Genomic DNA, 56702 nt, shown 5'->3' with positions numbered 1-56702 from the left:
TCAGCAGGGGCGAGGTGAACAGGGCGTCGCTGAGCACGGTCAGGGCCAGCGCCGCGATGGCGGTGTTGACTGCGGACCGGTTGGTCTCGCTGCGCCGGAAGTGCAGGACCAGGACCATCGAGACGAGCGCGATGTCCAGGAGCGGGTAGGCGAGGGAGAGCGCGGCGCGCGGGACGCTGCCGGGGGCCCCCGACTGGGCGGTCCGTGCCGCGTGGGCCAGGGCCAGGCTCCAGGAGAGGGTGAGCAGGGAGCCGCCGATGAGCCAGGAGTCGAGTCCGAGGCACACCCAGCCGGCGCGGGTGACCGGGCGTTTGGCGAGGACGAGCAGGCCCACGATGGCGGGCGGGGCGAAGCAGAGGAAGGCGAAGTCGGCGAGCGAGGGTTTCGGCACTTCCTCCCCCAGGATCACCTCGTACCAGCCCCAGACCGCGTTCCCACCGGCGCCCATGAGGGAGGAGAAGGCGAAGAGCAGCCAGGCGGGGCGTTCGCGGCTGTCGATCGCCCTGGCGTAGGAGTAGCAGGAGACCGCGGCGAGTAAGCCGGCCGCGCTGAGTCCGAAGTCGCCCATGATCTCGGCGACTTCCTCCGAGCCCCAGTTGAGGGCGGCGCCGACGGCGTACCCGCCGCTGACCACCGCGAGGAGCAGCTGCATCGCCAGGCCCTTGCCTCCGCCCGAGACGGACGGCCGGTTCAGGAGCGCCGCCCCCGGGGTACTCACCGGTCCCCCTCGCTGCCTGGTTCCGGTGCAGCCCAGTTTCGGCCGCGTCGCCTCCGGCGGCTGTACCGCATCGGATCCTTCGTCCATTGGCCGTGCATCGCCCGTCGCCCCCCAAAGTGTCCGATCACTCCCCAGCGCCAGACGTTCGTGGCGCAGCCCCTTCTTCCGGACGATACACCACTTTCGTCACTCAGGGACATAGTCTCTCTACTCTCCGTTACTGATCGGGGAGTTGTGCCCACGCAGCGCATTCGAGTGACTGCGGAGCGTGCGCATCACGCGTCACTCGGTGACCAACACCGTGTGCTCCACCGGCTCTCCGGCGGCGAACCGGGTGAGCTGGCGGGCCAGCAGGCGCTTGGCCCTCGGCTCGAACGCCGAGCTGCTGCCGCCGACATGAGGTGTGATCAGGACATTCGGAGCATGCCAGAGCGGGTGACCCGCGGGCAGCGGTTCCGGGTCGGTGACGTCGAGTGCCGCGCGCAGCCGGCCCGACTCCACCTCCGCCAACAGGGACTTGGTGTCGACGACGGGGCCGCGCGCCACGTTCACCAACAGGGCGCCGTCCTTCATCCGTCCGAGGAAGTCGGCGCCGACCAGGCCCCGGGTCGCGTCGGTCAGCGGGGTCACGAGGATCACCACGTCGGCGCCGGGCAGGAGCGCGGGGAGGTCGGCGAGGGCGTGCACGGGCCCGCGTGCGCCGGCCCGTGCCGTACGCGCCACCCGTGCGACCGGGCCGCATTCGAAGGCCACGAGCCGGTCCTCGATGGCGGAGCCGATCGATCCGTAGCCGATGATCAGAACCGACTTGTCCGCGAGGGCGTCGTAGAAGCCGGAGCGCCATTCCTCGCGGTCCTGACCGCGGACCATGCCGGGGATGCCGCGCAGGGAGGCGAGGACCAACGCGAGGGCGAGTTCGGCGGTGCTGGCCGTGTGGACCCCGACCGCGTTGCACAGCCGCACGCCGGGACGCAGGTCTCCGAGGCCGCCCAGCACGTGGTCGATCCCGGCGGTCAGTGTCTGGACGACCTGGACCGCGGGCATCGCCGCCAGCGGGCGCACGGTGACCTCGGGGGACTTCATGTAGGGCGTCACGTAGAAGACGCAGTCGGCGGGATCGGCCGGGAAGGCGTCCTCGCCGTCCCAGAGGCGGTACCGGAAGGAGTCGGGGAGGCCCTCGATCTCCTCGGCGGGGAACGGGAGCCAGACATCCGGGGTCATTGCAGTCATGATCACGAGGCTATGCCAAGGCATCCGGATCAAGCCGTTAGTTTGATGGCCGGAACCGGAGGGGGACGCAGGGGTGGAGCGCAGGTCGATCGGGGCGGGGGCGCTGACGGTGGGCGCCATCGGCCTCGGCTGTATGCCGATGAGCTGGGCGTACGCGCCTTCGCGGCGGCGGGGGCAGGAATCGCTGGCCGCCGTGCACACGGCGCTGGACCTGGGGTCGAACCTGCTGGACACGGCCGACGTGTACGGGCCGTTCACCAATGAGCTGCTGCTCGGTCGGGTGTTGCGCGAGCGGCGGTCCGAGGCGTTCGTCTCGGCCAAGGTGGGACTGCGGGCGGGTGACCAGCACGTGGTCGCCGACGGGCGGCCCGGCTATCTGCGGCGGGCCTGCGATGCCTCCCTGCGGCGGCTGCGGACCGATGTCATAGACCTCTACCAGCTGCACCGGGTGGATCCGGACGTGCCCGTGGAGGAGACCTGGGGGGCCATGGCCGAGCTGGTGGGCGCGGGCAAGGTGCGGGCGCTCGGGTTCTGCGCGCTGGGCGCCGGGGCCGGGCCGGGAGCCGGGCGGAGCGGGGACCGGGGGTACCGGACGACCCTGCGGCACCTGGAGCGGCTGCAGCAGGTGTTCCCGGTGAGCGCGGTGCAGGCGGAGCTGTCGGTGTGGTCGCCGCAGGCGGCGTGGCAGCTGCTGCCGTGGTGCGCGGCCCGTGGGGTCGGGTTCCTGGCGGCGATGCCGCTGGGCAGCGGATTCCTCACGGGGACCCTCACGCCGGGTGAGGGGTTCGAGCCGCAGGACGTGCGGGCCCGGCATCCGCGGTTCACGGCCGAGGCGATGGCGTCGAACCAGGTGCTGCTGGCGGGGCTGCGGCAGGTGGCACGGCGGCACGGCCCGGAGGTCACGGTCGCGCAGGTGGCGCTGGCCTGGGTGCTGGCGCAGGGGCCGCAGGTGGTGCCGGTGCCGGGGGCCGACCGGGCGCCGTGGGCGGCGGAGAACGCGCGGGCGGCGGAGGTCCGGCTCTCGGCCGGTGACCTGACCGAGATCGCGTCCCTTCCGGTCGAGGTGGGAGCCTGGGACTGATCCGGGGTCGGCGCGGGGTCGGCGCGACAACCACTCGATCGAGTGTACGAGTGGTGGAACTTCGTGAACTGCCGGAGCTGTTGAGACGGATGAAGGGCACGATCGGAGGACCGGAAGGGAGCAGGGCGATGCGATACGGAAGTTCTCCCGGGCAGGCGGGATCCGAAGGCGTGGGCGGGCGGCGCCGGGGTGTGCTGGCGGCGCTCGCGTTGGCCGGCTGCGGCGCTCTGCTGGCGGTGGGGTGTTCGCCGGAGGGCGTACCGGACTCGGGGCCGGGCGGCTCCCCACCGGGCACGGCCTCGGCGGGCGCCGGGTCACCGGGGCCGTCGGGGAGACCGTCGGCGTCGCCGGAGGCCACCGGGCCGCCGGCGAAGGGGGCCGTGACGGTGACCGGCGAGGTGGCCAAGGGGCTGGAGTCGCCGTGGGGCGTGGCCCCGCTGCCGGGCGGGGACCTGCTGGTGGCCTCGCGGGACAAGGGGACGATCAGCAGGGTCGCGGCGGGCTCGGGGGCGGTGACCCGGATCGGCGAGGTGCCGGGGGTGGCTCCGGGCGGGGAGGGCGGGCTCCTGGGCCTCGCGCTGTCGCCCACCTTCGCGTCGGACCGTCTGGTGTACGTGTACTTCACGACCGAGTCCGACAACCGCATCGCCCGGCTGCGGTACGACGAGCAGAGACCTGCCGGGCAGCAACTGGGCGCTCCGGACACGGTGTTCCGGGGGATTCCCAAGGGCCTCATCCACAACGGCGGCCGGATCGCCTTCGGCCCGGACAAGATGCTCTACGCGGGGACGGGTGAGACCGGTGACACCGGGCTCGCGCAGGACAAGGCGTCGCTGGGCGGCAAGATCCTGCGGATGACCCCGGACGGGGATCCGGTGCACGGCAATCCGGAGGCGGATTCCGTCGTCTACTCCTACGGGCACCGCAATGTGCAGGGCCTCGCCTGGGACAAGGACAAACGGCTGTGGGCGGCCGAGTTCGGCCAGAACACCTGGGACGAGCTGAATCTGATCGAGCCCGGTGCCAACTACGGCTGGCCCGAGGCCGAGGGTAAGGCGGGAAAGCCCGGCTTCAAGGATCCGGTGGCCGTGTGGAAGACCGACGAGGCCTCGCCGAGCGGGATCGCGTGGGCGGAGGGTTCGATATGGATGGCCGGGCTGAAGGGCAAGCGGCTGTGGCGCATCCCGCTGGCCGGGACGGAGCCGGTGGCGGAGCCCGAGGCCTTCCTCGAGGGCGAGTACGGCCGGCTGCGGACGGTGGTGCCCCTGGGCGGGGACCGCATGCTGCTGGTCACGAGCGAGACGGATGGTCGCGGGTCACCGGAAGCGGGCGACGACAGGATCCTGACCCTGACCGTGCGGTGACCAACAGGTCCCCGGCGGGGGACGAAGGGTGCGGTGGGCACGGTGTTCAACATGATCGAGGAGCTGTTCAACCCCGGACGCAAGCACACGGACGAGGAGAAGAAGCGGCTGGAGCTGTCCCGGACCGACGTCAATGACAACGATCCGGGACGGGGTCCGATAGACCTCGACTCCGGCAAGGTGCTCATACGCCTGGACGAACAGCCTCCGGACGGGGACTGACCGGGGCGGGTGCGGCGAAGAGGCGCAGCCGGTGGGCGAGGGCGGCCGCCTCGCCGCGGCCGGCGACGCCGAGCTTCGCGAGGATGTTCGAGACGTGCACGCTCGCCGTCTTCGGGGAGATGAAGAGCTCCTCGGCGATCTTCCGGTTGGTGCTGCCGGCCGCCACCAGGCGCAGTACGTCCCGCTCGCGGCTGGTCAGCCCGAGCGCCTCGACCGGGTCGGTCTCGGGGGCCGGCGGGGCGACGGCGCTGTCGGCGTCGGTCAGCGGGAGGCGGGCGCGCTGGGCCAGCAGGGCCAGGTCCTCGCGCAGCGTGCGTGAGCCGATCCGCTCGGCGGTGGCGTAGGCCTCGCGGAGCAGGACGGCCGCGGGCTCCCGGTCACCGGCGGCCAGCAGGGCCTCGGCGAGCCGGTGGCAGGCCTTGGCCAGCAGGTACGGGCGTTCCAGCGGGCGGACGGCCGTCTCGACGGCGGTCCAGTCGGCGAGGGTGTCCCGGGCCTCGGCCCGGAGCAGCTCGGCCCGGACGTACTCGGCGTGGGCGGCCCACACCGGGACCGGGGTGGCGAGGGAGCGGGCGGCGGTGCGCACCACGGCCAGGGCCGCGTCCCGGCCGGCCTCGGCGGCCGGGAGCCCCCGGGCGTGCGCCTCCGCGGTGGCGGCGGCGAGCAGCAGCGGCCAGGCGTAGCGGTGCTGCCCGAGCGGGAATCCGTAGGCGGCGGCAGCGGAGGTCTCGGCGCGGACGTCGGCGATCCGGCCCTCCGCCGCGGCCACGCCGATCGCGAGGCGGCGGAGCGGGATCCGGTGCTGGGGCTGGGTCTCGTGGGTGCCGTAGTGGGTGTGGGCCGCGGCGAGCTGGTGGTTCGCCTCGGCCCACTCTCCTCGGGCCAGGGCCAGGTAGGCGAGGCGCGCCGAGGCGCAGCCGCGCGGGGCGGCGCTCTGACCCACCAGCAGGGTACGCCGGGCCGCCTCGGCGGCCTCGTCCCAGCGGCCGAGGCTGTAGAGGCTCTCGGCCATGTTCCCGCAGACCCAGGCCTCGCTGTCCAGGAGCCGGGATCTCCGGACCAGTTCGGCCCCTTGTTCGGCGAGTTCCACGGCTTCGTGGGACCGTCCCAGACTTTCCAGCTGAGAGGTGAGATTGATATGCGCACGCCCTGCCAGCATCGTGAGTCCGAGCTGCGTGGTCCGTTCCACGACCGCGTGCATCTCCGCGAGGCCGCCCTCTCCGTCGCCGGAGTCGGCGCGCAGAGCGCCGACCGTGATCCGGGCGTTGAGTTCGGTCTCCTCGGCGCCGACCATGCGCGCGTACTCGACCGCGCGTTCGGCGGCGGCAAGGTTGTCGGGGCCCGGATTGTGGAGCATGCCCCAGCTCGCGGCCCGGACCAGTACCTCGGCGTGCACCTGGGACGGGGGCAGCCCCCGGACGAGGTCCTGGGCCTTGGCTATCTCCTCCCAGCCGTCGCCGCGCCCGAGTCCGGCGATCAGTCGGGAGCGTTCGGTCCAGAACCAGGCGGCCCGCAGCGGGTCGTGGTCGTCCTCCAGCAGGCGCAGCGCCATCTTCGTGATCTTCAGGGCGCGGTCGCGTTCGCCGCCGTAGCGTGCCGCCACGGTGGCTTCGGCCAGCAGGTCGATCCGCCGGAGGGCGGTGGTGGCCGGGTCGCAGCCGCACGGAGGGTACACCTCGGTGTAGTCCGCCGGGCGGAGCGCCTCGCGGACGCTCTGCGGGGCGCTGTCCCACAGGTCCATGGCCCGCTCCAGCAGGCGCAGTTGCTCCGAGTAGGCGTGCCGGCGGCGGGCCGCCACGGAGGCGGCCAGTACGGCGGGCAGCGCTTTGGCGGGATCGTTCGCGTGGTACCAGAAGCTGGCCAGCCGGATGACCCGCTCCTCGGCCCGGACCAGCGACCCGTCGGCCTCCATGGCCTCGGCGTAGCGGCGGTTGACGCGGGCCCGCTCCCCGGGCAGCAGGTCGTCGCTGACGGCCTCGCGGACCAGGGAGTGCCGGAAGCGGTAGCCGTCTCCGTCGGCGGTGGCGAGCAGGATGTTGGCCCCGACGGCGGCCCGCAGTGCCTCGATCAGCTCGTCCTCGGTGAGCCCGGCGACGGCGCGCAGCAGCGGGTACTCCACGGTGGAGCCGCCCTCGGCGACGATGCGCACCAGCCGTTGGGTCTCGTCGGGGAGCACCTCGACGCGGACGAGGAGCAGGTCGCGCAGGGATTCGGTGAGTCCGGTGCGGCAGCCGCTCTCCTTGGAGGCGACGAGTTCCTCGACGAAGAAGGCGTTGCCGTCCGACCGGTCGAATACGGAGTCCACGAAGTCCTCGTCCGGCTGCGCGGCGAGGATCCCGGTGAGCTGGCGGCGTACCTCGGCCCGGTTGAATCGGGACAGTTCGATGCGCCGGACGGTGCGGAGCCGGTCGAGTTCGGCGAGGAGGGGGCGCAGCGGGTGACGCCGGTGCACGTCGTCCGCGCGGTAGGTGGCGACGACGACGAGCCGGCCGCTGCCAAGGGTGCGGAAGAGATAGGAGAGCAGGTGCCGGGTGGAGGTGTCCGCCCAGTGCAGGTCCTCCAGGACGAGGACGACGGTGCGGTCGGCGGCGAGGCGCTCCAGCATGCGGGCCGTCAGTTCGAAGAGCCGGGCGGTGCTCTCCTCGTCGTGGGGGCCGCGCGGGGTGTCGCCGAGTTCCGGGAGGATGCGTGCGAGTTCGTCCTCCTGGCCGGCTGCGGCGGCGGCCAACTCCTCGGGCAGCAGCCGGTGCAGGGTGCGCAGGGCCGTCGAGAACGGGGCGAAGGGAAGGCCCTCCGCCCCGATCTCCACACAGCCTCCGACGGCGACGACGGCGCCGCGGCGGTCCGCCTCGCAGAGGAACTCCTCGGTGAGGCGGGTCTTGCCGACTCCGGCCTCTCCCCCGATGAGCATCGCCTGCGGTTCCTGCCCGGCGGCCCGGGTCAGTGCGTCGGTGAGTACGGCCAGTTCATCGGCTCGGCCGACGAACACCGGGCTGACAGATCTGGTCTCCACGCCGCCGAGCATCGCACAGAGGCCCTGCCCGGCGGCACTCGCCGACGGTGCGCTTCTCATCACGTGTCAGTTCACGCGGTGCGCGGCGCGGAGCACGCCGAGCGGGCGGAGCGGGCGGAGCGGGTGAATCGGCTCCGGAACGTTCTCACCCGCCTCCCGTGTTCCTGGTCCGGCGAGGAGGCGCGGTGCGCCTTCCCCGCCGTCCGGGCCGCGCGGTACTCGGCCGCCTCACGCATGAGGTCGGCGTTGCGGACGGCGGTGGCGATCTCGTACTCGAACATCTCTGCTCCCTGGTCGCGTTGCTCGGGCACCTCGTTCGGTGTGATCCAAGATTCGCGTCCCAGGGGGTACCGGCACATCGGTCGCATGCCGCATCTGCCGGGGACAGGGGGCCTTAGTCCGGGGCCGGGGAGCTCCGGGTCGGTCCGTGCGGACCTAAGGCACCGCCCTAGGGGGGTGTCTAGGCGCCGGCCCCGGCGGCCTTGGGAATGGCCAGGAGGAGGTCGAAGTACATGAGGACGAAGAGCAGGACGCCGAGGGCGCCCAGTCCGATGCCCGCCCAGGAGACGGACCGCACCCAGGTGGGGAGGGTGCGCTCGGGGCTGCTGAAGGCCGGGAGGGCCAGCACGAAGGTGGCGACGATCAGGGCGAGGGCGGAGAAGATGCCGTTCACCATCGCGGTGGTGTGCCACGGGTCGACGAACTGGGCGGCGATCTGCGCGTTGGCGTCGGCGGCCTGGGTCAGCTCCAGCCGGGCGGCGATGCTCGCACGCTCGGACACGATGCCCGCGACCCAGCTGCCGCTGAGGGCGACGACACCGAGACCCGCGGAGACGATCGCGAAGGCCGCGGATCCAACGTGGCTCGGCTCCCGGTCCTCGGCCTCGTCCTCGGCGAGCGCCTCGTCGTCCAGGTCCGCGTCGGTGACCTCGTCGGTGACCGCAGAGTCGGCTGCGGCCTCGGCCGGCTGGGTGGTCTCGGCCTTGTCGAGGGCGACCGGGGTGGTGTCCGCCTCGGCGGCGTTCGGGGCGGGGGTCTTCGTGGTGTCCATGCGGGGCACCGTAGGCGCCCTGTCTGAGATTTTTCTGAGAATCCGCAGGTTCCGGCCGTGGTGGGCCCCGCGGTCGGCGGGGCCCGTGGCGGGGCGACCCGGGACAGGGCCCGGACCGGGCTCAGGCGGAGCGGTTCGCGGCCCACTCGTGGGAGAGGATCGACCAGATCTCGGTGTCCTGGCGGACTCCGCGGTGGAGGTTGTTCTCCCGCATGACGCCGTCGCGGGTCATACCGAGGCGCGCGGCCGCGGCGAGGCTCTTCGTGTTGCCGGCTGCGGCGTGCCACTCGACGCGGTGCATGCCGCGCTCACCGAAGGCGTAGTCGATCAGGACCCGGCAGGCCTTCGTGACCAGGCCTCTGCCGGCCGCGTCGGGCTCCAGCCAGCAGCCGATCTCGCAGTTCCCCCGGTCGGCCTCGAACACCCGGAAGAGGACCCCGCCCACCAGAGTGCCGTCGAGCCGGATGCCGAAGAACCGGGGGCCGTCCTGGCCCGCCTTCACCGCGTACTCGGCGAGCAGGGCCCGGGCGGAGTCGAGGTCGGCGGCCCGGTCCGGGAAGCGGATGTAGCGACCGATGAATGCGCGTCCGCGCTCCATGTGCGCGAAGAACTCCTCCGCGTGCCGGGCCTCCAGCGGGAACAGCTGGGCGTCTTCGGCAAGGGCTGTCGAGAACATGCTCCGTCTTCCTTGGGTCTCGGGCGGCGGGTGGCCGGATCACCGGGAACTGGTGGCGGGCTCGACGCTGTCCTGGCTCGTGGCAAGGTCCGCGGCGGGCCGCTGCTTCGGAAGTCTCGCATGCGGGTGGCGTTCGGGGGGCTCGATGCTGATCTTGGGCAGCCGTCGGTCGAGCCAGGCGGGCAGCCACCAGTTGGCCCCGCCGAGCATGTGCATCAGGGCCGGGACGAGGAGGGTGCGCAGCACGAAGGCGTCGAGGGCGACGGCAGCGGCGAGCGCGATGCCGAACATCGCGATGATCCGGTCGCCGCTGAGTACGAAGGCCAGGAAGACGGAGATCATGATGACGGCGGCCGAGTTGATGACCCGGCTGGTCTCGGCGAGGCCCACGCGCACGGCCCGCCGGTTGTCGCCGGTCTCCAGCCACTCCTCGTACATCCGGCTGACGAGGAAGACCTGGTAGTCCATCGACAGTCCGAAGAGGACGGACACCATGATCACGGGCAGGAAGGGTTCGATCGGGCCGGCGCTGCCCAGGCCCAGCGGCTCGCTGCCCCAGCCCCATTGGAAGACGGCGACCACGACGCCGAAGGAGGAGGCGACGGCGGCGACGTTCATGGCCGCCGCCTTGAGCGGGATGCCGATGGACCGGAAGGCCAGCAGCAGGAGCACGCAGCCGAGGGCGATGACCACGCCGACGAAGAGCGGCAGCTTCCCGATGATGACCTCGGCGAAGTCGTCGTAGGCGGCCGTCACACCGCCGACGTGCACCTGCATGGAGTTGCCGTGACCGGCGGCCGGTATGACGTCCTGGCGGAGTCTGTCGACGAGGTCGCTCGTGGCCCGGGACTGCGGGGCGAAGTCCGGCACGACCGTCAGGACGGCCGTGTCGCCGCTGCGGTTGAGGACGGCGGGGCCGGTGGCGGCGACGCCCTCGGTCGTGCGGAGCGCCTGCGCGAGCTGGTCCACGGCGAGCCGGTCGCCGGCGCCGTCCAGCCGGGCGACGACGGTGAGGGGGCCGTTGGTACCGGGGCCGAAGCCCTCCGCCAGCAGGTCGTAGGCCTGCCGGGTGGTGGAGGTGGCCGGGTTGTTGCCCTGGTCGGAGGTGCCCAGGTGGAGGGAGAGCGTGGGCAGGGCCAGCACCACCATGACCGCGGTGGCGACGACTCCCAGCAGCTTGGGGTGGCGTTCGACGAAGGCGGACCAGCGGGCGGCGAAGCCGGATGTCTGCTCGGGACGCGGGCCCTCGGCGGCGAGCCTGCGGCGCTCGCGGCGCGAGAGGGCCCGCATGCCTATGCACGAGAGGAGGGCGGGCAGCAGGGTGACCGAGGCGGCGACCGTCAGCACCACCGTGACGGAGGCCGCGATCGCGACGCCGTTCAGGAAGTTCAGCCGCAGCACCAGCATGCCGAGCAGGGCGATGCAGACGGTGGCACCGGCGAAGACGACGGCCCGGCCGGTGGTGGCGACGGCGTTCTCGGCCGCCTCCTGCACGGTGTTGCCCCGTGCCAGGCCCGTGCGGTGCCGGGTGACGATGAACAGCGCGTAGTCGATGCCCACGCCGAGGCCGATGAGGGTGCCGAGCATCGGGGCGAAGTCGGCGACCGGCATCGCGTGGCCGAGCAGGGTGATGCCGAAATAGGCGGTGCCCACGCTGACCAGGGCGGTCGCGATGGGCAGCAGGCTCGCGGCGAGCGAGCCGAAGGCGAGGAAGAGGACCAGGGCCGCGACGGCGACGCCGATGACCTCGGCGAGGTGCGCGGTGGGGGCCTCGGTGAGCTGGATGGCGCGGCCGCCCAGTTCGACCTGGAGACCGCCGGCCTCGGTGGTGGGGTTCTTCGCCGCGTCGACGACCGCTCCGGCCTGGCCCTTGGGTACGGAGTCGGCCTGCTGGTCGAAGGTCACCACCGCGTAGGCGGTGCGCCCGTCGGGGCTGATCCGCGCGGCGTTCTCGGGGGCGGGGCCGTAGGGTCCGGCGACCGATCCGACGCCGGGGAGCCCGGCGACGGTCTCCAGGGCCCGGGTCATGCGCTGCTCGATGTCCGGGGTGCGCACGCTCTGCCCGTTCGGGGCCCGCCACACAATGGTGTCGGTGTCGCCGCCCTGGCCGTGGAATCCCTCGCGCAGGAGGGCGTTCGCCTTGCCGGACTCGGTGCCGGGGACCTCGTAGTCGTTGGAGAACGCCGACCCGGCGGACACCGCGGCGGCCGCGGTTCCACCGAGTGCGAGCAGCCAGATGAGCACGGCGAAGAGGCGGTGGCGCATGCACCAGCGTGCGATTACAGCCAACGGACGTGCTCCCTGGTGGTTCGGATCTTCACCGGGAGTCAGCCCGCCGCAAAGACGCATGAACGCGTGAAGGCCAGGCCGAGGAACCCTGGGGATCACCCCGGGAAGGCTCGGCGCAGATGGTCTACATCGGCAACGTTCTCAGCGTTTCGTGATCGTTGGCCCGTTTCGTGTGCATCGTCACAGCGCGGGGCGGCCCGAGGACCCTGCCGCCAGCTGCGCTTCGGGTTCGTCCACCCGGTAGCCCGGGATCGAGGGCCACCGGACGGTGAGGACGACGGCGTCCTCCTCCGCGTACCAGGAGTGGTCGACTCCGCGTCCCCAGAGCACGTAGTCCCCCTGCTCGGCGAGGACGACGGTGCGCCCCGGGAACTCCAGCCGGAAGCGTCCGCTGATCAGCACCAGCAGCGCGGTGCGCTTCTCGGCGGTCGCCCACCGCTCCCGCTCGTCGCCCTTGGGGTGGACACCCCATTTGATCTCCACGTCCTCGCTGTGGCGGGGATCGGAGGGGTCCTTGAAGTGGCCGAGGAGCCAGCCGCGGTCGGCGGCCGCGTCGGGGGTGGCCTTACCGGTGTAGATGGTGGAGTCGTGGTTCACGGGGGTGAGGCTAATGCAGTTGTGGCACCCGCCCGACACTGGTGAGCTGGGGCTATGACGATCGATCTTGATGAACTGATGAAGGTACGCGCCCACTTCGACGCCGAGGTGCGCGAAGGCGCGCAGGCGGACGCCCCGCAGGGGCACGTGGAGCGGGCGGGCGGCGTCGTACGGCACGTCGCGCCCGCGCTCGGGTGGAACGGGGTGCTCTGGTCGGACCTCGACGAGGGGACGGCGGACGCGGAGATCGCGGCGCAGGTGGCGTTCTTCGCGGGACGCGGCTGTCCGGAGTTCGAGTGGAAGCTGTACGACTACGACCGGCCCGCGGACCTCGGGGACCGGCTGCGGGCGGCGGGCTTCGTGCCGGAGCCGCCCGAGACCTTGATGGTGGGTCTGGTGTCCGAGCTCGCGAAGCTGCCGGTGGAGCCGCCGGAGGGCATCACGCTGCGGGTGGTGACGGACGAGGCCGGCGTCGACCTGATGATGCGGGTCCACGCGGGCGCCTTCGGGAGGGAGCGGCCACGGCTCCGGGAGCAGCTGCTCGGCAAGCTGCGCGAGGAGCCGGACACGATCGCCGCGGTGCTCGCGATGGCGGGCGACACCCCGGTGAGCGCGGCCCGGATGGAGATGCGGCCGGGCCTGGCCTTCGCGGGCCTCTGGGGCGGCGGCACGATCCCCGAGTGGCGCGGCCGGGGCATCTACCGCCTGCTGGTGGCCCACCGTGCCCGCCTGGCGGCGGAGCTGGGTATCGCCTACCTGCAGGTGGACGCGTCGGACGACAGCCGCCCGATCCTGGAGCGGCTGGGCTTCGGGGTTCTGGGCGTGACGGTGCCGTACATGTGGACCGCCGCCGCCTCGTAGAGCGGGGCCGGTCCGGCTCTATGCCGGCCCGGCGGCAACCGGCAAGATCACTCCCATGGAACGCATCAGCCCGCCCCTGACCGGGGACGAACGCGAGACCCTCCGGACCTTCCTCGACTACCACCGGGCCACCCTCGCCTGGAAGTGCGAGGGCCTCACCGACGAGCAGCTGCGCCGCGCCTCGATGCCCCCGTCCACGCTGTCCCTGCTGGGGCTGGTCCGGCACATGGCCGAGGTCGAGCGGCACTGGTTCCGCCGGGTCCTCGACGGCCAGGACCTGCCGCACCGGTGGTCGGACACGCACGATTTCCAGGCCGCCTACGACGCCTGCGGCTCCAGCCGCGAGGAGGCGTTCACCGCCTGGGAGGACGAGGTCGCGCACGCCCGCCGGATCGAGGCCGCCGCCGAGTCCCTGGACGTGACGGCGTACGTGCCGAGCTGGGAGGAGGAGGCCTCGCTGCGTCTGGTGATGCTGCACCTCATCCACGAGTACGCCCGCCACAACGGCCACGCCGACTTCCTCCGTGAGGGGATCGACGGCACGACCGGCGCCTAGGGGGTGTCTTGTCGGTCAGGGCGGGCTCGCGGTGGCTCTCCGATCCGCCCTGACCGACAAGACACTCCCTGACAAGTCGCTGAACAGCGAGAACCATCCCAGCGGGTGCGTGCGGCAGGGGGCTGCTCTAGCGTCGGACGGAGGAGGGGAATCCCTGTCGAGCCGGTCCGGTCCGGGGACCCGGGCTCCGGTGGCCGGAACCCGGCCGCGTGCGCTCGGCGCTGTCCCAGGCGGATCCGGCACCTCCCCGTACCGGGCCGCGCGACGATCCCGGAGAGCAGGTGCGTCCCATGCGCACGTCGACCCGTATCGCAGGTGTCCTCAGCGGCCTGACCCTCGTACTCGGTGGCGCGGCCTTCGCGGCCCCCGCCGCCCACGCGGACGTCTCGGCCTGCATCAACCAGGTCGAGCGGGAACTGCAGGGCGGCGAGGCCCCGGAATCGGTCCGAGCGGCGTGTTCCGCCGGGTACTCCGGTGAGCACGAGCAGTGCGTGACCGGGCTGACCAAGGGCGGCGTGACCAACGGGACCGCGGTCAGCGCCTGCAAGGTGTCCGCCCAGTAGCCGGGCGCCGACCGCACCTGCGGCCCCCGCCCCGTCCGCACCTGCGGCCCCCGTCCCGTCCGCACCTGCGGGTGCCGGACGGGCCGGGCGGGCCTGAGGCGGCGTGCCGGCCGCGGGCCGCTCAGGCCTCCGGCCGCCAGTAGCCCAGCGCGTTCACCCGGTGCTTGGGCAGCGCGAGTTCCTTGCGCAGGAACGCTGTCAGGGCGCGCGTCGTCACCGTGTCGCACGCCAGCCAGACGTACGCCGCCTCCGGGTCCCCGGCCAGCGCGGGCAGTTCGGCGCGCACCCGGTCGGCCAGGGCCGTGCCGTCCCGCCGCACCCGGCGGATGTCGTGCCGGCCCTGCTCCACCCGCATCGGCAGCCGCTCGTCCGAGTCGTGCTGCGTCTCGAACCAGATCGTCGCCGGGGTCTGCGGGTACGTGTCCAGCAGCGAGTTGATCGCCGGCAGGGACGCCGGGTCGCCGATGACGAGCAGGCGCTCCGGGGCCGGCGTCGGGGCGGTGAATCCGGTGCCCTGGACGGTGGCCTCGACCGTGTCGCCCGGCTTGGCGTCGCGCGCCCAGGCGCTGGCGACCCCGTCGTGCAGGGCGAACTCGAAGCTGAAGGTGCCCGCTTGCGGATCGGGGTCCACGAGCGTGTAGGCCCGCTGGTGCGGCTTGCCCGCGCCCTGGAACCAGACGCGCACCCACATCGTCGGGTGCAGCGACGCACCGGCGGCCGCGAGCAGCCCGCCGTCCGTGAAGCTCACGCGGCGGTAGTTCTCCGTCAGGTCTTCCGCTCCCGTGACCGTGAACGTGAAGTCCTTGCCCCGCATGAGCTTGAGGACCACGCCCTCCCAGCCCTTGCCGACCGCCATGTCCGACCCCTCCCCTAGCGCCCCTATAGTTAGGTCAGCCTAACCTAAACGCACGTCGGGGAAGAGTGTGAGCAGCGTGAGCAGTGCCAGCAGCGAGAACGGCGACGCCCGGTCGCACGGAGCGAACCGGGGCGAGCCCTCTGCGGAGACCTCGGAATCCTACGGGGTGTATCGCGACCGGTGGGGCATCCCCCACCTCCGCGCATCCGACGAACTCCGGCTCGTCCACGCCCAGGGCCGCGTCACCGCCTTCGACCGCGCCTGGCAGTTGGAGGTCGAGCGGCACCGTTCCGAGGGCTCCAGCGCCTCCTTCCTCGGCGCGGACGCCGTCACCTGGGACCGCTTCGCCCGCCAGTCCCGGCTGGCCGACACGGCCCGCCGCTGCTACGCGGCCATGGAAGCCGACGACCCCGGCACCGCCGCCTGGGTGCGCGCGTACGTGGACGGCGTCAACGACGGGCTCGCCGCCGGCGCCGCCCGTGACGAACGCTTCGCGCGCACGGGTCTGACCCCCACCCCGTGGGAGCCGTGGGTACCGCTGGCCATCTGGATCGCCACGCACATCCTGTTCGCCGGCTTCGCCACCAAGCTGTGGCGCGAGCGCGTGGCCCGCGCCCTCGGCGACGAGGCGGTCACCCTCTTCGCCACCGACGGCCCCGGCACGGCCGGCAGCAACGGCTGGCTGGTGCCGGGCGACCGCACCACCACCGGCTCGGCGATCATCGCGGGCGACCCGCACCGCTTCATCGAGGACCCGGGCGTCTACCAGCAGATACGTCTCTCCTGCCCGGACTACGACGTCCTGGGCCTCGCCGTCCCCGGCGTCCCCGGCTTCGGCCACTTCGGGCACACCGGCACCGCCGCCTGGGCCATCACCAACGCGATGTCCGACTACCAGGACCTGTACGTCGAGCAGTTGCGCCGCGAGGACGACGGCACCGTACGGGCCCTCGGCGCGGACGGCGTCTGGGAGCCCGTCTCCCGCCACACCGAGACCATCACCGTGGCCGACGGCGACGACGTCGAGGTGGAGGTCCTGGAGACCCCGCGCGGCCCGGTGATCGTCCACGCGGACGGCGACCTCGGCGCCGACGCGCACGCCGACGCCGAGGGCCACGCCGACGGCAGCCCTCAGACCCTCTCCCTGCGCTACCCGCCGCGCGTCCGCCTGGACCTCGGTTTCGCCGCCCTCCCCGCCCTGCTGCGCGCCCGCACCGTCGCCGACATCGACCGGGCCTTCGACGGCTGGGCCGAGCCGGTCAACGTCGTCCACGCCGCCGACTCCGAGGGCGGCCTGCTGCACCGCGTCGCGGGCACCGTGCCGCTGCGCCACCGCACCAACCGGCTGCGGCCCGTTCCCGCCTGGGACCCGCAGCACGCCTGGCGAGGCTGGGCCCCGACCCCCGCCGAGCCGGTGCAGGGCTTCGCCGTGATGGCGAACGCGCGCGGTATCGCCTCCCCGCTCGGCGTGGAGTTCGCGCCCCCGCACCGCGCCAACCGCATCCGCGAGCTGCTCAGCGGCTCCGCGGACTGGTCCCCGAAGGCGATGGCCGACGTACACCGGGACACGCACCTGGCCTCGGCCGCTCCCCTGCTCGCGCTGCTGCCCGACTTCGAGGACCTGACCCCGGCGGCCGAGGCCCTGCGGACCCGACTGCTGGCCTGGGACCGGCACATGGCGGCCGACAGCACCGACGCCACCGTCTTCTCGGCCTTCCGCAGCGCGACCGTACGCCGCTTCGCCGCCGACCCCGTCTTCGAGGGCCTGTGGGGGGCTCCCCCCGGCCCGGCCGTCTTCCACCCCTGGCTGTACCTGCTGCCGAAGATCGGCTACGCCCTCGAAGGCCTGCTCACCACCGCCCTCGTCCCCGGCCTCGACCGGGCGGCGCACGTCCGAGCCGCCCTGGAGGAGACGGCCGCGGCCGACACCCCCGACACCCCCTGGTCGCACGTCCACCGCCTCACCCCCTGGCAGGCCGTGCCCGACCTGGAGGCGACCGAGTGGCCCGGCCTCGGCGGCGACCACGACTGCGTGAACGCCACCTCCACCGTCCCCGGTTTCACCGACCTCACCGCCCGTGCGTCGGCGGCCCGTTACGTCTGGGACCTCGCCCACCGCGAGGACAGCCTGTGGGCGGTCCCGATGGGCGCGGACGGCGTCACCGGCTCACCCCACCACCGCGACCAGCTGCCCCTGTGGGCACAGTGCGAACTCGTCCCCGTCGTCACCGACTGGACCCGGCTCAGCAAGGAATCGATATGACCTCCGCCCTCTCCGTGCGGCAGCCCGTACACACCCAGGTCGTCGAGGGCTTCGGCACCGTCACCATCACCCCCGTCGACCCGGCGGCCGATTCCGCGCTGATCCACAGCTGGGTCACGCAGGAGCGGGCCCGGTTCTGGGGCATGGGCGAGGCCAGCCGCGAACTGGTCCAGGAGATCTACGAGGACGTCGACCGCCGCACCACCCACCACGCCTTCATGGTGAGCCGCGACGGCGAGCAGGTCGCCCTGTTCCAGACGTACGACTGCGCCGAGGACCGGGTCAGTGAGTGCTACGAGGTCCGGCCCGGGGACGTCGGCGTGCACCTGCTGATCGGCCCGACCACGGGCCCGGCCGAGCACGGCTTCACCGGCTCCCTGATGACCGCCTTCATCGGGTTCGTGTTCTGCGACGAGGCCGCGCGGCGCGTGGTCGTCGAACCGGACGCCCGCAACACCAAGGCCATCTCCCTCATGGAGCGCACCGGCTTCGTACTCGGACCGGAGGTCGTGCTCCCGGAGATCGACCTGCCCGAGGTCTACCTCCCGGCCAAGCCGGCCCGGCTGGCCTTCTTCACCGCTTCGGGGGCCGCCCGGGCGACCGGCTGACCGCAGCCGCCCTTACCACCGGGCGCTCGGCGAACGGAAGCCGCCCATGCGGCGGTTCCGGGAGCCGGGCGCCCGGCGGCGGGTCCGGGCCCCCACGTCGGCCACGGTCGCCGCCGCTCGCCGCCGGTCCGCTGCGGGCCGTCGACGGCCCGCCGATGAAAAGGGTGAACCCCGACGGGGATTTCCGATTCCCGTTGACCGCGCGCCCCTCCCCACTGGAAGCTGATGGCCTCTCAAAGCACCTTGAGGTGGGGGACATTGACCAGTCAGAACCTGCACATCGGTCCGGACGCGGCGGCGGACCGGTACCGCCTGCTCCGCTCGATCGGACGCGGCGGAGAGGCCGTGCTCTATCTCGCCGAGATCGAACTCGCCGGCGGATCCGAACCCGTGGTCGTCAAAGTGCTCGACTCCAAGACGACCATCACGCCGGACATCTTCGACCGGATCAGCCAGAAGTGGAACGAGCAGGCCGAGCTGCTGCGGTTCGTCCACCGGCCCGGCGTCGTGGGCGTGCGCGAGCACTTCGAGGGGCCGCCGATCCACCGGCCCGGGGAGTCCTCGACCCTGACGGGGCGGGCGCTCGTCCTCGTCATGAACCACGTCGACGGGCTGGACCTGCGGGACTGGCGGGCCGAGCGGACGCTGGCCTCCGCCGCCGAGCGGCGCGAGGTGATGCGCACGCTGGAGCAGCTGGCCGACGTCCTGGACTGGCTGCACTCGGGGAAGGCCACCCCCTCCGGGCGCCAGGTCGTCCACGGTGACCTCTCCCCCGGCAACGTGATGGTCGACGCGCACGGGCAGGCCACCCTGGTGGACTTCGGCCTCAGCAAGCTGACCGCCGACCACCAGACCGCCGAGGTCTGGTTCACCCCGGGCTACGCGGCGCCCGAGGTCTTCGACGGCAAGCGGACCCCGGGTACGGACCGGTACGCCTTCGGGGCGATCGCGTACTTCCTGCTGAGCGGGGAGTCCCCGCCGGCCACGCCGGAGCAGCTGTCGCAGGCGCTGTCCGCGCTGCCGCAGATCGCCGTGCTGGACGCCGATCAGCGGGCGCGGATCGCCGCGATCTACTCGGCGGACCCGGGGAAGCGGCCGGTGAACCTGGCCGGCTGGATGAAGGACATCCGCCACGCGGTGGTGTCCACGACCACCGCCACCTCGCAGCGGGCCGTGGAGGAGACCCCGCCCAGGCCGAGCGCGCCGCCACCACCGGTGGTCCCGCCGCAGCCCGTCACCCCGCCGCCCACGGCACCGGCGGCGCCGCCCGCGTACGCCCCGGCGGCGCAGCCCGTACAGCAGCCCGTACCGCCCGTACAGCGGCCGGCGCAGCCCGCGCAGTCGGAACCGGCCACCGTCCCGGAGCCCGCCCCGGTCCCCACGCACACGCCCACCCCCGCCCCGCAGCCGCAGCCGGATCCGGGGTCGGTGCCCGCCGGGTACGGGCCGACGTACAACCTGAGTCCGGCCCCCGCCCCGGAGCCCGTGGTCCCGAAGAAGAAGCGGCGGACCGGGCTGATCCTCGGCTCGGTGGCCGCGGTGCTGGTGCTGGCCTCCCTCGCGGTGGTCGGCGTACAGCTCCTGGGCGACAAGGACAAGGAGAACGCCGCCGGGGGCGACAAGCCCGGCGGGACGAGCGCGCCGCAGGCGTCGGCCTCGGCGCGGGCGACCGAGTCCGCCGCACCCACGCCCTCCGAGGCCTCCCCCAAGGGATCCGCCTCCCCGGACTCCTCCTCGAGCCCGGGGGATCCGGGCTCGGTGAAGGACAGCAACGTGGCCGATCTGACCGTGCTGTCGTCGGTCGGAGAGGTCCAGCACTTCGAAGTGGGCTCCGCCAAGCTGAACACGAAGGAGTACGGAGCCGCCCTCCTCGGCAGTTGCTACTACGGTGCGACGGTCGAGTACGACGTGAACCGCGCCTGGTCCACGCTGGAGTTCACCGTGGGCGTCGACGACGGCTCGACCATGGAGCAGGCCCGGGTGACCATCTCCGTGGACGACAAGCCCGCGCTCTTCTCCGAGGCGGTCCACCTGGGCAAGCCGGTCACCAAGTCCCTGGACATCAAGGGGGCCCTGCGCCTGCGCCTGAAGGTGGAGGAGGGCTGCCGGGACACCGGCAACGCCGTCATCGCCGCCCCCGTCCTCAAGCGCTGACGGCGGCGGGCTCCGACAGGGCGCCCGGCGAACGGAACTTGCCCGTGGGGCAGTTCCGCGACCCGAGCGCCCGGCCGAACGGGCCGCGCCGGGAGGGCCCCGGCCACCCGCGTCAGCCCACGCCGAGGTCGGCGCGCATGGCCGCCCGCATCTCCCGGAGCGGTTCCCAGATCCCGTACTGCGCCTCCGCCGCCGACTCCATCGACTCCCCCGGGTCCGGCATGCCCCGCTCCAGGCGCTTCACCTGCCCGTAGACCGCGGTCAGGGCGTGGTGGACCGAGGTCGCGGGCGCCAGGACCTGATCGGGGGCCACCATCTGCGCCTCGGAGTAGCGGTCGCGGAAGGCGTCCTTCGCCGCGTCGAGCGCGGCCCGGTCGGCGTCCTCGACCGCGCGCTCCCGCAGGGTGTGCAGATGCCGGTTGAGCGCGGTGGTGAACTGGCGGGCGTCCCGGTTGAGATCCGCGTAACAGGTGCGCCGCAACGCCTGGTTCTCGCGCTTCTCGTCATGCGCGCGCACGAGCTCGATCTCACGGCGCTTCGCGCGCTCCGCACCCCGCTGGGTGAGCAGCGCGCCGCCCAACGTACCCGCGACGCCCGCCACCGCGATGACCATCGCACCGATCTCCACCGGCGCACCCCCCGAGTCCACCACCGACCGCGCGCCGGTCGCGCGATCACCCCGCGCCCAGTCTGAACGACGACGGCCCCGCACCGGGAAGTCCGGTGCGGGGCCGTCGTGCGGGGAGAGGACTACTCGGAGACGCCCAGGCGCTCCAGGATGAGCTCCTTCACGCGTGCCGCGTCGGCCTGGCCGCGGGTGGTCTTCATGACCGCTCCGACCAGGGCGCCGACGGCGGCGATCTTGCCGCCGCGGATCTTGTCCGCGATGGCCGCGTTGCCGGCGATGGCCTCGTCCACGGCCGCGCCGAGCGCGCCCTCGTCCGAGACGACCTTCAGGCCGCGCTTCTCGACGACCTCGTCCGGGGTGCCCTCGCCGGCGAGGACGCCTTCGAGGACCTTGCGGGCCAGCTTGTCGTTGAGCGAACCGTCGGCGACCAGGGCCGCGACCCGGGCCACCTGGACCGGGGTGATCGGCAGCTCGTCGACGACGACGCCCTGCTCGTTGGCGTTACGGGCCAGCTCGCCCATCCACCACTTGCGCGCGGCGGCCGAGTCGGCACCGGCCTCGATCGTGGCGACGATGGAGTCCACCGCGCCCGCGTTGAGGATCGACTGCATGTCGTGCTCGGTGACGTCCCACTCCTCGCGGAGCCGGTTGCGGCGCACGCGCGGCATCTCGGGCAGACCGGCGCGCAGCTCCTCGACCCAGTCGCGGGCCGGGGCGACGGGGACCAGGTCGGGCTCCGGGAAGTACCGGTAGTCCTCGGCGTTGTCCTTGATGCGGCCGGCCGTGGTGGAGCCGTCCTCCTCGTGGAAGTGCCGGGTCTCCTGCACGATCGAGCCGCCCGACGAGAGCACCGCCGCGTGGCGCTGGATCTCGAAGCGGGCCGCGCGCTCGACGGAACGCAGGGAGTTGACGTTCTTGGTCTCCGAGCGGGTACCGAACTCGGACTCGGAGGTCGGGCGCAGCGACAGGTTCACGTCGCAGCGCATCTGGCCCTTGTCCATGCGGGCCTCGGAGACGCCGAGCGCCTTGATGACCTCGCGCAGCTCGGCGACGTACGCCTTGGCGACCTCGGGGGCCCGCTCGCCCGCGCCCTCGATGGGCTTGGTGACGATCTCGATGAGCGGGATGCCGGCGCGGTTGTAGTCCAGCAGGGAGTGGGACGCGCCGTGGATACGGCCGGTGGCGCCGCCGACGTGCAGCGACTTACCGGTGTCCTCCTCCATGTGGGCGCGCTCGATCTCCACGCGGAAGATCTCGCCGTCCTCCAGCTGGACGTCCAGGAAGCCGTTGAAGGCGATGGGCTCGTCGTACTGGGAGGTCTGGAAGTTCTTCGGCATGTCCGGATAGAAGTAGTTCTTCCGGGCGAAGCGGCACCACTCGGCGATCTCGCAGTTCAGCGCGAGGCCGATCTTGATGGCCGACTCGATGCCGATCGCGTTGACGACCGGCAGGGAGCCGGGCAGACCGAGGCAGGTGGGGCAGGTCTGCGAGTTGGGCTCGGCGCCCAGCTCGGTGGAGCAGCCGCAGAACATCTTGGTCTTGGTGCCGAGCTCGACATGGACCTCGAGGCCCATGACGGGGTCGAACGAGGCGAGAGCGTCCTCGTACGAGAGCAGTTCGGTGAAGGTGGTCACGGTGAAACTTTCCCTCTCAGCCCAGCAGGACGTCGTCGTCGCCCAGGCGCTTCAGCTCGCGGTACAGGATCGCGAGGCCGGTGACGATGGCGGCGGCGGACACGGCGGCGTCGACCAGCTTCAGCACGTCGTGCTCGCTGCGGGCCTTCTTGACCTGCTTGATCACGCTGATCGCGCCGAAGGCGGTGGTGCCGATCGACAGGTAGGTGCCGGTCTTGGACTTCTTGAAGCCCTTGGCCTTGGTCAGTGCACTGGTGCTCACAGGGACGGTGCCTCCTCAAGCAGCGGGTGACCCCAGCGTGCGACGAAGGCCGCCTCCACGGCGGCACCGACCTTGTAGAGCCGGTCGTCCTTCATCGCCGGGGCGATGATCTGGAGCCCGACCGGGAGACCGTCCTCCGGTGCCAGGCCGCACGGCAGCGACATGGCGGAGTTGCCGGCCAGGTTGGTCGGGATGGTGCACAGGTCCGCGAGGTACATGGCCAGCGGGTCGTCGGTGCGCTCGCCGATGGGGAAGGCGGTGGTCGGGGTCGTCGGGGAGACGATCACGTCGACCTTCTCGAAGGACTTCTCGAAGTCCTGCGTGATGAGCGTGCGGACCTTCTGGGCGGAGCCGTAGTACGCGTCGTAGTAGCCGGAGCTGAGGGCGTACGTGCCGAGGATGATGCGGCGCTTGACCTCGTCGCCGAAGCCGGCTTCGCGGGTCAGGGCGGTGACGTCCTCGGCGGACTTCGTACCGTCGTCGCCGACGCGCAGGCCGTAGCGCATGGCGTCGAAGCGGGCCAGGTTCGAGGAGCACTCGGACGGCGCGATCAGGTAGTACGCGGCCATCGCGAGGTCGAAGGAGGGGCAGTCCAGCTCGACGATCTCGGCGCCGAGCTCCTTGAGGAGCTCCACCGACTCGTTGAAGCGCTGGACGACGCCGGCCTGGTAGCCCTCACCGGCGAACTGCTTGACCACACCGACGCGCATACCGGCGACGGAGCCGTTGCGGGCGGCCTCGACGACCGGCGGGACCGGGGCGTCGATGGAGGTGGAGTCGAGCGGGTCGTGCCCGGCGATCACCTCGTGCAGGAGGGCCGCGTCCAGGACCGTACGGGCGCAGGGCCCGCCCTGGTCGAGGGAGGAGGAGAAGGCCACCATGCCGTAGCGGGAGACACCGCCGTACGTGGGCTTCACGCCGACCGTGCCCGTGACGGCGGCGGGCTGGCGGATGGAACCGCCGGTGTCCGTGCCGATGGCGAGCGGGGCCTGGAAGGCGGCCAGGGCCGCCGCGGAGCCGCCGCCGGAGCCGCCGGGGATCCGGGTGAGGTCCCAGGGGTTGCCGGTGGGGCCGTAGGCGCTGTTCTCGGTGGAGGACCCCATGGCGAACTCGTCCATGTTGGTCTTGCCGAGGATGACGACGTCGGCTTCCTTCAGCTTGCGCGTCAGGGTGGCGTCGTAGGGCGGGATCCAGCCTTCGAGGATCTTCGAACCGACGGTCGTCGGGACCCCGACGGTGGTGAAGATGTCCTTGAGGGCGAGGGGGACGCCGGCCAGCGGGCCGAGCTTCTCGCCGGCCTCGCGCTTGGCGTCGACGGCGCGGGCCTGGGCGAGCGCGCCCTCGCGGTCCACGTGCAGGAAGGCGTTGACCTTCTCGTCGGTGGCGTCGATGCGCGCCAGGTGGGCTTCGGTCACCTCGACGGCCGTGAGCTCGCCGGAGGCGATCTTCTCGGCGGTCTGCGCGGCCGTGAGCTTGATGATGTCGACCATGATGGTTAGTCCTCCCCCAGGATCTGCGGCACCTTGAAACGCTGCTGCTCCTGGGCGGGAGCACCGGAGAGCGCCTGCTCGGGGGTGAGCGACGGACGGACCTCGTCCGCGCGCATGACGTTCGTCAGCGGCAGCGGGTGGGAGGTCGGCGGGACGTCTTGGTCGGCGACCTCGGAAACGCGGGCGACCGCGCCGATGATGTCGCCGAGCTGTCCGGCGAAGTGATCCAGCTCGTTGCTGGACAGCTCAAGGCGCGCCAGCCGAGCGAGGTGGACGACCTCCTCGCGCGTAATGCCAGGCATGCAGCGATCCTCTGGGGGTGGGTGGATGTTTCGTTTCGGACCCAATCCTATGGGGCCGGGCCCCCGACCCACGAAACGGTTTGCGGCTGTGCCGGTACGGGGCCAGGTGCGGGGCCGCTGCGCGGTGCTTCAAGGCGCCGCCCGAACCCGCGCCTCGATCGCCGGCGCGGCTCCAAAACCCGGGGCTCCGCCCCGCACCCCGTGCCTCAAACGCCGGCGGGGCTGAAATATCCAGCCCCGACGGGAGTCAGACGGCGTCGGCCTCCGCGGCGGCGAGTTCCGCCGTGATGTCCGCCGGGCGGCGCCAGCCGCGCTCGCCGCGGGCCAGCAGCCAGGCGGTGGCCTCCTGCGGGGGCATGGCGGCGGCGACCAGCCAGCCCTGGACGGCGTCGCAGCCCAGGTCCCGCAGCCGCTCCCACGTCTCGTCGTCCTCCACGCCCTCCGCCACGACCAGCAGGCCCAGCGAGTGCGCCAGGTCCACCGTGCAGCGGACGATCTCCGCGTCCTGCGCGTCGACCGCCAGCCGGCCGACGAACGACCGGTCGATCTTCAGCTCGCTGACCGGCAGGCGGCGCAGGTGGACGAGCGAGGAGTAGCCGGTGCCGAAGTCGTCCAGGGACATCTTCACGCCGTGGCCGGTGAGCCCGGCCATGGTGTCGGCCGCCCGCTGGGGGTCTTCCAGCAGGACGTGTTCCGTTATCTCCAGCTGCAGCCCGCTCGCCGGGACCCCGTGGCGGGCCAGTCGGGCGGCGACCGCGCCCGCGAAGCCGGGGGTGTGGACGTCGCGGGGCGAGACGTTGACGGCCACCGGGACCTTGAGGCCCTGGGCCCGCCACCGTGCCACCTGGGCGAGGGCGGTCTCCAGTACGTACTCGGTCAGGTGCGGCATCAGCCCGGAGGTCTCGGCAATCGCGATGAACTCGTCCGGGGACACCCGCCCACGTTCCGGGTGCACCCAGCGCACCAGGGCTTCGAGCCCGGCGACCTGGCCGTCGAAGCGGACCTTCGGCTGGTAGTGGAGTTCCACTTCCCCGGCGTCCAGGGCCCTGCGGAGGTCGCCGAGGAGGCCCAGGCGGTCGGGGGTGTTGCTGTCCCGCTTGGACTCGTACACCTCGACGCCCGTGCGGTCGCGCTTCGCCTGGTACATCGCGACGTCCGCGCGCCGCAGCAGCCCCTCCGCGTCGAGCGCGTGGTCGGGGAAGACGGCGAGGCCCGCGCTGGCCTCCAGGACGAGCGTGAGGCCGTCCAGGTCGAGGGGGGAGCTGAGCTCCGCGACCAGGTGGCGGGCGATGCGCTGGGCGCTGGTGGTGGAGTCGGCGAAGGGGAGCAGGACGGCGAACTCGTCGCCGCCGAGCCGGGCCGCCTCGGCGTCCTCGGGCAGTGCCTGGCGCAGCCGTTCGGCGATCTGGAGCAGCAGGCGGTCGCCCGCCAGGTGCCCCAGGGTGTCGTTGACGGCCCGGAAGCGGTCCAGGTCGATGAGCACGAGGGCGGCCCGGGTGCCGGAACGTTCGGCCTCGTCCAGGGCGGACCAGGCCCGCTCCAGCAGCCACTGCCGGTTGGGCAGTCCGGTCAGCGGGTCCCGCAGCTGTTCCTCGGCGCGGGCCCGGGCGATCCACAGGGTGGAGTCCAGTGCGATCAGCGGTACGGCGAACAGCGGCAGCAGGACCGGCTGGGCGACGGCGACGGCGCAGATGAGGGGGGCGATGCCGAGCAGCGCCACCGCCACTAAGGCCTGCCGGAGCAGGGCGGTACGGGCGACGGTGGGCAGCCCGTCGCCGCGCGGGGCCAGCGCGACCCAGAGCAGGAACCGGGTGGCGAGCAGATAGGCGACGGCGACGAGGACGATCTCGGGGATCGCCTCCAGCCCCCAGAAGGCGGGGAGCCAGGGGGTCTCGACGGAGGGCACCTCGCCGAAGGCGGCGAGTACGAGCGCTCCGGCGCCGATGCCGAGGATGTCCACGGAGCCGTGCAGCAGCCCCTGCCGCCAGCGGTGCCGGCGCGCGGCCCCGACCAGGGAGACCACGGCCAGCGAGACGAGTCCGGCGGGGACCCATCCGTAGAGGATGAGCACGCCGAGGGTGAGGGCGGCGCCCGATCCGGTGCCGCCCCACCAGCGGTCGCGGCCGAGGGCGACGAGGTGGCCGACGATGATGCCGGTGAGGAGGGCCAGCGCCCAGCCGACCGGCCCGCCGGGGAACAGCGCATGACGACCGCTCAGCGCGGAGACGATGCCCAGGGTGAGCACCGTGACGGCGAGGCCCACGACGATGAACGGCAGCGCGCCGCGGCGCTCCTGCCCGCCCGCACCGGTGGGGATCGGTCGGGTCTCCGGTGTCCTGGCACCCAGGAGACCGAGCCTGCCCGTCCTGCCCGCCCGCATGGACGGGATTTCCCCGCCGAATTCAGGTGACGGGTCGGCGCTTTCGGTGGGTTTCATGCCCGTACCTCTCACAGCCGGCGATGCCGATGTCACGCGATGGCCCCGATGTCATGCCACCACGGCCGAAATCGCATCCTGCAGCCGTGCACGACAGGCGCACCCCTCAACAGTAGGACGCGCGAGGCTCCCAGGGGCAGCGGTCGGCAGTGGTTGCCCGAATGCGACCCAGCCATCCTCATCAGTACGGTATCCGCCGAACGGGTGAGTTTGGACCGGGCCCCCTGTCACCCATCCGATGATCCGACAGCTCACCGCCCTGCGACCAGCCTTGTACCGGCCGTTTACCACCGTTCGCCGCGCCTGGCGTGCGCCCGCCCGTACGGCCGCACGCCACGCATCCGTTCGCCTTCGCTACTCCCCTTCGGCGATTCCCCTCCCTCGGTACTACTCCGCCCCGCCCTCGCCGTCCACCGGGAGCGCGGCCTCACGTGCCGCGTCCGGCCCCTGCTCCAGCAGCACGGCGAATCCGGCGTCGTCGAGGACGGCGAGCTTCAACTGCACGGCCTTGTCGTACTTCGAGCCGGGGTTGTCACCGACCACGACGAAGGAGGTCTTCTTCGACACGGATCCGGTGACCTTGGCGCCGCGGCTCTGCAGGGCCTCCTTGGCGCCGTCCCGCGTGTGGCTCTGCAAAGTGCCGGTGACGACGACGGTCAGCCCCTCCAGCGGCCGCGGGCCCTCCTCCTCGGCGGAACCTTCCTCCTCCATCCGGACCCCGGCCTCCCGCCACTTGCGCAGGATCTCCTGGTGCCAGTCGACGGCGAACCATTCCTTGAGCGAGGCGGCGATGATCGCGCCGACCCCCTCGGTGGCCGTCAGCTCCTCCTCGGTGGCCTGCTCGATGCGCTCGATCGACCGGAACTCCCGGGCGAGGGCCTCGGCCGCGACCGGTCCGACGTGGCGGATCGACAGGCCGTTGATGATGCGGGCGAGCGGGCGGTCCTTGGCGGCGGCGATGTGCTCCAGCATGGCCAGGGCGTTCTTCTTCGGCTCGCCCTTCTGGTTCGCGAAGACCCTGACGATCTTCTCCTCGCCCGTCTTGGGGTCACGCTTGGGCAGCCCGCTGTCCGGGTCCAGGACGTACGCCTTGATGGGCAGCAGCGCTTCGATGGTCAGACCGAAGAGGTCGCCCTCGTCCAGCAGCGGCGCCTCGGCCGGCTCCAGCGGGCCGGTCAGCGCGGCCGCCGCCACCATGCCGAAGTTCTCGATGTCCAGGGACTGCCGGCCGGCCAGGTAGGCGACCCGCTCGCGCAACTGGGCGGGGCAGCTGCGGGCGTTGGGGCACCGGACGTCGATGTCCCCTTCCTTCATGGGGCGCAGCTCCGTCCCGCACGCGGGGCAGCCGGCCGGCATCACGAACTCCCGCTCGCTGCCGTCGCGCAGGTCCACCACCGGGCCGAGGATCTCCGGGATGACGTCGCCCGCCTTGCGCAGGACGACGGTGTCCCCGATGAGGACGCCCTTGGCCTTGACGACCTCCTGGTTGTGCAGGGTGGCGAACTCCACCTCGGAGCCCGCCACCTTCACCGGTTCCACCTGCGCGTACGGGGTCACGCGGCCGGTGCGGCCGACGCCGACCTTGATGTCGATCAGCTTGGTGTTGACCTCTTCGGGCGCGTACTTCCAGGCGATGGCCCAGCGCGGGGCGCGCGCGGTGGAGCCGAGCCGGCCCTGGAGGGAGATCTCGTCGAGCTTGACGACCACGCCGTCGATCTCGTGCTCCACCGAGTGCCGGTTCACTCCGTAGTCCGCGATGAACTCCCGGACCTCGGCGAGGGTGGAGACCACCTTGTTGTGCTGGGCGGTCGGCAGACCCCACTCGTGGAGCAGCTCGTACGCCTGCGACTGGCGCTCGATCTCGAAGCCCTCGCGGGCGCCGATGCCGTGCACGACCATGTGCAGCGGGCGGCTCGCGGTGACCTTGGGGTCCTTCTGCCGCAGCGAACCGGCCGCCGCGTTGCGCGGGTTGGCGAAGGGCTTGCCCTCCGCCTCCACCAGACGGGCGTTGAGCTCCTGGAACTTCTCCATCGGGAAGTAGACCTCGCCGCGGATCTCGACCAGGGCCGGGATCCGGTCGCCCTTCAGCCGGTCCGGGATCTCGGCGATGGTGCGGACGTTGGGCGTGATGTCCTCACCCGTGCGGCCGTCGCCGCGGGTGGCCGCCCGGGTCAGACGGCCGTTCTCGTAGGTGAGGTTGACGGCGAGGCCGTCCACCTTGAGCTCGCACAGGTAGTGGTAGTCCGAGGTGTTCACGTCCCGGGCCACCCGCTCGGCCCAGGCCGCCAGTTCCTCGTCGTCGAAGGCGTTGTCGAGGGAGAGCATGCGCTCCCGGTGCTCGACGGAGGCGAAGTCCGTCTCGTACGCCCCGGCCACCTTCTGGGTGGGCGAGTCGGGCGTACGGAGCTCCGGGTACTGCTCCTCCAGTGCCTCCAGCGAGCGCAGCAGCTGGTCGAACTCGGCGTCGCTGACGACCGGCTGGTCGTTCACGTAGTACCGGAAGCGGTGCTCCTCGACCTGCTCCGCCAGCAGTGCGTGCTGATCACGCACCGCCGTCGGTACTGCCGTGTCCTGCTGTTCGGCTGCCATGCCGTGTCCTCCCGTGGCCCGTCTCGACCGTCACTCAGGGTTGTCGGCGAGCGACCTCGCCGCCCTGACGCAATGCGCCTGCACCGCGCGGGCGTAGGCGGGCGAAGCGCCCGCCAGACCGCACGAGGGGGTGACCACGACGGACTCCGCCAGAGTCCCCGGGGCCAGTCCCAGCCTGCGCCAAAGCTTCCTGACACCCATGACGCTACCGCCCGGGTCCGACAACGGGGCGTCGGTGCCGGGCACCACTCCGGCGAAGAGTTTCGTGCCGCCCTCGACCGCTTCCCCGATGGCGTCGTCCTCGCGCTCGGTGAGCAGCGAGAAATCGAACGACACACCCGTGGCGCCGGCCCTGCGGAGCAGTGCGAAGGGGACCTCGGGCGCGCAGGAGTGCACCACGACCTCCCCGTCGTGGACGGCGAACAGGTCGCGCAGCGCGCCCTCGACGACCTGCCGGTCGACGGCGCGGTAGGTGCGGTAGCCGCTCGCGGAGCGGACCCGGCCGAGCAGGACGGCGGTCAGGGAGGGCTCGTCGAGCTGCAGCACGACCTGCGCCCCGGGAATGCGCTTGCGTACGTCGGCCAGGTGCTCGCGCAGGCCCTCGGCCAGCGATCCGGCCAGGTCCCGGCAGGCTCCCGGGTCCTGCAGCATGGCCTCGCCGCCGTGCAGTTCCAGGGCGGCGGCCAGCGTCCACGGTCCGACGGCCTGGACCTTGAGCTTGCCCGTGTAGCCCTGGGTGAACTCCTCCAGCGCGTCGAGGTCCTCGCCGAGCCAGGACCGGGACCGCTTCGAGTCCCGTCCCGGGCGGTCGCTGATCCGCCAGCCGCTGGGTTCGACGTGGGCGTACATGTCGACGAGCAGTCCGAGGGAGCGGCCGATCATGTCCGCGCCGGGCCCGCGGGCGGGCAGCTCGGCGAGGTAGGGGAACTCCTCGAAGGACCCGGTGACGGTCTTCGCTGCCTCGCGGGCGTCGCCGCCGGGCAGCGAGCCGACGCCGGTGGCGCCGGCGCTCATCGGCCCGGCCGGACGCTCAGGTCGTTGACCTCGGCGTCACGGGGCAGGTCGATGGCCATGACGATGGTGGTCGCCACGGACTCCGGGTCGATCCAGTCGGCCGGGTCGTAGTCCTTGCCCTCCTGGGAGTGCACCTTGGCCTGCATGGGGCTGGCGGTGCGGCCCGGGTAGACGGAGGTGACGCGGATGCCGTGGGGCTTCTCCTCGTCGCGCAGCGAGTCGGCGAGCGCCTTGAGTCCGTGCTTGGAGGCGGCGTAGGCGCTCCAGTCGGCGTGGGCGCGCAGTCCGGCGCCGGAGTTCACGAAGACGATGTCGGCGCGGGAGGCGCGCAGGGTGGGCAGCAGCAGCCGGGTGACCTCGGCGGGGGCGATCAGGTTCACGTTGAGCTGCTGGTGCCAGGTCTTGGGCCGGAGCTCACCGACCGGTCCGAGGTCGACGATCCCGGCGATGTGCAGCAGGGAGTCGATCCGCTCGGGGATCGCCTGCTTGGAGAAGGCCCACGAGAGCCGGTCGGGATCGGCGAGGTCGCCGACGAGGGACGTGGCACCGGGGTAACGGTCGACGAGCTCGCGGGCGCGGCCGGCGTCCCGGGCGAGGAGGACGAGGTCGTCGCCGCGGGCGTGCAGCCGGGCCGCGACGGCGGCGCCGATGCCGGAGCCGGCACCGGTGATCAAGTGAGTAGCCATACCGCCCATGCTCGCACCCCCGGGCGCGCGCGGGGCCCGAAGGCCGAGGTCAGGTGCCGACGGCGGCCGCGTACGCCCGCCGGACGGCGGCGCGGGCGGCGGCCGCCTGCTCGGCGGAGACGGCGGGGCCGAAGCCCTGGCCGATCGTGGCGTGCGGGAGCGCCGCCACGAGCCGGGCCCGTACGTCGCCCCGGGGCCCGGCCCACCGCTCCAGGGCCTGGTCCCGTACGTCGGCCGGCGCGGCGGCACGGTCCGGCGCGGGCGGCGCGAAGAGGCCGCCCGAGGCCCGCTCGTGCTCGGCGCAGCGGTCCTCCCAGAACTCCACGGTCCAGCCGGGCCGGCGGGCGGCGAGGGCACGGCCGCCGAAGGGGTCGATGGTCGACTGCATCGTCTCGATGTACCGGAGGATGTCCTCGTTCATGGTCTCGGGACGGATGTGGGCGATGGCGTACGCGGTCATGGTCTGCTCCCCCGTGGACCGGCCCGCCGGTGCGGGCCGTTGATCCGATCCTGTCAGGGCACGGGACCGGTGGCGATTACCTCCCAGGTCACGCCGATGCGGGCTGGAAGGTGCGCCGGTAGGCGATCGGGGAGACGCCGAGCGTGGAACGCATGTGCTGGCGCAGGGAGTTGGCCGAGCCGAAGCCGGAGCGGTGGGCCACCAGGTCGACCGGCAGGTCGCTGGACTCCAGCAAGTGGCGCGCCAGTTCCAGGCGTTGTGCGGTGAGCCATTGCACCGGCGTCATGCCGACCTCGTCGCGGAACCGCCGGGTGAAGGTGCGCAGGCTCATCCGGGCGTGCGTGGCCAGCTCGCCGAGGGTGACCGGTTCGGCGAGGCGTTCCAGGGCCCAGGCGCGGGTGGCGGTGGTGGTGGCGAGCGTCGGCTCGGGGACGGGGCGGTCGATGTACTGGGCCTGGCCGCCGTCGCGCCAGGGCGGGACCACGCAGAGCCGCGCGGCCCTGTTGGCGACGCCCGTGCCGTGGTCCTGGCGGATCAGGTAGAGGCAGAGGTCGATGCCGGCGGCCACGCCGGCCGAGGTGAGGACGTCGCCGTCGTCGACGAAGAGGACCTCCTCGTCGAGCCGGACGCGCGGGAAGCCCCGCTGGAACTCGGGCGCGTGCAGCCAGTGCGTGGTGGCGGGCCGGCCGTCGAGCAGTCCGGCGGCGGCCAGCACGTACGAGCCGGTGCAGAGGGAGACCAGCCGGGTGCCGGGCCGGATCGCCGCGAGGGCGTCGGTCAGCGGCTGCGGCAGGGGGGCGCCGTGCGCGAGCTCGTCCATGGCGTGCGTGGGCGTGACGATCACGGTGTCGGCGGCGGCGAGGGCCTCGGGGCCCGCCGAGACGCCGACGGTGAAGCCCGCGTCGCTGGTCACGGGCAGGCCGTCGGCGGTGCAGACGGTCACCTCGTAGAGCGGGTTCCCGGCCTCGTCCTGGGCGTTTCCGAAGACCCGGGAGGGGATGCCGAGCTCGAACGGAGGGACCCCTTCGAGGGCGAGTACGGCGATTCGGTGCATGGCCAGATCCTGACACATGGTGGCCGTACGGCCAACACCGCGCGGGTCGGCGAGCGGCCAGAGTGAGGTCATCGGCCGGCACACCGGCCGCCAGGAACCCAGCAAGGAGACATGTCATGCGCGCCGTCGTCATCAGCAAGTGGGGCGGACCCGAGGTCCTCGTCGAGACCGAGGCCGAGCGTCCGGAGCCCGGAATGGGCGAGGTCCTGGTCCGGGTCCACGCCGCCGGGGTCAACCCGGTGGACTGGAAGACGCGTGAGAGCGGCGCCCTGATCCCCTGGGGCCCGGTGCCGGCGGTCGGCTGGGACGTGTCGGGCACCGTGGAGGCCGTGGGACCGGGCGTGACCCTCCACCGGGTGGGCGACGAGGTCTACGGGATGCCCCGCTTCCCGCAGCAGGCCGGCGCGTACGCCGAGTACGTGACGGCTCCCGCCCGGCACTTCGCCCCCAAGCCGGCCGCGCTGGACCACGTGCAGGCCGCGGCCCTGCCGCTGGCCGCGTTGACCGCCTGGCAGGCCCTGGTGGACACCGCCGGGGTGAGCGCCGGCCAGCGGGTGCTGGTGCACGCGGCGGCCGGCGGGGTCGGCCACCTGGCGGTGCAGATCGCCAAGGCCCGCGGCGCGTACGTGATCGGCACCGCGAGCGCGGGCAAGCACGCGCTGCTGCGTGAGCTCGGCGCCGACGAGGTGATCGACTACCGCACCACGGACTTCGAGGACGCCGTCGCCGACGTGGACGTCGTGATCGACGCCATCGGCGGGGACTACACCCTGCGCTCCCTGAAGGTCCTCAAGGCCGGCGGCCACCTGGTGACCCTGCCCGGCCCCGACTCCCTCCCGGCCGACCCGCAGGGCGTGCACGCCTCCTGGGTCCTGGTGGAGCCGGACCTGGGCGGTCTGCGGGAGATCACTGCGCTCGTCGAGCAGGGCCTGCTGAAGCCGCTGGTCGACACGGTGCTGCCGCTGGAGCAGGCGGCGAAGGCCCACGAGATCGGCGAGCGGGGCCGTACCACCGGCAAGATCGTCCTGACCGTCGCCTGAGCACGGGGCGTCCCGGACCCGTCCGGGCCTCGTTCCCGCCGCGTTCCGCCCGCTGCCCTGGCCCGACGACCGGGGACAGCGGGCTGCCGCGTCCGTCGGGCCACCCCGCCCGCCCTCACCTCGGCCCGCCCGCCCTCACCTCGGCCCGTCGGTGCGGACTCCGGCCATGGAGCATGCGCAGCGAACGTGTACGAGGTGGTCGACGCGCTCGTCCGGGCCGGCGGCAGCTTCCGCCCACGTCCGCGCGGCGGGCCGCTCTGCTGGACGGCGATCACCGGCCCGAACCGCCATCCCGAGTCGGTGTGGAGATCACCGAGCGGGTGACCCCTCGGCCGGTGGGCCGGCCGCGCAGATGACGCTGGAGGCGCGCGTGGCGGAACTGGTAGACGGCGCCGACCTGGCGCAGGACACCGCGCCGGTAGGCGTCCTCCAGGAAGGCGACCGTCGCCCAGGGCAGGCGGCCGGTCAGCGGCAGCCAGATCCGGGTCAGGAGCACCCACTGGCCCCAGGCGGTGAACGCCAGGGCGTAGGAGAGCGCGCCGGCCACCCCGCCCACGGCGCCGAGCGCGAGCCCGTCGGCCATCGGCCAGGTCAGGGGGCCGACGACGCCCTGGAACAGCTCGGTCATGAGCCGGCCGCCGAAGGCGATCACCAGGGCGAGCATCGGCGCGAGGAAGAGCGCCTGGCGCACCACGATGCTGCGGTTGACGGCCAGCAGATCCGTCGGCGTGGCGGCCGAGCCGAGGTCGATGGGGGTCTCCAAGGTGGCCACGAGCCCGAGGACGAGCCCGCCCGCCAAGGCGAAGACGAGCCCGTACATGAGGCAGTTGACGGCCGTCGCCTCGATCACCGCCGCGTTGACCACCACCCCGCCGTACGTCAGCTGCGCGCCGACGGTGAAGGCGAGCCCGCAGCCGAGGCCCATCACGAACCCGCCCAGCAGTCCGGCCGGGACCAGGGCCGCGAACCGGCGGGAGGTCGGTCCGGCGCCCCGCCCGCGGCGGCCGGGCAGCCGCATCCGGACCCGGGACGGTTCGAACGCCCGGATCCCGAGCACGGCCATGAGCCCGTAGACCAGCCCGAAGGCGAGGCCGACGGCGGGGCCGAAGAGCAGGGCGTCCAGCAGGCCCGTACCCAGCGCGAACGCGGCACCGCGACCGGCGGCCAGGTTCTTGGCCGGGAAGACCAGCCAGTCGGCGAGGGCGGTGACCAGGGAGCAGGCGAGGACGACGGCCAGGATCCGCGAGGGCAGCCGTAGCGAGTCGCGCAGCTGCCACCACGCCAGGTCCTGGCCCGCGCGGCGCTCGGGCCGGTCCAGGTGGTCGGCGAGGTGGCCCAGGTAGCGCCGGGCACGGTGCGGGTCCCAGCTACGGGGCCTGCGCGCGCGGCGGGCGCCCGGGACGGCGGTGGGCAGGTGCTGGTAGACGCTCGGCACGAACCCGGCCAGCAGGTGCTCCTCGAGGGCCTCGGGGGTCGGGAAGCGTGCCTCGTCCAGCAGCACGGCCGGGTCCTGGGCCGGGGTGTCGCTGTAGGCGGTCCGGGCGAGCAGGACCATCAGCGGGGTGCTCAGCACGGCCCTGAGGCGGGCGCCCGGCCCGCCGTCCGGGTCGGTGCGCAGCCGCTCCAGGACGGGGTCCCAGCCGGTGGCGGTCCGTCCGTCCCGGTCGGCCGGCGCGCTCGGGCGCGCGGTGCGGGGCAGGTAGTGGACCAGGTCGTCGGCGTCCAGGTCCAGCAGTTCGATGCCCGCGGTCCGGCGCAGCACCTCGACCGCGACGGCCTCGGCGAACTGTTCGGTGCGGCTGGTCAGCAGCAGGGGCAGCGAACTCGCGTTGAGTTCGCGCAGGGCGACGGCGAGCAGTCCGGTGGCCATCTCGTCGAACCCGTCCAGGACCGGCAGGATCCATCCGGCGTCCACCAGGGCGGCGGCGAGGGTGGCGCCGCCGGGGGCGCGGGCGTCGAGGTTCGGGTGGTCGCGCAGCAGGCGGGCGATCAGCCAGTCGCGCAGGGTGGTGCCGGTCGGGTCCCACGCTCCCATGCTGAAGACCACGGGGACGGGATCGCCGTCGGAGCGTGCGACCAGGTGGTCGAGGACGAACCGCAGGACGAGGACGGTCTTGCCGGAGCCGGCCCGGCCGAGCACCACCAGCCGCCCGGACCGGACGCGCCGGTAGACGTCGGCGATGTCGGTGAGGCCGCCGTCCAGGGACAGCGGGCCGCGGGCGGCGCCGGGCGGGGTGCCGCGGATGTTGTCCCAGTGGTCCAGCAGCTCGGCGGGGGCCGACCGCCACCGCACGGGCAGCGGGAAGGGGTCGTGGATGCGGCGCTGCTCCTCCTCGCGGATGCAGCGGCCGTAGACGTCGTGGGCGAGCGACTCGGCGGCCTCGGCCAGGGCGCCCCGGGACGTGGCCGGCGTCCGGTGCGGCACCGGCCGGGCGGGACGGTCCGGTGCGGGCGCCCGCTCCGGCGCCCGCTCGGGCCCGGGCGGCGACTGCGGCTCCGGCTCCGGCTCCGATACGGGGGCGGGTGCGGCGCGTAGGTCCTCCCCGGCGGCGGCGGCCGCCTTGCCGCGGTGGGCGGCCAACAGGTCCGTCCAGAGCTCGTCCCGGTCGCGCTTCAGCTCGTCGGCCAGCGCGTGCGCGACCTGCTTCACCGTACCCATCCGGGCGTCGGTGGGCTTGCCGGTCTCCAGCCGGTGGATGGTGCGGACCCCGAGTCGGGACCGCTCGGCCAGTTGCTCCTGCGTCATCCCCGCCTCGTGCCGTAACCCGCGGAGCAACGCGCCGAACTGGCTGCCCACTTGAATGCCCTTCCCCCGACGACGGCCCTGCCACGTGAGTCCGATGTCCTCCCGGAACCCGGTCAAACCACCGGGCACCGTCGACCGGCCACATATGGCCGGTTGCGGGCATGGTCCCGCGACCAGCACGAACACCACGATGAGTGCCGGTCGCCGCACCCGACGCGGTGCCCGCCTTGACCCAGGGGAGTTGACCCGTATGTCCACCACGAAGCCGAACAGGCTCGCCCGCCGCATCAAGTCCGTCGTCGCGTCGACGGTCCTCCTGCTCGCCGGCGCCGTGGCCGCACCGGCCACCGCGCACGCCGCCCCGGCGAACCACTACTACATCCAGATCGGCGGCACCGGGGCGGCCGCCGAGGCGCCCGGGTGCACCACGAGCTTCGAGGCCGCGAACCGGCATCTGAACGGGGGCATCGCGATTCCGGTCTGCTACGTGGCCAGCGGCGGCCCCTTCGTCGGGAGCCACAACGAACAGCCGGCCCCGTTCGCACCGAGCTTCGGCGACAGCGTGAACCAGGGCTACTGGAACGCGAAGGCCGCCCTGGAGAACGCCTACCGGGCCGACCCGACGGCGACCTTCACCATCGCCGGCTACTCCCAGGGCGCCTGGGTCGGTGACCTGTTGCTCCAGACGATCGCGAACAACGGCACCGAGGTCCCGCGCGACCGGGTCGACGGCATGCTCTACTCCGACCCCATGCAGCCGGGAACCGGTTTCTGGCGGCTGGTCCCCCAGGGGGTCCTCATCCCGTTCGTGGCGTACTCCCCCGGCACCGGGCCGGAGGTGTTCCCCGGAGTCCCGGTCCAGCGCCACTGCATCAAGACCGACGGGGTGTGTGACGCGACGTCCCTGGATTCCTTCCCCGGCTTCCTGCAGCAGCACCCGCGCTACTTCCGGGAGGGCGAGATCATCGCGAGCACCCTCGCCCAGCACGGCGACAACGGGACCGTCTGGTACCCGGCGGCCTGATCCGGGCGGCCTGATCCGGGCGGCAGCCCGCCACAGCACGACGCCGCGGTCCGCCCGGGGGGACGGACCGCGGCGTCATGCCGTGAACGGCGTCGTTCAGACGGTGGCGGCGGCCCGCGTCGTGGTCGCGATCGTGGCCGAGCCGACCACGCGGGTGCCGTCGTAGAGCACGATCGCCTGGCCGGGTGCCACGCCCCGGACCGGCTCCGTGAAGGAGACGCGCAGCTCGCCGTCCACGACCTCGGCGAAGACCTCGGTCTCGCCGCCGTGGGCGCGCAGCTGGGCGGTGTAGGTGCCCGGGGCGGCGGCCACGGCTCCGCACCAGCGGGGGCGCATCGCGGTGAGGGCGGTGACGTCGAGGGCCTCGACGGGGCCGACGGTGACGGTGTTGTTCACCGGGGAGATGTCGAGGACGTAGCGCGGCTTGCCGTCGGGGGCGGGGTGCCCGATGCGCAGGCCCTTGCGCTGGCCGATGGTGAAGCCGAAGGCGCCCTCGTGGGTGCCGACCTTCTCGCCGGTCGCCTCGTCGACGATGTCGCCCTCGGCCTTGCCGAGTCGGTTCGCGAGGAAGCCCTGGGTGTCGCCGTCGGCGATGAAGCAGATGTCGTGGCTGTCGGGCTTCTTCGCGACGGCCAGCCCCCGCTCCTCGGCCTCGGCGCGGATCTCTTCCTTGGTGGTGAGGGTGTCACCGAGCGGGAAGAGGGCGTGGGCGAGCTGCTTCTCGTCGAGGACGCCGAGGACGTACGACTGGTCCTTGGCCATGTCGGAGGCGCGGTGCAGCTCGCGGGAGCCGTCCTCGTTCAGCACGACGGTGGCGTAGTGGCCGGTGCAGACGGCGTCGAAGCCGAGCGCGAGGGCCTTGTCGAGCAGCGCCGCGAACTTGATCTTCTCGTTGCAGCGCAGGCACGGGTTCGGGGTGCGCCCGGCCTCGTACTCGGAGATGAAGTCCTCGACCACGTCCTCGCGGAAGCGCTCGGCGAGGTCCCAGACGTAGAACGGGATGCCGATGACGTCGGCGGCCCGGCGGGCGTCGCGGGAGTCCTCGATGGTGCAGCAGCCGCGGGCGCCGGTCCGGAAGGACTGCGGGTTCGCGGAGAGCGCGAGGTGGACGCCGGTCACGTCGTGCCCGGCTTCGACCGCGCGGGCGGCGGCGACGGCGGAGTCCACGCCCCCGGACATGGCGGCCAGGACGCGAAGGGGACGGGCGGTGCGCGGCAGGTTCTCAGTCATAGCACCGTCCAGAGTACGGGGGAACCGAGCGGGGTCACAGCGCGTTATCGGGGTACGGGGGGTGGATCACATCGTCGAGCAGGGGAACAAAGGGAAGAAGTCGCCGGGGCGGACCCGCCGGGCGGTGCTCTTCGGCGGGCTCGGGGTCTTCGCGGCGGCGGCGGCGGTGGCCGGCCGGGAGGAGATCGGCCGTGCCTGGTGGCTGATACCGGGGGTGGACAAGCCGCGCAGGGAGGGCGAGCTCGACCACGCGGGCGCGAGCTGGACGTCCGCCTCGCCGGCGAACTGGCGCAAGGCGGACCGCCCGGCCGACTACCGGGTGGACCGGATAGTCGTCCATGTCACACAGGGCGGCTTCGAGTCCTCGGTGGACGCCTTCAAGAACCCGTGGCACAAGGCGTCGGCGCACTACATAGTGCGCGGGGACGGGCACGTGGAGCAGATGGTGCGCGAGCTGGACGTGGCCTTCCACTCCGGCAGCCGCTCGATGAACGAGCGCAGTGTCGGCATCGAGCACGTGGGCTTCGTGGACCGCCCGCAGGACTTCACGGACACGATGTACGCGGCTTCGGCCCGGCTGGCGGCCGACATCTGCCGCCGGTACGACATACCGGCGGACCGTGCGCACATAGTCGGCCACTCCGAGGTCCCGGGCGCCGACCACACCGACCCCGGCCGCCACTGGGACTGGAGCCGCTACATCAGCCTGATCCGGGCCGCTCTGGACACTCCTAACTGAGGCCGGCCGTGCGGGCGCGCTCGACCGCGGGGCCGATGGCCGCGGCCAGGGCCGCCACGTCCTCCTTGGTGGAGGTGTGGCCGAGGGAGAAGCGCAGGGTGCCGCGGGCCAGCTGGGGGTCGGTGCCGGCGGCCAGCAGGACGTGGCTGGGCTGGGCCACGCCGGCGGTGCAGGCGGAGCCGGTGGAGCATTCGATGCCCTGGGCGTCGAGCAGGAGCAGCAGCGAGTCGCCCTCGCAGCCGGGGAAGCTGAAGTGGGCGTTGGCGGGAAGCCGCTCGTCGGGGTCGCCCCCGAGGACGGCGTCGGGCACGGCCGCGCGGACGGCGGCGACCAGTTCGTCGCGCAGGGCGCCGATCTCGGTGGCGAACCGCTCGCGCCGTTCGACGGCGAGCACGGTGGCCACGGCGAAGGCGGCGACGGCCGGCACGTCGAGGGTGCCGGAGCGGACGTGCCGCTCCTGGCCGCCGCCGTGCAGGATGGGTACGGGGCTCTGGTCGCGGCCGAGCAGCAGTGCGCCGATGCCGTAGGGACCGCCGACCTTGTGGCCGCTGACGGTCATGGCGGCGAGGCCGCTGTCGCCGAAGTGGACGTCGAGCTGCCCGAGGGCCTGGACGGCGTCGGAGTGCAGCGGGATCCCGGACTCGCGGGCGATGGCGGCAAGTTCGCGGACCGGCATGACGGTGCCGATCTCGTTGTTGGCCCACATGACGGTGGCCAGGGCCACGTCGTCGGGGTTGCGCTCGACGGCCTCGCGGAAGGCGTCGGCGTGGACCCGCCCGTAGCGGTCCACGGGGAGGTACTCGACCTGTGCGCCCTCGTGCTCGGCGAGCCAGTGGACGGCGTCGAGCACGGCGTGGTGCTCGACGGGGCTGGCGATGACCCGGGTGCGGGCGGGGTCCGCGTCGCGCCGGGCCCAGTAGAGGCCCTTGACGGCGAGGTTGTCGGCCTCCGTGCCGCCGGCGGTGAAGACCACCTCGCTGGGGCGGGCGCCGACCGCCTCGGCGAAGGCCTCGCGGGCCTCCTCCACGGTACGGCGGGCCCGGCGGCCGGCGGCGTGCAGGGAGGAGGCGTTCCCCGTGGCGGCGAACTGCGCGGTCATCGCCGCGGCGGCCTCCGGCAGCATCGGGGTGGTGGCGGCGTGGTCGAGGTAGGCCATGATCCCCCGATTCTACGAGCCCGCCGGTGGCCGCTTGCGCCGCGGGACCCCGCGATGGCCGGCAGGGCACTCCTGGGGAGTGCCGTACCGGTCGGATCGGGGAGCGGTCAGGCCGGGCGCAGGGCGCGGGCCAGTTGGCGGGACTGCGCGACCAGGTGGTCCGACGAGTCCCAGACCTCGGCGTCCTCCTCCAGGAAGCCACCGGCCAGGTTGCGGGTGGTGATGGAGACCCGGAGCGGGCCGGGGGCCGGGCGACGGCGGACGTGGGTGGTGAGTTCCACCGTCGGGGTCCAGGCCACCAGGCCGAGGTCGAAGGCGGTCGGCGGCAGCGCGTCGACGGCCAGGAGCATGGAGAGCGGGTCGGCGTCGCGGCCGTCGGCCAGCTCGAACCAGGCCCGCATCTCGCCCTTGCCGGAGGGCGCTCCGACGGCCCATCCGGCGGTGGCCGGGTCCAGCCGGAGCCGGAGCCGGTCCACGATGGCGGAGCTGCCGGGGATCGGGGCCGGGCCGGCCTCGGGGCCGATGCAGTCCTCGTAGGCGGGGATGGCGGGCGGCACGGCGACGGTGCGTACGTCGTCGGGCAGGGCCGCGAGGTCGCCGTAGGAGGCGAGGACGCGGATGCGCTCGATCTCGGCGCCGCTCTCGTCGTACTGGAACAGCGAGGCCTGGCCGGTGGAGAGGGTGCGTCCGACGCGGACGACCTCGGTGCGGATCACGGCGGGGCCGGGCACGGACGAGGTCAGGTAGTGCGCGGAGACGGTGAACGGGTCCGGGTGCGGGAGGGCCGCCGACAGGGCCCGGCCGACCAGGGCCAGCAGGTAGCCGCCGTTCACGGCGGCGATGATCGTCCAGCCGGCGGAGAGTTCCGCGTCGTACACGCCGGGCTCGCCCGCGCGTGCGGTGATGGCGGTGTCGCGGTCGAACTCACTGTCGCCGATGGATGCCTTGGCAGCTGCGTGTGACATGTAAACGACGGTACACCGGCTTGCTACTAAGCGGTAGCTTTCTTTTGTTACGGCTCTTCGGCCACCGACGACCGCCTGTTCCAGGCCAGCGGCGCCCGCCAGTGGTAGCGCATGGCGAGGAGGCGGAGGACGAAGGTGGTGACGATCGCGAGGCCGGTGGTGATGCCGTTGAGGGCGTGCATGCTGATGAAGATCGCCACCATCGAGGCGCCGACCAGCGCGGGGACGGCGTACATCTCGCGGTCGCGCAGCAGCGAGGGCACCTCGTTGACGAGCACGTCGCGCACGACGCCGCCGCCGACGGCGGTGGTGACCCCGAGTGCCGCGGAGGCGGTGAGGCCGAGGCCGTACTCGTACGCCTTGGTCGTACCCGTCACGCAGAACAGCCCGAGGCCGGCCGCGTCGAAGACGTTGATGGCGTGGTTGATCCGCTGGACCTCGGGGTGCAGGAAATAGACGATCGCGGCGGCGACCAGCGGGGTCACGAAGAAGCTGAGCTCACCGAAGGCGGCGGGCGGCACGGCGCCGATGACGAGGTCCCGGAAGAGACCACCGCCCAGGGCCGTGACGAGCGCGAGGACAGCGATGCCGAAGACGTCGAAGTTCTTGCGTACGGCGAGGAGGGCGCCTGCGGTGGCGAAGACGAAGATGCCGGCGAGATCCAGGGCATGCTGGATCCCGGGCGGGAAGAGATCGTGGAGCACCGGGCCATTGTCACCTGCGGCGGGCTCGGCAGAATGCGGGGCTCCACCGAGGCCGGGTGTGCCGTGCGGCGCCGCTGCGGGGGCGCTGCCCCCGAGCCCCCGCGCCTCGAACGCCGGCGGGGCCGAAATGGGGCCGAAGTCGTCCCGTGGGGCCGAAGCCGCGCCGAAGGCGGTTTCGGCCCCACCGGGCGGTTACTCCGTGACCTTCGCCACCGCGTCCGCCGCGCCCGGCAGGGGCTGGTCGCCCGGGGCCTGGTCGGGGGCGTTCTCCGGGTGGTGGCAGGCCACCTGGTGGCCCGGCTTCAGCGCCAGCAGCGGAGGTTCCTGCGTCGCGCAGATCTGCGTGGCCTTCCAGCACCGGGTGTGGAAGCGGCAGCCGCTCGGCGGCGAGATCGGCGACGGAACGTCGCCCTTGAGCAGGATGCGGCCGCTCTTGGCACCGCGTCGCCTCGGGTCGGGCACCGGCACGGCCGACATCAGGGCCGTGGTGTAGGGGTGCATCGGCGCCCCGTACAGCCCCTTGTTGTCGGCCAGCTCGACGATCTTGCCGAGGTACATCACGGCGATGCGGTCCGAGACGTGGCGGATGACCGACAGGTCGTGCGCGATGATCACGTAGGTGAGGCCGAGCTCGTCCTGGAGGTCGTCCAGCAGGTTCACCACCTGGGCCTGGATCGACACGTCCAGCGCCGAGACGGGCTCGTCCGCGACGACGAGCTTCGGCTTCAGCGCCAAGGCCCGCGCGATGCCGATGCGCTGGCGCTGACCGCCGGAGAACTCGTGCGGGTAGCGGTTGTAGTGCTCGGGGTTGAGGCCCACGAGCGACAGCAGCCGCTGGACCTCCGCCTTGAGCCCGCCCTCCGGAGTGACCTTCTGGAGCTTGAACGGCGCGCTGACGATGGTGCCCACCGTGTGGCGGGGGTTCAGCGAGCCGTACGGGTCCTGGAAGATCATCTGCACGTCCCGGCGCAGCGGGCGCATGCCCGACACGCCGAGGTGCGTGATGTCCTTGCCCTCGAACTCGATGGAGCCGCCCGTCGGCTCCAGCAGCCGCGTGATCAGCCGGCCCATGGTCGACTTCCCGCAGCCGGACTCGCCGACGATGCCGAGGGTCTCCCCGCGCCGGACGTCGAAGTCGAGGCCGTCGACGGCCTTGACCGCGCCCACCTGGCGGCGGATCAGTCCCTTGGTGATCGGGAAGTGCTTGGCCAGGCCGGTGACCTTGAGCAGGACCTCGGGAGACTCCTTGGCCTGCGCGGGGATGACCACCGTGTCCGGCTTCTTCATGTCAGGCGTCTCGGTCACAGCTTCGGCGCAATCTCTTCGGTCCAGATCCGGGTCCGCTCGTCCTGCGACATGTGGCAGGCGGACCAGTGGCGACTGTCGTCCTCGATCAGCTCGGGCCGGACCGTGCGCGTCACGTTGCCCTTGGGCACGTCGGCGTACGGGCAGCGCGGGTTGAAGGCACAGCCGTCGGGGATGTTGATGAGGCTGGGCGGGGAGCCCTTGACCGGGATGAGGCGCTCGCTCTGTTCGCGGTCGATGCGCGGCATCGAGCCCAACAGGCCCCAGGTGTAGGGGTGGCGGGGCTCGTAGAAGACCTTCTCGGCGGTGCCCCGCTCGACGCACCGGCCGCCGTACATGACGAGGATCTCGTCGGCCATCTCCGCGACGACGCCGAGGTCGTGCGTGATCATGATGACGGCGGAGCCGAACTCCTTCTGCAGATCGCGGATCAGGTCCAGGATCTGTGCCTGCACGGTGACGTCCAGGGCCGTGGTCGGCTCGTCCGCGATCAGCAGGTCGGGGTTGTTGACCAGCGACATCGCGATCATCGCGCGCTGACGCATGCCGCCGGAGAACTGGTGCGGGTAGTCGTCGACGCGCTTGCCCGGTTCGGGGATGCCCACGCGGTCGAGCATCTCGACGGCCCGCTTGCGCGCCGTCTTCTTGTCGACGTCGTTGTGGACGCGGTACGCCTCGACGATCTGGGCGCCGATCGTGTAGTACGGGTGCAGCGCGCTCAGCGGGTCCTGGAAGATCATCGCCATGTCGCGGCCCCGCAGCCGGCGCACCTCCTCGGGGTCGGCCGACAGCAGTTCCTTGCCGCCGAGCCAGATCTCGCCCGACATCTCGACGGTGGAGCGGCTGGCGTTGCTCGCCCGGTGCAGGCCCATGACGGCCAACGAGGTGACGGACTTGCCGGAGCCGGACTCGCCCACGATGCCGAGGGTGCGGCCCTTCTCCAGCTGGAAGGAGAGCCCGTCGACCGACTTGACGACGCCGTCGTCGGTGGGGAAGTGGACCTTGAGGTCGCGTACGTCGAGGAAGGCCTCGGAGGGCGGGCCGTCGCCCGGTCCCGCCACGACGGCCGTGGCGGTGGCGGTGTGCGCGCCGCGGTCGGCGCCGGCTTCGCCGGCCTCGTTCCCCTTCGGAGTCGGATCGGTCACGACAGCCTCACCCTCGGGTCGATGATGGCGTAGACGAGGTCCACCACCAGGTTGCACAGCACGATGAAGGCTCCGGCGAAGAGGGTCACCCCGAGGATCTTCGGCAGGTCGTTCACCGCGATGGCGTGGTACGCGTACTCACCGATGCCGTGGTACGAGAAGACCGTCTCGGTGACGATGGCGCCGCCGAGGAGCAGCCCGAAGTCCATGCCGAAGATGGTCACGATGGGGGTCAGCGCGGAGCGCAGCCCGTGGCGGGTGACGACGACCCGTTCGCGCAGGCCCTTGGCGCGCGCGGTGCGGATGTAGTCCTCGCTCATGGTCTCCAGCATTCCGGCCCGGGTGAGCCGGGCGTAGAGCGCGGAGTAGAGGAAGGCGAGCGTGCACCAGGGCAGGACCAGCCCCTGGAACCAGGCGGCCGGATCCTCGGAGAAGTCCACGTACACATTGGTGAACACGGGCCAGTTGAAGACGAAGACGGCCAGCGAGAGCGTGCCGGTGAAGAACATCGGCAGCGAGACGCCGGCGAGGGCCACGCCCATCGCGAGCCGGTCGAAGAGCGAGCCCGGGCGCAGGGCCGAGACCACACCCGTGGTCACACCGGTGATCAGCCAGATGACGGCCGCTCCCAGGGTGAGGGAGGCGGTGATGGGCAGCCGGGCGACGATGTCGGGCCAGACCTCGACGTGGTCCTTGAAGGAGTAGCCGAGGCAGGGGGCACTGCACTGCGAGGGGTCGGGGCCGTAGTTGAACTCACGGCCCGCGAAGATGCCCCGCAGGAAGTCCCAGTACTGCGCGTACAGGGGCTGGTCGAAACCGAGGTTCTTCTTGACCGCGGCGATGGACTCGGGCGAGGGGTTCTTGCCCACGTACTGGGTGGCCAGCGAGTCGGCCGTGCCGCCGGCCAGCCGGGGCAGCAGGAAGAAGATCGCGAAGGTGATCGCGCTGACAACGAGCAGCAGGAACACCGCGGCGAACAGCCGCCGGACGATGTACACAAACACGGGGGTCGGCTTCGGCGTCCGCCGGTCCGCCCCGCACCCCGGTCGGGGGCGCGGGACGGACCGGCGCGCGCACTGCTGCCTTCACCTGCCTTCCACGGTTCTGGCAGATCTGGCTGAGAGGGTCGAACTGCCTGAGGACTTGACGTCCGGGGTTACTTCAGGCCGATGTTGAGGTAGTCGTACTGACCGCTCCACGCCGGGTTGGAGACCACGTTGGTGAGCTTGGGCGAGCGGTAGTGCAGGACCTTGAAGTAGGTCAGGGGGACGATGACCGCCTGGTCCATGACCTTCTTGTCGATCTCGCCGTAGACCTTCTCGCGGGCGGCGGAGTCGGTGTTGGCGATGTTGTCGTTCAGCATCTTGTTGATCTCGGGGTCGTTCAGCTGCGACAGGTTGGTGTTGCCCGTCTTGCTGATCGCGTCACCGTGGACGACCTGCTGGAGGAAGCCGAAGCCGCTCGGCCAGTCGGCGCCCCACTGCATCATCATGAGGCCGATCTTGTTGTCCTCGGTGAACTTCGGGACGCCCGCGTAGTCGCTGAAGTACTTGCCGGCCGGGAACTGCTGGATCTTGACCGTGATCCCGATCTTCTTCAGGGACGCCTGGATGGCCGTGGCCATGTCGACCTCGCCGGCGCGGTCGTTGCGCGCGGTGATGGTGGTCTCGAAGCCGTTCGGCTGGCCGCAGGCGGTCAGCGCGGCCTTGGCCTTGGCCTCGTCGCCCTTGTCATCGGGGGTCTTGTACGTGTTGAAGTCCACGTGACCCGGGATGTCGGTCGGCAGGACGGTGCTGGCGATGGCGCCGCGGATCGGGCCGCCGAAGGCGGTCTGCACCGACACCTTGTCGATCGCGTACTGGACCGCCTTGCGGCACTCCACGTTGTCGAAGGGTGCCACCTTGGTGTTCATCGCCATGTAGACCAGGCGACCACCCTCGGCGTTGTCGGTGTTGGGGTCCTTCGAGGTCAGCAGCTCGGTCTGGGTCTGCTGGGCCACACCGTTACCGACGATGTCGATGTGGGTGTTGCCGGCCTTCAGGTTGGAGTCGATCGTCTCCTGGTTGACCTTCAGCTTGACGACGATCTTCTCCGGGAGCTGCTTGCGCAGCGGGTCCGTGGAGGCGTCCCAGTTGGGGTTGCGGACCAGGACGGCCTGCTTGTCGTGCTCGTAGCTCTCGAACATGTACGAGCCCGAGGAGACGATGTTCTTCACATAGTCCGCGCCGTTGTCCTTGGCCTTCGGCACGGGGGCCGACTGCGGGTTCGCGAGCAGGTAGTCGAACTCGGCGAAGGGCTGCTTCAGCTTGAAGACGATCGTCTGGTCGTCGGGGGTCTCGATGGACTGCAGTCCCGTTTCGGACTTGTCCTTGTACGGGCCCTCGTACGGGGTCTCGTTGTTCTTGAGGTACTGCGCGAGGTAGTTCGGGCCGTTGGAGTGCACGTCACGCGCGAAGTTGCTGCGCTCGACCGCGTACTTGACGTCCTTGGAGGTGACCAGGGAGCCGTCGCTGTACTTGACGCCCTTGCGCAGCTTGTACGTCCAGGTCGCGCCGCCGTCGCTCGGCGTACCGAGGCCCTCGGCGAGGTCCGGGACCACCTTGTTGCCCTCGGCGCCCGGGGCGGGCGCGAAGGTGGTCAGCGGACGGGCGTACAGGCGGCTGAAGTTGAAGACGAAGCCGTAGTACGTGTTGCCGGGGTCGAAGGAGTCGGGGGTGTCGGACGCCTCGTAGACGACCGTCCCGCCCTTCTTGTCCGAAGCGTTGACCACGGCCTTGACGGCGGCGTTGGCGCCGGCCGACTTGTCGTCACCGCCGGTCTTGTCACCACCATTGCAGGCGGAGGCGGTGAGGGCGACGGTGATGGCGGCGGCAAGCACCGCGGCTGTTCTCGACCTGCTTCTCATGGCGGAGTGATGCCCCCTGATTCGGAGTGATGGTGGGTACTGGCGGAGCCTCGGCCGGGTGCCCGAGGAACGGGAGGGTCAGCGCGAGCTCTTGGGGTCCAGGGCGTCGCGCAGACCGTCGCCGAGGAGGTTGAAGGCGAGCACGGTGACGAAGATCGCCATGCCCGGGACGACCATGAACATCGGGTCGACCTTGTAGTAGGCCACGGCGGAGCTGAGCATTCCGCCCCATGAGGCCTGCGGCGGCTGGATACCCACGCCGAGGAAGCTCAGGGAGGCCTCGAAGAGGATGTTGGTCGGGATCAGCAGCGTGGAGTAGACGAGGATCGGGGCCACCAGGTTCGGCAGGAGCTCCCGGAAGACGATGAAGGGGCCGCGGGCTCCGAGGCTGCGGGCCGCGTCGACGAACTCCCGCTCGCGCAGCGACAGGGTCTGTCCGCGCACGATGCGTCCGATGTAGGGCCAGCTGAAGAAGCCGATCACGAAGATCAGCACGCTGATGTGCAGCGGCAGCCCGTCGAGGCCGAAGGCCCCGCCCTGGAGGGCGGCCGAGATGGAGATCGCGAAGAGCAGCAGCGGGAAGGCGAGGAAGGTGTCCATCATGCGGCTGATCACCGTGTCGGCCCAGCCTCCGTAGTACCCGGCGATGATGCCGAGCACGGAGCCGATGAACACCGAGACCACGGTCGATCCGAAGGCGACCAGCAGGGAGACCCAGGAGCCTTCCAGGATGCGGGTGGCGATGTCGCGGCCGAACTTCGGCTCCACGCCGAGCGGGTGGTCCCAGCTGATGCCGCCGAAGGAGCCGACGGGGGTGGCCAGGGACGGGTCGATGAGGTCCTGGTGGAGGGCGTCCGGGTCCAGCCCGAAGATCCACTGGATCGGCTGCGAGAGCATGGCCAGCACCACGAGCAGCAGCACGACCATGCCGCCGGCCAGCGCCACCTTGTCCCGCTTGAGTCTGATCCACGCGATACGGCCGAGCGAGCGCCCCTCGATCGCCTTTCGCGGAACCTCGGAGGTGGTCACGGCCGCGGGCTCGGCCGCGCTCATGTCCTGCAGTGGTGCCGTCATCGTGGTGGGACCCCTCTCGGCCGACATCGGTCGGCCCATGCCCGCCGCTGTGGCGGCTTGGTTCAATCGGCGTCGCTGGTGGTGCGATCGGCACGAAATGTGCCGGAAGTGCACGTGAAGAGCTGGTGTTTGTGAGATGGACCTGCCTTCGGTGGGGTGGAGTCTTCAACGCCCTCTCAAGCGCCCGCCAGACCCCCCGGGGATGTGATGCGCAACCGTGATCTACGCCTACACCTTCCGTTATCCGAACCCCGGGATCTGTTGAGCGGTGAAACACCGCCCGTTCGGCACGGAACGGACATCTGGCCCAACTGCCCTTTTGGGCATGGATCTTGGGTGGATTCACCGAATAAGCCGAAGGCCGCACCGATGGGGACCGGTGCGGCCTTCAAGACGGATGTCTCGATATGCGGAAATCGCGGAACGGGTCAGTAGGTGGGTGCCTGACCCTCGCGGTCGTAGAAGGGGCGACTCTGCGCGCGCAGCCACATCGCGACGGGGTCGTGCTCGTCCCCGAGTGCGACCGTGCACACCGGGACCCCCTCGGGGACCACCCCGACCGACTGCCGCATCATCTCCCGTACGGATTCCAGCGCGGGCGCGGAGGCGTCGTACAGATCCAGCCCGACCGCGAGGTACGGGGAGCCGAGCGCGGGCTGCACCCACGCGCGGCGCAGCGACCGCACGGCCGGGGTGCGGTGCGCGTGCTGGGTCAGCAGCCCGTAGAACTGCGGGAGCTCGATCGCGGGCTCGGACAGACGCAGCGGGCCGGCCGGCATCCGGTCCAGGCCGGTGGCGATCCGGCGCAGGTCGGCCCAGGGCACGCCGAGGCCGCCGCCCTGGGCGTGCGGGTTGAGCCACAGGCCCCAGCGGTCGGGATACAGCGCACGGGCGATGTCCCGCCCGGTGACCACCTCGTAGCCCCGGTTCCAGCCGCTGGCGGCCAACTCCTGGGGGGAGGTGACGCAGGGCGCGTAACCGAGGCTCTCGACCTCCATACCGCCGTACTGGGCGTCCGGGGAACCCGGCTGCCCCTGCCAGAGCAGCATCCAGAGCCTGCCCTCGGCGAGGGCGTGCAGAAGTGCCTCGTAACTCTCGTAGCGCCCGGGAGTCACCTGGCGCATCATGTGCTCGACCTGCCCGGCCGCGGCCGTGCCTGACGCACTCACCCGGAACCCCTCTTCGTCCGCCCGTCGCTCCACGCGTGTCCTCCGAACCGGCAGTCGCGCGTGCGGCCAGGAGATGTAACCAGCTTAAGCGGCCCTACGGCAGGTAGAAGGGGCGTACGCGCTCACGAATCCAGTCCGTGACCGGGTCCTGGGCGGCGTCCAGCAGGATCAACTGCACCGGCCACGGCGGCGGGACACGGGTCAGGGCCCGCTCGAGGGCCTCCATCGGCGCGCTCTGCGTCTCGGATTCCCATCCCACCAGGCGGACACCGACGAACAGCTGGGGCGCCCCGCCCTCGATGCTGGCGAGGCAGCGGTGCGCGGCGGCGACCACCCCGGTGGCCCGGAACTCCTCGGTGGCGGCGGCCAGGAAATCCACCGGGTCGTCCTGCCAGTCGGGCTCGTAGAGCCGGACCCGGCCGCCGGTGGCCGGGCCGTCGAGCGGGGTCCGGCCGGTGCGGCAGAGCTCCGCGACGGCGGGCGGCGGCAGCGGTACGCCGACGGCGCCCTCGGGGTTGAGGGCGATACCGAGCTGCGGGGGCAGGCCGCGGGCGAACTCGACGGCGGGAGCCACCGCGAAGTCCATGCCGGGGCCGACGCAGGCGAGGAACTGGGCCTCGGAGCTGTAGACGGGGACGTACGCCGCCCCGCCGATGTCCATGGTGGGCAGGTCGAGGGCGCCCGTCGTCGGGCCGCCCCCGCCCGGCAGGGGGACCCACACCTGGCTGCGCCCGAGGACCTCCAGGATCCGCCCCCCGGCGTCCGGCTGCCCGAGCGCCGCCCCGAGCACCTGCTCCAGCTCATTCCCCGGCCAGCCGCTGCCCTGCATGTGCCCCTGCCTCTGTCCGAATCCCGCGCGTGTCGCCCCGCAGGCTACCGGCCTCGTGTGCCGCGGCGTCGCCGGGGTTCGGCCCGCGCCGAAAAGACCGGGGCTCCCCCGAACCCCGCGCCTCGAACGCCGGCGGGGCTTGCTTCGGTCCGGGCGGAGCCCGCCCGGACCGCCGCACCCGGCGGGTCAGGCGTTGAAGGCTATGCGGGTCACGGTCGCGGCCGAGCGGCGGTCCAGGAGGGTCACCGAGGCGCACCCGGCGGGCGGGCGGCCCGTCTCGGCCTCGCGGAGCAGCCGGGTCACCGCGCCGCGGTGGCGGGCGAAGGCGTAGGCGGAGACCCGGCGGCCGCGCGCGACCTGCCCGGAGAGGGCCTCCTCGGGGCTGCTGTCCAGCAGGAGCAGGTGCAGCGCCCGGCCCCGGCGGCGCGCGGCGGCCGCCAGCAGGCCGCGTACCCAGGTCTGCGTGCCGCAGTCGTGGACGACCACGGAGGCCCCGGAGCGCAGGATCCGCCACAGCCCCCAGTAGTGCGCGGCGCGCACCAGCGGGCGGTACACCGCGTACGGCAGCGCCGCGGGCATGCGGCGCTCCCAGCGCTCACGGGTGTCCTGGGAGTCCACCGCCCCGCCCTCGGCGGGCGCCCGCTTGATCAGCGTGCTCTTGCCGCCGCCGGGCAGACCGGACACCACGACGATGTCACCGGCCGCGAAGCCGAGCCGGTGCGCGGCGGGCGCGGCCGGTCCGCGCAGGTCACGTACGAGGCCGAGGCCGGTCTGGGCCACCCTCCCGCGCCCGCGCGCGCCGCGCTGCGTCGGCACCGCCTCCACGGTTCCCGTCGTCGTCACCACTCCGAATCTCCGCACAGTGTTCGCCTCCCCCGATTCGGGTCACCAGGACCCTTGCCCACTGAGTGTAAAGAGACGGTAATCCGGCGGCCCCGGTTCCGGTCGGGCCCTTCGGAGGGCCGTACGAACTTTCGGACCCCGCCGCCCGATCTCGGGCATGGCGTGCAATGATGTGCGCCATCTGGACCAACTGCATACCGGCCGCTTGAATCCGCGCGGGAGAGTCCCGGCACGCCGCAAGGCCGTGCGCGGGCGCCGAAGGAGCAAGAACCTCCCTTGAATCTCTCAGGCCCCGTACCGCGTGGATGAGGCAGATCTGAAAAGCGAGCTGCTGCGCAGCTCCACCCAAGGTGCAAGTCGATGAGAAGAACCGGCGATCGATCGATCGGCGGAACTCTCGGCGAACCTCTCAGGTTCCGATGACAGATGGGGAGGAACGTCCTCGTCATGTCATGTCGATGCCCTGGGACCCGGGAGCCACACCCATGAGCACTGCCCCCCGCCTGACCGCCCTCGATGCGCTGCACCGCTCGCTCGGTGCGACCATGACCGATTTCGCGGGCTGGGACATGCCGCTGCGGTACGCCAGCGAGCGCGACGAGCACAACGCCGTACGGACCAAGGCCGGTCTCTTCGACCTCTCCCACATGGGCGAGATCACGCTGACCGGCCCGGAGGCCGTGAAGGCCCTGGACTACGCGCTGGTCGGCAACATCTCCACCGTCGGCGTCGGCCGCGCCCGCTACACGCACATCTGTCAGGAGGACGGCGGGATCGTCGACGACCTGATCGTCTACCGCCTCGGCGAGACCGAGTACATGGTCGTCGCCAACGCCTCCAACGCCCAGGTCGTCCTGGACGCCCTGACCGAGCGCGCCGCCGGCTTCGACACCGAGGTCCGCGACGACCGTGACGCGTACGCGCTGATCGCGGTGCAGGGCCCCGAGTCCCCCGGCATCCTGGCCTCCCTGACCGACGCCGACCTGGACGGCCTGAAGTACTACGCCGGCCTGCCGGGCACCGTCGCGGGCGTGCCCGCGCTGATCGCGCGTACGGGCTACACGGGCGAGGACGGCTTCGAGCTGTTCGTCGCCCCCGAGCACGCCGTGGAGCTGTGGCAGGCGCTGACCAAGGCGGGCGAGGGCGTCGGCCTGGTCCCGGCCGGCCTGTCCTGCCGCGACACCCTGCGCCTGGAAGCGGGCATGCCGCTGTACGGGCACGAGCTGACCACCTCCCTCACCCCGTTCGACGCGGGCCTGGGTCGGGTCGTGAAGTTCGAGAAGGAGGGGGACTTCGTCGGCCGCGCCGCGCTGGAGGCCGCCGCCGAGCGCGCCGCCACCAACCCCCCGCGCAAGTTGGTCGGTCTGATCGCCGAGGGCCGCCGCGTCCCGCGCGCCGGGTTCCCGGTCGTCGCCGACGGTCAGGTCATCGGCGAGGTCACTTCCGGCGCCCCGTCCCCGACGCTGGGCAAGCCGCTCGCGATGGCGTACGTGGACGCGGCGCACGCCGCGCCCGGCACGTCCGGCGTCGGCGTCGACATTCGCGGTACGCATGAGCCGTACGAGGTCGTGGCGCTGCCGTTCTACAAGCGGCAGAAGTAGCCCCACGCACCACGTCCGCCGTCCGGGAAACCGTACGGCGCCGTCTCAGTACCCAAGACCGCAGTTCGTATCCACTCCCCCGCATCCAGGAGAATCAGGTCATGAGCAACCCCCAGCAGCTGCGTTACAGCAAGGAGCACGAGTGGCTGTCGACCGCCGAGGACGGCGTCGCGACGGTCGGCATCACGGAGTTCGCGGCCAACGCGCTCGGTGACGTCGTCTACGCCCAGCTCCCCGAGGTCGGCGACACGGTGACCGCGGGCGAGACCTGTGGCGAGCTTGAGTCGACCAAGTCGGTCAGCGACCTGTACTCCCCCGTGACCGGTGAGGTCGTCGAGGCCAACCAGGACGTCGTGGAGGACCCGGCGCTCGTGAACACCGCACCGTTCGAGGGTGGCTGGCTGTTCAAGGTGCGCGTCTCGGCGGAGCCGGACGACCTGCTCTCCGCCGAGGAGTACGCCGCGCTCACCCACTCCGACAACTGACACCCCAGGGGATCCTGATGTCTGTTCTCAACACCCCTCTGCACGAGCTCGACCCGGACGTCGCCGCCGCCGTCGACGCCGAGCTCGTGCGCCAGCAGTCGACCCTGGAAATGATCGCGTCGGAGAACTTCGCTCCGGTCGCCGTCATGGAGGCCCAGGGCTCGGTCCTGACCAACAAGTACGCCGAGGGCTACCCGGGCCGCCGTTACTACGGTGGCTGCGAGCACGTCGACGTCGTCGAGCAGATCGCGATCGACCGCATCAAGGCGCTGTTCGGCGCCGAGGCCGCGAACGTCCAGCCGCACTCCGGTGCGCAGGCCAACGCCGCCGCGATGTTCGCGCTGCTGAAGCCGGGCGACACGATCATGGGCCTGAACCTGGCCCACGGCGGTCACCTGACCCACGGCATGAAGATCAACTTCTCCGGCAAGCTCTACAACGTGGTCCCGTACCACGTCGACGAGACCGGTGAGGTCGACATGGCCGAGGTCGAGCGCCTCGCCAAGGAGTCCAAGCCGCAGCTGATCGTCGCCGGCTGGTCCGCCTACCCGCGCCAGCTGGACTTCGCCGCCTTCCGCCGCATCGCGGACGAGGTCGGCGCGTACCTGATGGTCGACATGGCGCACTTCGCCGGCCTGGTCGCCGCGGGTCTGCACCCGAACCCGGTGCCGCACGCCCACGTCGTCACCACCACCACGCACAAGACCCTCGGTGGTCCGCGCGGCGGTGTGATCCTGTCGACGCAGGAGCTGGCCAAGAAGATCAACTCCGCGGTCTTCCCGGGTCAGCAGGGCGGCCCGTTGGAGCACGTGATCGCGGCCAAGGCCGTCTCCTTCAAGATCGCGGCCTCGCCCGAGTTCAAGGAGCGCCAGGAGCGCACCCTGGAAGGTGCGAAGATCCTCGCCGCCCGCCTGGTCCAGGACGACGTCAAGGCCGTGGGCGTGGACGTCCTCACCGGTGGCACCGACGTGCACCTGGTCCTGGTCGACCTGCGCAACTCGGAGCTGGACGGTCAGCAGGCCGAGGACCGCCTCCACGAGGTGGGCATCACGGTCAACCGCAACGCCATCCCGAACGACCCGCGGCCCCCGATGGTCACCTCGGGTCTGCGGATCGGTACGCCGGCGCTGGCCACCCGCGGTTTCGACGCCGAGGCCTTCACCGAGGTCGCCGAGATCATCGCCCAGGCGCTGAAGCCCGCGTACGACAGCGAGGCCCTGAAGGCTCGCGTCTCCGCGCTCGCCGCGAAGTTCCCGCTCTACCCGACGCTCTAACCGGCGTCCGGCCGACGGCCACGGAAGGGCCCGGCCTTGTCACCGCACAGGCCGGGCCCTTCTCATGACCGGGGCCCGCGACCGCTCGACCCGGTCGCAAGCAGTGATCGCCCCCGCCCCGCCCCCTCCCGGCGACCGCGGCGCCCCGCACCGGCGCACGCCTCGCCCCCGGCCGTACCGGCCCGGTCGATCACCCGGCCGGGACCCGGGCCCGGCCACGGGTCACCGGCCGACACCCGGCCGACCCGTCCGCGTAATACTTCCCACCTCGTCCGGCTGCCGAGACGTTCACTCCGCCGCGTTAAGCTCGACTGCCGGACAAAATCCGAATAATCCACTTCTCCTCTCCTGCCCCCTCCCACCCCACGAGCAGACAAGGGAGTCCGCCACCGTGGCCATCTCCGTCTTCGATCTCTTCTCCATCGGTATCGGTCCCTCCTCCTCCCACACGGTCGGTCCGATGCGGGCCGCGCGCATGTTCGTGACGCGGCTGAAGAAGGACGGCGTGCTGGCCCAGACCACCTCCGTCCGTGCCGAGCTCTTCGGCTCCCTCGGCGCGACCGGCCACGGTCACGGCACCCCCAAGGCCGTGCTGCTCGGTCTGGAGGGCCACTCCCCCCGCACGGTGAACGTCGAGACCGCCGACGCCGAGGTCGAGCGCATCCGCAAGAGCGGCCGGCTGCGGCTGCTGGGCGCGGAGATAGGCGATGTCCACGAGATCGCCTTCGACGAGCCGAACCAGCTGATCCTGCACCGCCGCCGCTCCCTGCCGTACCACGCGAACGGCATGACGCTCTTCGCGTACGACAGCGCCGGCACCCCGCTGCTGGAGAAGACCTACTACTCGGTCGGCGGCGGTTTCGTCGTGGACGAGGACGCGGTCGGCGAGGACCGGATCAAGCTCGACGACACGGTGCTGAAGTACCCCTTCCGCTCCGGCGACGAGATGCTGCGCCTCGCGAACGAGACCGGTCTGTCGATCTCCTCCCTGATGCTGGAGAACGAGAAGGCCTGGCGCACCGAGGACGAGATCCGCGAGGGCCTCCTGGAGATCTGGCGCGTCATGCAGTCCTGCGTCTCGCGCGGCATGTCCCGCGAGGGCATCCTCCCCGGCGGCCTGCGGGTCAAGCGCCGGGCCGCCTCCACCGCGCGCCAGCTGCGCACCGAGGGCGACCCGATGCTGCACCGCAGCGAGTGGGCGACGATCTACGCGATGGCGGTCAACGAGGAGAACGCGGCCGGCGGCCGGGTGGTGACCGCGCCGACCAACGGCGCCGCGGGCGTCCTGCCCGCCGTCCTCCACTACTACATGAACTTCGTGCCGGGCGCGGACGAGGACGGCGTGGTCCGCTTCCTCCTCGCCGCGGGCGCGATCGGCATGCTGTTCAAGGAGAACGCCTCGATCTCCGGCGCCGAGGTCGGCTGCCAGGGCGAGGTGGGCTCCGCCTGCTCGATGGCGGCCGGCGCCCTCGCCGAGGTCCTCGGCGGCACCCCGGAGCAGGTCGAGAACGCGGCCGAGATCGGTATGGAGCACAACCTCGGCCTGACCTGCGACCCGGTCGGCGGCCTCGTGCAGATCCCCTGCATCGAGCGCAACGGCATGGCGGCGGTCAAGGCCGTCACCGCGGCGCGGATGGCGATGCGCGGCGACGGCAGCCACAAGGTGTCCCTCGACAAGGTCATCAAGACCATGAAGGAGACCGGCGCCGACATGAAGGTGAAGTACAAGGAGACCGCCCGCGGCGGCCTCGCGGTCAACGTCATCGAGTGCTGATCCGTACCGCGTGACACGGAAGGGGCCCGGCGCACG

General features: G+C 72.1%; 49 protein-coding genes and 1 riboswitch (1 of these 50 only partly in view). Of the genes, 16 read left to right on the top strand and 33 right to left on the bottom strand.

From position 1 onward, the window contains the following. Together AB8A24_RS09880 and AB8A24_RS09875 are read right to left on the bottom strand one after the other, a co-directional pair. Positions 1-652: the 5' portion of a putative bifunctional diguanylate cyclase/phosphodiesterase gene (locus tag AB8A24_RS09880; protein WP_369475369.1), read on the bottom strand. The gene continues 2180 nt to the left of window position 1, outside the view; 652 of the gene's 2832 nt are visible here — the first part of the coding sequence; the start codon lies at positions 650-652; its stop codon lies beyond the left edge, outside the window. Between the two features lie 348 nt (positions 653-1000). Then, positions 1001-1948 carry a 2-hydroxyacid dehydrogenase gene (locus AB8A24_RS09875; RefSeq protein ID WP_328961529.1) on the bottom strand — a complete coding sequence of 316 codons (948 nt, stop codon included), beginning with the start codon at positions 1946-1948 and terminating at the stop codon, positions 1001-1003. 73 nt (positions 1949-2021) lie between these two features. On the opposite strand from AB8A24_RS09875, the gene AB8A24_RS09870 reads away from it, so the two are divergent. The 3 genes from AB8A24_RS09870 to AB8A24_RS09860 all read left to right on the top strand — a co-directional run bounded on the left by AB8A24_RS09870 (position 2022) and on the right by AB8A24_RS09860 (position 4615). Further along, on the top strand, positions 2022-3029 hold the full coding sequence (locus tag AB8A24_RS09870; protein WP_266379466.1) for an aldo/keto reductase: 1008 nt from the start codon (positions 2022-2024) through the stop codon (positions 3027-3029). 128 nt (positions 3030-3157) lie between these two features. Further along, entirely contained in the window at positions 3158-4393 is a 1236-nt protein-coding gene (locus AB8A24_RS09865) for a sorbosone dehydrogenase family protein (RefSeq protein WP_369475350.1), read from the top strand. A gap of 51 nt (positions 4394-4444) precedes the next feature. Next, on the top strand, positions 4445-4615 hold the full coding sequence (locus AB8A24_RS09860; protein ID WP_202505376.1) for a DUF6191 domain-containing protein: 171 nt from the start codon (positions 4445-4447) through the stop codon (positions 4613-4615). On the opposite strand, the gene AB8A24_RS09855 is transcribed toward AB8A24_RS09860, so the two are convergent. The 6 genes from AB8A24_RS09855 to AB8A24_RS09830 all read right to left on the bottom strand — a co-directional run bounded on the left by AB8A24_RS09855 (position 4578) and on the right by AB8A24_RS09830 (position 12241). Beyond that, the gene (locus AB8A24_RS09855) at positions 4578-7640 is read right to left on the bottom strand and encodes an AAA family ATPase (protein ID WP_369475368.1); all 3063 of its coding nucleotides are present in this window, start codon (positions 7638-7640) and stop codon (positions 4578-4580) included. The two genes, AB8A24_RS09860 and AB8A24_RS09855, sit on opposite strands and share 38 nt — an antisense overlap. Positions 7641-7699: 59 nt before the next feature. Then, the gene (locus tag AB8A24_RS09850; protein WP_369475349.1) at positions 7700-7909 is read right to left on the bottom strand and encodes a hypothetical protein; all 210 of its coding nucleotides are present in this window, start codon (positions 7907-7909) and stop codon (positions 7700-7702) included. 179 nt (positions 7910-8088) lie between these two features. Continuing rightward, the gene (locus AB8A24_RS09845; RefSeq protein ID WP_266379478.1) at positions 8089-8679 is read right to left on the bottom strand and encodes a hypothetical protein; all 591 of its coding nucleotides are present in this window, start codon (positions 8677-8679) and stop codon (positions 8089-8091) included. A gap of 121 nt (positions 8680-8800) precedes the next feature. Beyond that, on the bottom strand, positions 8801-9355 hold the full coding sequence (locus AB8A24_RS09840; protein ID WP_328961532.1) for a GNAT family protein: 555 nt from the start codon (positions 9353-9355) through the stop codon (positions 8801-8803). 39 nt (positions 9356-9394) lie between these two features. Then, on the bottom strand, positions 9395-11644 hold the full coding sequence (locus tag AB8A24_RS09835) for an MMPL family transporter (RefSeq protein WP_328961533.1): 2250 nt from the start codon (positions 11642-11644) through the stop codon (positions 9395-9397). 180 nt (positions 11645-11824) lie between these two features. Next, the gene (locus tag AB8A24_RS09830; RefSeq protein ID WP_266379488.1) at positions 11825-12241 is read right to left on the bottom strand and encodes a signal peptidase I; all 417 of its coding nucleotides are present in this window, start codon (positions 12239-12241) and stop codon (positions 11825-11827) included. A gap of 54 nt (positions 12242-12295) precedes the next feature. On the opposite strand from AB8A24_RS09830, the gene AB8A24_RS09825 reads away from it, so the two are divergent. The 3 genes from AB8A24_RS09825 (at position 12296) to AB8A24_RS09815 (ending at position 14221) form a co-directional block, all read left to right on the top strand. Next, the gene (locus AB8A24_RS09825) at positions 12296-13102 is read left to right on the top strand and encodes a GNAT family N-acetyltransferase (protein ID WP_369475348.1); all 807 of its coding nucleotides are present in this window, start codon (positions 12296-12298) and stop codon (positions 13100-13102) included. Positions 13103-13157: 55 nt separating this feature from the next. Continuing rightward, on the top strand, positions 13158-13658 hold the full coding sequence (locus tag AB8A24_RS09820) for a DinB family protein (protein WP_328961536.1): 501 nt from the start codon (positions 13158-13160) through the stop codon (positions 13656-13658). Between the two features lie 290 nt (positions 13659-13948). Further along, entirely contained in the window at positions 13949-14221 is a 273-nt protein-coding gene (locus tag AB8A24_RS09815; protein ID WP_369475347.1) for a hypothetical protein, read from the top strand. Positions 14222-14342: 121 nt separating this feature from the next. Here AB8A24_RS09815 and AB8A24_RS09810 read toward each other — a convergent pair whose 3' ends face one another. Further along, entirely contained in the window at positions 14343-15077 is a 735-nt protein-coding gene (locus tag AB8A24_RS09810) for a siderophore-interacting protein (RefSeq protein ID WP_266379500.1), read from the bottom strand. A gap of 166 nt (positions 15078-15243) precedes the next feature. Between AB8A24_RS09810 and AB8A24_RS09805 the strand changes: the two genes are divergently transcribed. From AB8A24_RS09805 to AB8A24_RS09795, 3 genes are all read left to right on the top strand, one after another. Then, complete coding sequence (locus AB8A24_RS09805) at positions 15244-17340, top strand: penicillin acylase family protein (RefSeq protein WP_369475367.1); 2097 nt, start codon at positions 15244-15246, stop codon at positions 17338-17340. Beyond that, positions 17337-17948, top strand: a complete 612-nt coding sequence (locus AB8A24_RS09800) for a GNAT family N-acetyltransferase (RefSeq protein WP_328961539.1) — start codon at positions 17337-17339, stop codon at positions 17946-17948. Before AB8A24_RS09805 ends, AB8A24_RS09800 begins: the two co-directional genes overlap by 4 nt. Before the next feature lie 258 nt (positions 17949-18206). Next, a complete protein-coding gene (locus tag AB8A24_RS09795; RefSeq protein ID WP_328961540.1) occupies positions 18207-20102 on the top strand; it encodes a protein kinase in 1896 nt (631 codons plus the stop codon). A gap of 112 nt (positions 20103-20214) precedes the next feature. Here the strand turns inward: AB8A24_RS09795 and AB8A24_RS09790 are convergent, their stop codons facing one another. From AB8A24_RS09790 to AB8A24_RS09740, 11 genes are all read right to left on the bottom strand, one after another. After that, the gene (locus tag AB8A24_RS09790) at positions 20215-20730 is read right to left on the bottom strand and encodes a hypothetical protein (RefSeq protein WP_328961541.1); all 516 of its coding nucleotides are present in this window, start codon (positions 20728-20730) and stop codon (positions 20215-20217) included. 122 nt (positions 20731-20852) lie between these two features. Continuing rightward, positions 20853-22364: an Asp-tRNA(Asn)/Glu-tRNA(Gln) amidotransferase subunit GatB gene (gene gatB, locus AB8A24_RS09785; RefSeq protein WP_328961542.1), complete on the bottom strand. Its 1512-nt coding sequence runs from the start codon at positions 22362-22364 to the stop codon at positions 20853-20855. 16 nt (positions 22365-22380) lie between these two features. Beyond that, entirely contained in the window at positions 22381-22626 is a 246-nt protein-coding gene (locus tag AB8A24_RS09780; RefSeq protein WP_030010588.1) for a hypothetical protein, read from the bottom strand. Next, a complete protein-coding gene (gene gatA, locus AB8A24_RS09775) occupies positions 22623-24116 on the bottom strand; it encodes an Asp-tRNA(Asn)/Glu-tRNA(Gln) amidotransferase subunit GatA (protein WP_266379515.1) in 1494 nt (497 codons plus the stop codon). Before gatA ends, AB8A24_RS09780 begins: the two co-directional genes overlap by 4 nt. Before the next feature lie 5 nt (positions 24117-24121). Further along, entirely contained in the window at positions 24122-24418 is a 297-nt protein-coding gene (gatC, locus tag AB8A24_RS09770; RefSeq protein ID WP_030010586.1) for an Asp-tRNA(Asn)/Glu-tRNA(Gln) amidotransferase subunit GatC, read from the bottom strand. A gap of 247 nt (positions 24419-24665) precedes the next feature. After that, positions 24666-26735: a bifunctional diguanylate cyclase/phosphodiesterase gene (locus tag AB8A24_RS09765; RefSeq protein WP_328965839.1), complete on the bottom strand. Its 2070-nt coding sequence runs from the start codon at positions 26733-26735 to the stop codon at positions 24666-24668. A gap of 507 nt (positions 26736-27242) precedes the next feature. After that, a complete protein-coding gene (ligA, locus tag AB8A24_RS09760; RefSeq protein WP_328961544.1) occupies positions 27243-29444 on the bottom strand; it encodes an NAD-dependent DNA ligase LigA in 2202 nt (733 codons plus the stop codon). A gap of 30 nt (positions 29445-29474) precedes the next feature. After that, positions 29475-30458, bottom strand: a complete 984-nt coding sequence (locus AB8A24_RS09755) for a methionine synthase (RefSeq protein WP_328961545.1) — start codon at positions 30456-30458, stop codon at positions 29475-29477. Then, a complete protein-coding gene (locus AB8A24_RS09750) occupies positions 30455-31144 on the bottom strand; it encodes an SDR family oxidoreductase (RefSeq protein ID WP_369475346.1) in 690 nt (229 codons plus the stop codon). The genes AB8A24_RS09755 and AB8A24_RS09750 overlap by 4 nt, the downstream gene beginning before the upstream one ends. 49 nt (positions 31145-31193) lie before the next feature. Next, complete coding sequence (locus AB8A24_RS09745) at positions 31194-31604, bottom strand: hypothetical protein (protein WP_328961547.1); 411 nt, start codon at positions 31602-31604, stop codon at positions 31194-31196. Between the two features lie 88 nt (positions 31605-31692). Continuing rightward, the gene (locus tag AB8A24_RS09740; protein WP_328961548.1) at positions 31693-32658 is read right to left on the bottom strand and encodes a helix-turn-helix domain-containing protein; all 966 of its coding nucleotides are present in this window, start codon (positions 32656-32658) and stop codon (positions 31693-31695) included. A gap of 116 nt (positions 32659-32774) precedes the next feature. Here AB8A24_RS09740 and AB8A24_RS09735 point away from each other — a divergent pair, with 116 nt between their 5' ends. Next, positions 32775-33698, top strand: coding sequence for an NADP-dependent oxidoreductase (locus AB8A24_RS09735; RefSeq protein WP_369475345.1), 924 nt, complete (start codon positions 32775-32777; stop codon positions 33696-33698). A gap of 271 nt (positions 33699-33969) precedes the next feature. Here AB8A24_RS09735 and AB8A24_RS09730 read toward each other — a convergent pair whose 3' ends face one another. Continuing rightward, complete coding sequence (locus AB8A24_RS09730; RefSeq protein WP_328961550.1) at positions 33970-36495, bottom strand: helix-turn-helix domain-containing protein; 2526 nt, start codon at positions 36493-36495, stop codon at positions 33970-33972. 199 nt (positions 36496-36694) lie between these two features. Between AB8A24_RS09730 and AB8A24_RS09725 the strand changes: the two genes are divergently transcribed. Then, the gene (locus tag AB8A24_RS09725; protein WP_328961551.1) at positions 36695-37468 is read left to right on the top strand and encodes a PE-PPE domain-containing protein; all 774 of its coding nucleotides are present in this window, start codon (positions 36695-36697) and stop codon (positions 37466-37468) included. Positions 37469-37564: 96 nt separating this feature from the next. Here AB8A24_RS09725 and mnmA read toward each other — a convergent pair whose 3' ends face one another. Then, positions 37565-38698, bottom strand: coding sequence for a tRNA 2-thiouridine(34) synthase MnmA (mnmA, locus tag AB8A24_RS09720; protein ID WP_369475344.1), 1134 nt, complete (start codon positions 38696-38698; stop codon positions 37565-37567). Between the two features lie 61 nt (positions 38699-38759). Between mnmA and AB8A24_RS09715 the strand changes: the two genes are divergently transcribed. After that, positions 38760-39437 (top strand): N-acetylmuramoyl-L-alanine amidase, encoded by a 678-nt coding sequence (locus tag AB8A24_RS09715; RefSeq protein ID WP_328961553.1) that lies wholly within the window; start codon positions 38760-38762, stop codon positions 39435-39437. Here the strand turns inward: AB8A24_RS09715 and AB8A24_RS09710 are convergent. The 11 genes from AB8A24_RS09710 to AB8A24_RS09660 all read right to left on the bottom strand — a co-directional run bounded on the left by AB8A24_RS09710 (position 39430) and on the right by AB8A24_RS09660 (position 51532). Beyond that, on the bottom strand, positions 39430-40593 hold the full coding sequence (locus AB8A24_RS09710) for a cysteine desulfurase family protein (RefSeq protein WP_328961554.1): 1164 nt from the start codon (positions 40591-40593) through the stop codon (positions 39430-39432). The genes AB8A24_RS09715 and AB8A24_RS09710 overlap by 8 nt on opposite strands. A gap of 107 nt (positions 40594-40700) precedes the next feature. Then, the gene (locus tag AB8A24_RS09705; RefSeq protein WP_030725374.1) at positions 40701-41558 is read right to left on the bottom strand and encodes a thioesterase family protein; all 858 of its coding nucleotides are present in this window, start codon (positions 41556-41558) and stop codon (positions 40701-40703) included. A gap of 47 nt (positions 41559-41605) precedes the next feature. Further along, positions 41606-42262 carry a trimeric intracellular cation channel family protein gene (locus tag AB8A24_RS09700; protein ID WP_030725371.1) on the bottom strand — a complete coding sequence of 219 codons (657 nt, stop codon included), beginning with the start codon at positions 42260-42262 and terminating at the stop codon, positions 41606-41608. A 192-nt stretch (positions 42263-42454) separates the two neighbouring features. Further along, positions 42455-43549, bottom strand: coding sequence for an ABC transporter ATP-binding protein (locus tag AB8A24_RS09695; RefSeq protein WP_033224534.1), 1095 nt, complete (start codon positions 43547-43549; stop codon positions 42455-42457). A gap of 14 nt (positions 43550-43563) precedes the next feature. Next, complete coding sequence (locus AB8A24_RS09690) at positions 43564-44628, bottom strand: ABC transporter ATP-binding protein (protein WP_328965840.1); 1065 nt, start codon at positions 44626-44628, stop codon at positions 43564-43566. 80 nt (positions 44629-44708) lie between these two features. Next, positions 44709-45716: an ABC transporter permease gene (locus AB8A24_RS09685; RefSeq protein WP_030725362.1), complete on the bottom strand. Its 1008-nt coding sequence runs from the start codon at positions 45714-45716 to the stop codon at positions 44709-44711. Positions 45717-45868: 152 nt separating this feature from the next. Continuing rightward, positions 45869-47617 (bottom strand): ABC transporter substrate-binding protein, encoded by a 1749-nt coding sequence (locus AB8A24_RS09680; RefSeq protein WP_328961555.1) that lies wholly within the window; start codon positions 47615-47617, stop codon positions 45869-45871. Between the two features lie 78 nt (positions 47618-47695). Further along, positions 47696-48691 (bottom strand): ABC transporter permease, encoded by a 996-nt coding sequence (locus AB8A24_RS09675; protein ID WP_328961556.1) that lies wholly within the window; start codon positions 48689-48691, stop codon positions 47696-47698. Between the two features lie 428 nt (positions 48692-49119). Then, positions 49120-49860, bottom strand: a complete 741-nt coding sequence (locus AB8A24_RS09670; protein WP_266379564.1) for an enhanced serine sensitivity protein SseB C-terminal domain-containing protein — start codon at positions 49858-49860, stop codon at positions 49120-49122. 94 nt (positions 49861-49954) lie between these two features. Continuing rightward, the gene (locus tag AB8A24_RS09665) at positions 49955-50689 is read right to left on the bottom strand and encodes an enhanced serine sensitivity protein SseB (protein WP_369475343.1); all 735 of its coding nucleotides are present in this window, start codon (positions 50687-50689) and stop codon (positions 49955-49957) included. Between the two features lie 186 nt (positions 50690-50875). Then, the gene (locus AB8A24_RS09660; protein WP_369475342.1) at positions 50876-51532 is read right to left on the bottom strand and encodes an AAA family ATPase; all 657 of its coding nucleotides are present in this window, start codon (positions 51530-51532) and stop codon (positions 50876-50878) included. Positions 51533-51738: 206 nt separating this feature from the next. Continuing rightward, positions 51739-51842: riboswitch (glycine riboswitch) on the top strand. 175 nt (positions 51843-52017) lie between these two features. Here AB8A24_RS09660 and gcvT point away from each other — a divergent pair. The 4 genes from gcvT (at position 52018) to AB8A24_RS09640 (ending at position 56666) form a co-directional block, all read left to right on the top strand. Then, positions 52018-53133 carry a glycine cleavage system aminomethyltransferase GcvT gene (gcvT, locus tag AB8A24_RS09655; protein ID WP_033224528.1) on the top strand — a complete coding sequence of 372 codons (1116 nt, stop codon included), beginning with the start codon at positions 52018-52020 and terminating at the stop codon, positions 53131-53133. 101 nt (positions 53134-53234) lie between these two features. Then, entirely contained in the window at positions 53235-53618 is a 384-nt protein-coding gene (gene gcvH, locus AB8A24_RS09650; protein ID WP_328961558.1) for a glycine cleavage system protein GcvH, read from the top strand. A gap of 17 nt (positions 53619-53635) precedes the next feature. After that, positions 53636-54892: a serine hydroxymethyltransferase gene (gene glyA, locus AB8A24_RS09645; RefSeq protein WP_328961559.1), complete on the top strand. Its 1257-nt coding sequence runs from the start codon at positions 53636-53638 to the stop codon at positions 54890-54892. Between the two features lie 391 nt (positions 54893-55283). After that, complete coding sequence (locus AB8A24_RS09640) at positions 55284-56666, top strand: L-serine ammonia-lyase (protein WP_328961560.1); 1383 nt, start codon at positions 55284-55286, stop codon at positions 56664-56666. Positions 56667-56702: the final 36 nt, after the last annotated feature.

Source organism: Streptomyces sp. BF23-19 (assembly GCF_041106355.1).
Classification (GTDB): domain Bacteria; phylum Actinomycetota; class Actinomycetes; order Streptomycetales; family Streptomycetaceae; genus Streptomyces; species Streptomyces virginiae_A.
The sequence above is the reverse complement of the archived record's forward strand: the minus strand, read 5'-3'. Positions and strand labels throughout refer to the sequence as shown.

What these genes read in the sequence shown, in the direction of transcription:
- AB8A24_RS09745 (WP_328961547.1), bottom strand. Translation starts at nt 31,604, where the DNA reads ATGACCGCGTACGCCATCGCCCACATCCGTCCCGAGACCATGAACGAG.
- AB8A24_RS09820 (WP_328961536.1), top strand. Translation starts at nt 13,158, where the DNA reads ATGGAACGCATCAGCCCGCCCCTGACCGGGGACGAACGCGAGACCCTC.
- AB8A24_RS09815 (WP_369475347.1), top strand. Translation starts at nt 13,949, where the DNA reads ATGCGCACGTCGACCCGTATCGCAGGTGTCCTCAGCGGCCTGACCCTC.
- AB8A24_RS09680 (WP_328961555.1), bottom strand. Translation starts at nt 47,617, where the DNA reads ATGAGAAGCAGGTCGAGAACAGCCGCGGTGCTTGCCGCCGCCATCACC.
- AB8A24_RS09750 (WP_369475346.1), bottom strand. Translation starts at nt 31,144, where the DNA reads ATGGCTACTCACTTGATCACCGGTGCCGGCTCCGGCATCGGCGCCGCC.
- AB8A24_RS09850 (WP_369475349.1), bottom strand. Translation starts at nt 7,909, where the DNA reads ATGTTCGAGTACGAGATCGCCACCGCCGTCCGCAACGCCGACCTCATG.
- gcvH (WP_328961558.1), top strand. Translation starts at nt 53,235, where the DNA reads ATGAGCAACCCCCAGCAGCTGCGTTACAGCAAGGAGCACGAGTGGCTG.
- AB8A24_RS09665 (WP_369475343.1), bottom strand. Translation starts at nt 50,689, where the DNA reads ATGCAGGGCAGCGGCTGGCCGGGGAATGAGCTGGAGCAGGTGCTCGGG.
- AB8A24_RS09875 (WP_328961529.1), bottom strand. Translation starts at nt 1,948, where the DNA reads ATGACTGCAATGACCCCGGATGTCTGGCTCCCGTTCCCCGCCGAGGAG.
- mnmA (WP_369475344.1), bottom strand. Translation starts at nt 38,698, where the DNA reads ATGACTGAGAACCTGCCGCGCACCGCCCGTCCCCTTCGCGTCCTGGCC.
- gatC (WP_030010586.1), bottom strand. Translation starts at nt 24,418, where the DNA reads ATGCCTGGCATTACGCGCGAGGAGGTCGTCCACCTCGCTCGGCTGGCG.
- AB8A24_RS09755 (WP_328961545.1), bottom strand. Translation starts at nt 30,458, where the DNA reads ATGAGCGCCGGCGCCACCGGCGTCGGCTCGCTGCCCGGCGGCGACGCC.
- AB8A24_RS09865 (WP_369475350.1), top strand. Translation starts at nt 3,158, where the DNA reads ATGCGATACGGAAGTTCTCCCGGGCAGGCGGGATCCGAAGGCGTGGGC.
- AB8A24_RS09695 (WP_033224534.1), bottom strand. Translation starts at nt 43,549, where the DNA reads ATGAAGAAGCCGGACACGGTGGTCATCCCCGCGCAGGCCAAGGAGTCT.
- AB8A24_RS09725 (WP_328961551.1), top strand. Translation starts at nt 36,695, where the DNA reads ATGTCCACCACGAAGCCGAACAGGCTCGCCCGCCGCATCAAGTCCGTC.
- gatA (WP_266379515.1), bottom strand. Translation starts at nt 24,116, where the DNA reads ATGGTCGACATCATCAAGCTCACGGCCGCGCAGACCGCCGAGAAGATC.
- AB8A24_RS09740 (WP_328961548.1), bottom strand. Translation starts at nt 32,658, where the DNA reads ATGCACCGAATCGCCGTACTCGCCCTCGAAGGGGTCCCTCCGTTCGAG.
- AB8A24_RS09860 (WP_202505376.1), top strand. Translation starts at nt 4,445, where the DNA reads ATGATCGAGGAGCTGTTCAACCCCGGACGCAAGCACACGGACGAGGAG.
- AB8A24_RS09800 (WP_328961539.1), top strand. Translation starts at nt 17,337, where the DNA reads ATGACCTCCGCCCTCTCCGTGCGGCAGCCCGTACACACCCAGGTCGTC.
- AB8A24_RS09855 (WP_369475368.1), bottom strand. Translation starts at nt 7,640, where the DNA reads ATGCTCGGCGGCGTGGAGACCAGATCTGTCAGCCCGGTGTTCGTCGGC.
- AB8A24_RS09840 (WP_328961532.1), bottom strand. Translation starts at nt 9,355, where the DNA reads ATGTTCTCGACAGCCCTTGCCGAAGACGCCCAGCTGTTCCCGCTGGAG.
- AB8A24_RS09810 (WP_266379500.1), bottom strand. Translation starts at nt 15,077, where the DNA reads ATGGCGGTCGGCAAGGGCTGGGAGGGCGTGGTCCTCAAGCTCATGCGG.
- gcvT (WP_033224528.1), top strand. Translation starts at nt 52,018, where the DNA reads ATGAGCACTGCCCCCCGCCTGACCGCCCTCGATGCGCTGCACCGCTCG.
- AB8A24_RS09845 (WP_266379478.1), bottom strand. Translation starts at nt 8,679, where the DNA reads ATGGACACCACGAAGACCCCCGCCCCGAACGCCGCCGAGGCGGACACC.
- AB8A24_RS09705 (WP_030725374.1), bottom strand. Translation starts at nt 41,558, where the DNA reads ATGTCACACGCAGCTGCCAAGGCATCCATCGGCGACAGTGAGTTCGAC.
- glyA (WP_328961559.1), top strand. Translation starts at nt 53,636, where the DNA reads ATGTCTGTTCTCAACACCCCTCTGCACGAGCTCGACCCGGACGTCGCC.
- AB8A24_RS09825 (WP_369475348.1), top strand. Translation starts at nt 12,296, where the DNA reads ATGACGATCGATCTTGATGAACTGATGAAGGTACGCGCCCACTTCGAC.
- AB8A24_RS09675 (WP_328961556.1), bottom strand. Translation starts at nt 48,691, where the DNA reads ATGACGGCACCACTGCAGGACATGAGCGCGGCCGAGCCCGCGGCCGTG.
- AB8A24_RS09735 (WP_369475345.1), top strand. Translation starts at nt 32,775, where the DNA reads ATGCGCGCCGTCGTCATCAGCAAGTGGGGCGGACCCGAGGTCCTCGTC.
- ligA (WP_328961544.1), bottom strand. Translation starts at nt 29,444, where the DNA reads ATGGCAGCCGAACAGCAGGACACGGCAGTACCGACGGCGGTGCGTGAT.
- AB8A24_RS09710 (WP_328961554.1), bottom strand. Translation starts at nt 40,593, where the DNA reads ATGGCCTACCTCGACCACGCCGCCACCACCCCGATGCTGCCGGAGGCC.